Origin of the sequence: Pseudoalteromonas aurantia 208, assembly GCF_014858725.1 — a bacterium.
Taxonomy (GTDB): Bacteria; Pseudomonadota; Gammaproteobacteria; order Enterobacterales; family Alteromonadaceae; genus Pseudoalteromonas; species Pseudoalteromonas aurantia.
The window spans coordinates 1,787,554-1,845,224 of sequence record NZ_AQGV01000012.1 but is presented as its reverse complement, the minus strand read 5'-3'; the positions used below and the strand labels follow the sequence as shown (position 1 = coordinate 1,845,224).

The following is a 57,671-nucleotide window of genomic DNA, read 5'->3' as shown; positions in this document are numbered from 1 at the left end:
ATTGTCGCATAGATGGCACGTATTACACGGCATCAAATGCAGCACAAAAGAGCGGATTTGCACCGATTTTATCTTTGTTAGACACGCATCACTTGAATGCTTGGCAGGCTGTAGACGAAAGTAACCTAGCAAAAACCGGTTCGCCAGCCAATTTATCTGCGATTTATTCACCGAATGCAGGCAGTGTGCAACCCGCTAAATTAGTCAGAGGCTTATTACGTGTTGCGAAAAAGCTAGGTGTAAAGGTGTTTGAAAATACACAGTACCTTGGTTATCAAGCGGGCGAAACAATTCAAATTACCACTTCAGGGGGCGTTGTTAGGGCAAACAAACTTTTGTTTTCTGTTAATGCTTGGCTACCTAGCTTAATGAGCGAATTTAAGCGTGCGGTGGTGCTAGTGTCAAGTGACATGGTGATCAGTAAACCGGACCCTGAGCGTTTGGCCAGCATGTCGTTAGCGCATGGTGCCCCCATTATAGATAACCGTATTTTCGTGAATTATTACCGTAGCACTTCAACAGGGCGTTTGATGCTCGGCAAAGGGGGAAACTACATTAGTTTTGCTAACAAGGTGACGAAACGATTTGATCAGCCAAGTCAGTATCTGGATATTATGCAGCACTACTGGCAACACTTTTTTAAAAATAGTGGCCTAGAAATAGAACGAAGTTGGACAGGTCCCTCCGATAGAAGTGTGACTGGGCTGCCTTTTTTTGGCTATTTACCACGTCAAACTAATGTATTTTATGGTAGTGGCTATTCTGGTAATGGGGTTGTGCAAAGTTATTTAGGCGGAAAAATACTGTCTAGTTTAATGCTGAATAAACACGATAAGTGGCAACGTTGTGCACTTGTAAATCAGACACTGTCACAGTTTCCAATAGAGCCGGTGCGAACATGCGGAGCGTATGTCGTCCGAAATGCGATAAGGCGAAAAGAATATGCAGAAGACCGTGGCCATCTTCCAAAATTGTGGGATGTGCACTTAAGTAAACTCAGTGGCTCAGCAGCCAAAGTAGACCCAAATTTAAAAGCAACATCATGAATAAAGCCCTTTTTTAGCGCATTAATAGTGCATCAGTACGATGAGCCGGTGCATATTATAGATAGCATGCGCTTTGTTTTATGAATAACGCCTTTTTTTGTCATAAAATTGCAGTAAGCTATTAGCAAAGTTTTTGATAAAATTTAACTATGCTTTTATATCAAGTTATTAGAAATCATATTCAGAGTTTGGTGGCTGAAGGCCGTTTACAGGCAGGTTCAAAGCTGTCATCTGAACGGGCGCTCCAAGAGCAATTCAATTCGACGAGAATAACAGTCCGTGAAGCACTCGCGCGGTTAGAATCGGAAGGGGTTATCTTCAGTCAAAAACGTCGCGGTTGGTTTGTAACGCCAGATAAATTAAAGTGGCATCCAGCTCGAAAAGTGAATTTCAACGCGTTAGCACAAAAGCAAGGTTTTGTACCCTCCACTGAAGTGATTGAAATTCAGAGCCCATCGAATACGCATCAGGTTTCGCATGACTATTTTGACAGTAAACCAGTATATAAGTTAACTCGTGCGCGCTATTTAGATGGCAGAGGAATATTGATTGAAGAGATATATTGCCTCGCAGATAGGTTTGAGGGGTTAGAGCAACAGCCACTCAATGGCTCTATAACCCAAGTAATGGAGCACAGCTATCAAGTGAATGTATCTCACGAAAAATGTGAGATCAGTGTGACGGTGTTACCGGATCGTGCCGCAGAGTTACTTGAAAAGAACAGTGGCGCCCCGTGTTTAAAAGTACAACGTGCGCGATATGATGAACACCAAGCACTCGTTGATTATAATATTGAGTTTTGGTTGCACGATGCCATCGAAATGATCATTGAAGGCAAGTAGCTCTACTTATTTTTGTGATAAATAAGTCTTAAACGGAACAATACGGTGCCATTCGCGAGTACTGAAACTAGCCAATGGCACCCATATTCGTGATTGCTTATTTAAAGTCAGTTAGCTGATAGTGAGCTGTGCTTACCAATCTTTGGCTTCACTGATTGCCTGTAATAAGCCTTCAATATCACTTTGGTATACTTCACCGATATTGCCGATTCTAAAGCAATCTGAATCTGATACCTTACCTGGGTAAATCACATAACCGAGCGATTTTAATGTGAGATAAAAGCGTTTAAAGTCGTAGTGTTCAGCCTCAGGGGATAAAAAAGTGGTGATAATGGGCGAGTGTAATTGCTTGGGTAAAAGCGGCGTAAAGCCCAGCTCTTTCATACCACTGACCAATAATGATTGGTTAGCGGTATATCGCTTGTGTCTGGCCGCCACACCGCCCTCGTCATGCAATTCAGTTAAAGCTTGGTCAAATGCTCTGACGACATGGGTTGGAGAAGTAAAGCGCCATTTACCATTGTGCTTTTCCATGGTTTCCCATTGATCAAATAAATCCAGAGAGAGTGAGCGCGCATTGCCCCTGCATTGTGCGATGAGTGATTTTTTACTGATCACAAAGCCAAACCCAGGCACGCCCTGAATACACTTATTCGACGAGCTAATTAATACATCAATATGCAATTTTTGCATATCAATGGGTATGCCGCCAAAGCTACTCATGGCATCTAATATCATCACTTTGTTGAACTCTTTCGCAAGTGCAGCCACTTTTTCTAAGGGGTTGAGCATGCCTGTGGTTGTTTCGCAGTGCACCATCACAATGTGCGTGATATGCGGGTGATTTTCTAGTGTATTTTTAATTTGTGATATGTCTGGGTAGTGCGTTTCTGAATAATCTAATGCGATTAGGTTAATAGTGAGATATTCCGCAATTTGTTTAATACGCGCGCCATAAGCGCCATTATTAATGACTAATACTGTGGCGTTTTTATTAATAAATGTGCCCAGTGCCGCTTCAACAGAAGCCGTACCACTGCCTTGCATTAACGTGGCTGTAAATTGATCAGAGGTACTTGCAAGTTGACACAATTCGGAGCGAATTTTTTGTACGATACCCACATTGTACTCTTCATCCCATGTACACCAATCTTTAAGCATGGCTTGTTTGACTGTCGCTGATGTTGTTAACGGGCCGGGTGTGAGTAATAAGTAATTTTTGTCCATTTTTCTAATTCCAATCTGGTCTATACCAACAATTAAAGCACATGAGACATGACTTTTTGATGATGGAATTATGACAGTCTAAGAGATTTGAATAAGAGGCTGTGGGTAGTGGTAGGGAAGTACCTTAAGCAGTAACTCAATGTCTTGCTTCACAATATCATTTAGCAAATGGCTGACCATTTTATTTTTGGCAAGGAGTTAACGATGCGTGTTCTATTAAATTAGTAAGTTATCTAGCACGGTATACCCGAAAGGACGCGATGTCAGAATCGAGACTGGTGTTGGTGAATAAACAAAGCGTGTGCTTTAAATATCGAAACTATGCCGATAAACACAGTGAAAAGGTCATGATACTGAGTTGTAGTGAGTTCTTACGGCGCTATTTACAGTATGTGCTACCCAAAGGGTTTATGCGAATTCGTCACTATGGCTTTTTAGCCAATGCATGTTGCAAGCGAAAATTGGAGTTGATAAAGGGACAAGGGCCCAATCTATGTAAAGTGAAGAAGAAAAGGCAGAAGCGCGTCACCACCTCCACACTGGCTTTGTGAAGTATGCAAAACAGGGGTATTACGATTTAACGAAAGGGTTAATTCAAGTGAAGCGACCATGAAATTAGCACGAACGAGCTAGCAGCAGAGCTTGCTGAATTAAATCAACGCGTTAATCTGCTTAATTGCTCGGGCTAGAAAAGTGCGTGCGGGGTGCTAATATCATTGATAAAGCAGCCAAAATTAGCTCTAATGACAAGATAAAATGTACTGAGTAATGCAGGGATGGCTTAAGCGCGATAGGTAAGCCGATAAAATAGGCATAAGACAAGTTAAGCCACTAAAAGCAAATAGCAAATTCCCGCAGCATAAATGACACCAACTCTGACACACCGAGCAGGTATCGGCTCAGTCCAACAAGCGATTATGCAGCACAAACAACGTGCCGTATGAATACTAAATAGTTATGTTTCAATCAGGGTATGCAAACTTAAATGGCTCAGTGTAAAAAATGCAAAGCGGATATTGTGCCCCTAGAAGTTAAAGTGGCAATGAACAAGTCATATTTTGTGTGTCCCGTTTGCAAACATAGAATTAGTAGCTTTAGCCTTAAAGGTTTATTCATCTTTATCGGTAGTGCAATATTGTTATGGGCTGTTCTGTTTATTCATCACCACATGACAAATTAACTTTGTGGTTTGTGTATTTGAAACATAACAAGCGCATTATGAGCGGACGTTATATTTCTTAGGAGAGTTATGCTCAAGGATCTAACACCTTTGATACCGGTTCTTTCGTTGGCAGTTGCGGCGTTGGCGGTATTTTTCGGCCCACTGATATCGATGATTGTTGCAAATAGAAAGAGTCGTCACGATCTTCGTGTAGCTAATAAACAAATCATAGCGCCTATCCGCCAATCTTGGATAAATGAACTTAGAATTCTATTAGCTGATATCACTGGTAAATGTGCTCATTATTGGGCTGCGGGTTACGAGGATCGCTCAGACAGTGAGTATCTTCATATTACAGAAGCTATCAGCAGACTAAATTTGTACTTAAACTTAAACGAAGAGGATCACTTGCAGTTACTTGAGCATATTAAAGAAATGGAGGCTGCAATTTCATCAGGCAGTTCCCTTGAAAATGATGCTAGGTTTTGGGCTGCTCACAGGTCTACAATATCGCAATCTCAACTCATTCTAAAAAGAGAGTGGGAGAGAGTTAAAAATGAAATATAACAAGGGCAGGTAACGGACCTCCGTCCGCTGCTGCCGGTGTTAGCTCTCTAAGGAAGGTCATGTTAAAAATCGTCGTAATTATCTTAATATTTATCGTTGTTGCTTTTTTCTTTTTTAAATCAAGCTCACCTGAAGCAAATACTTGGCTTGAAGAAAATCAAAACAAGCATGCCCTAGCAGGAAACAGATTCGCAGGAACAGAGGACGCTATTAGTTTTGTAAATAAACTATACGATTTAGGTGCAGTTAAAGTAGTTATTTCTAGTGACTCAATTTACAAAGATAAAGATAGAATAGAAAAAGAAGGCGGGCCATACGCAGATGCCATTGTCGTAACAATGCCTAGCTCTGAGTCTCAAAAAGCAGCATTGTTCGAAATATTCAAACAAGAAGCTATCTCGCAAGGTATAGAATTCAACTCTGAAACTGATGTTAAAAATAACAAAGTATTTATCTGGTGGGATTAGCGGGTGAAGTAACAAATTTAAACTGACACCCATCCAAAATTGACGATTTTTCATTCATCACGGAATTTAAACTGACACCCATTCAAAATTGATTGTTTTTCATTCATCATCTATCTTTTAGATTCAGCTTAAAAGATAGACAATTCCCTCATGGCCACAGCACGAAAAAGACAAGTGAGTTTAACGGATACCAAATACTACCATTGTATTTCACGGTGTGTTCGTCGTGCTTATTTGTGTGGTGAAGATAAGGTAACAGGTCAATCGTATGAGCACAGAAGAGGCTGGATAGAAGATAAACTACTTGAACTTGCCAAAGTGTTTTGTATTGATGTGTGTGCGTATGCGGTGATGAGCAACCATACGCATACTGTGCTGTATGTAGATGATATAAAAGCTAAAAGACTGAGTGATAAAACGATTGTGATCAGGTGGCATAAGCTGTTTAAAGGCACCATACTGTCTCATAAGTTCCTTCAAGGTGAGCGACTAGATTCAGCCCAACAGTATTTTTTAAATAAAGACATTGAACAATTTAGAGAACGCTTAGCGAGTATCAGTTGGTTTATGCGGGTACTGAATGAAAGCATTGCCCGAAAAGCGAATAAAGAAGATAACTGTACGGGTCGATTTTGGGAAGGCCGTTTTAAATCACAAGCCTTACTTGATGAAGCGGCACTGGCTGCCTGTATGGCGTATGTTGATTTAAACCCAGTTAGAGCCAAAATGGCTGATACACCCGAAACCTCAGACTACACCAGTGTAAAAACTCGCTGTGAACATGCCAAAGAAGGCAAGCAACCTAAACAATTGGCACGTTTTGCAGGTAGCCCCAGAAAGCACATGCCCAAAGGTTTACCTTTTGAATTAAAGTCCTACTTAGAACTGGTAGAATTAACTGGCCGATGTATGCGAACAGACAAGCGCGGCGCTATCAACCCTATCAACTCTCCAATTTTAGATAGGCTCAACATTGCCTCAGAAAACTGGTTAAAACTCACCACACAATTTACCAAAGTATTCCATGGCGCAGTAGGGCGACCTCAAAAGCTAGATAATTATTGTGCGAGCCTAGAAATAAAACGGCGCGCTAATTATAAGCAATGTGAAAAGCTACTGGCTTAATTTTTAGGCTATCAAGGTAATCTGTAGATAACCAACGCACCATGGTTGGCGGGTTAGACGCGCCTTGTTGCTGGGCATGAGTTCAATTATCCCTATCTTTGAGCTTATAGCACATGTAGTTAATTCAATGTTACTAACTAGGCGATATCTCAGGTAGAACATTGCCTGCTGATTGGTTTTAATTTTTTGAGTGGGTGTCACTGTTTTTTGTTTGGTCGCACATTTACATTAGCAGAAACTGAGAAGTGTCTTATTTTTATCTAGTTTTTATACGTGGTGCACTTGGAACTTGAATTCGGGATTCATTGCCTATCTTTTAAATTCAGCTTAAAAGATAGGCGCTTTTCCTAATGGCCACAGCACGCAAAAGACAAGTGAGTTTAACCGACACCAAATACTACCATTGTATTTCACGGTGTGTTCGCCGTGCTTATTTGTGTGGTGAAGATAAGGCAACAGGCCAGTCGTATGAACATAGAAGAGGCTGGATAGAGTCAAAATTACTGGAACTTGCTAAAGTATTTTGTATTGATGTGTGTGCGTATGCAGTGATGAGTAACCATACTCACATTGTATTGTGTAGATGATATAAAAGCTAAAAGGCTGAGTGATAAAGCGCTTATCATCAGGTGGCATAAGCTGTTTAAAGGCACCATACTGTCTCATAAGTACCTTCAGGGTGAGCGGCTAGACTCAGCGCAGCAATACTTTTTAAATAAAGACATTGAACAATTTAGAGAGCGTTTAGCGAGTATCAGTTGGTTTATGCGGGTACTGAATGAAAGCATTGCCCGAAAAGCGAATAAAGAAGATGGTTGTACGGGTCGATTCTGGGAAGGGCGCTTTAAATCACAAGCTTTACTTGATGAAGCTGCATTGGCAGCTTGTATGGCGTATGTTGATTTAAATCCAATCAGAGCCAAAATGGCTGAGACACCCGAAGCGTCAGACTATAGCAGTGTTAAAACACGCTGTGAACATGCCAAAGAAGGCAAACAACCTAAACACTTAGCACGTTTTGCAGGCAGCCCCAGAAAACATATGCCTAAAGGTTTACCCTTTGAATTAAAGTCATACTTAGAACTGGTAGAGTTAACAGGCAGATGTATGCGAACAGACAAACGTGGCGCTATCAACCCAATCAACTCCCCAATTTTAGACAGGCTCAACATAGCCCCAGAAAACTGGAAAAAACTCACCACACAATTTACCAAAGTATTCCATGGCGCAGTAGGGCGACCTCAAAAGCTAGATAATTATTGTGCGAGCCTAGAAATAAAACGGCGCGCTAATTATAAGCAGTGTGAAAAGTTACTGGCCTAATGTTTATACCACAAAGATAATTTCTATATAACCAACACACCATGGTTTGGCGGGTTAGGCGTGCCTTGTTGCTGGGCATGAGTTCAATTATCCCTATCTTTGAGCTTATAGCACATGTAGTTAATTCAATGTTACTAACTAGGCGATATCTCAGGTAGAACATTGCCTGCTGATTGGTTTTAATTTTTTAAGTGGGTGTCACTGTTTCTTCGGGCAGGCACAAATTTCTTTGAAGTATGCAAAGTCGGGGTCTTACGATTTAACGAAAGGGTTAATTCAAGTGAAGAGACCATGAAATTAGCACGAACGAGTTAGCAGCAGAGCTTGCTGAATTAAATCAACGCGTTAAGCTGCTTAAGTGTTCGGGCTAGAAAAATGCGTGCGGGGTGATAATATCATTGATAAATCAGCGAAAATTAGCTCTAATGGCAAGATAAAACGCACTGAGTAATGCAGGAATGGCTTAAGCGCGATAAGCAAGCTAATAAAATAGGCATAAGAAAATAGGCATAAGAAAAGTTACGCCACTAAAAGCAAATAGCAAATTCCCGCAGCATAAATAACACCAACTCTGACACACCGAGCAGGTAGCGACTCAGTCCAACAAGCGATTATGCAGCACAAACAGCGTGCCGCATAAATACTAAATAGTTAGCTGTACTTATGAAAACTGATAAAACGTCTCAATTTCTGTGGTTTATTTCCTTAATATTAGGTTTTTGGTTTTCAATCGAAACCGTGAACAGCACTTTTTACGGTTTCGAATTAGTCTTAGGAACAGCTCTATTTGGTTTAGTCGTAGGGCTTATCTTGCAAAAAAAGCGTAATCCATCTGAAATTTGGGATAGTTTTGTAGATAAAAGGAATTTTTTTAGAAGCCAGCGTAGAACAACGTATATGTTCTTTTTTCTCTCGGTTATAGGGTTCTCGAATTCTTACATGTTAGTTGGTGAGCCTGAGTACTTGAATACTGAAATAACCGAAAAAAGAATTAGCAGAGGAAAATCGACTAGCTATATATTGGCTATTGCTCCAGCAGAATACGGTATGTTAGATCTAAACGTTGGTGAAAAATTTTGGAATTCTCAAGCAGTAGGTAACGAGCTTATGATTGAGGTCCAAGAAAATATTTTTGGTTTATATGTAGTTACGGATTACACATATGAACCTTCCCCGATCAAGTAAACATAACGATTATTTTTAGCTTCCTTTAAGCAGCTAACTTGTAATGGAAATTCTTAAATCTATTCAACTACGCTATGTCGGTTAGCAGTTAAAATCGTTGAGGGTCTCTTATTGCGATCTCATCGCAGCCTAAATCAGTCGATACAGCTTATCGTTTAGGGCCACTATACCAAACCAAGGGGGTCAGCAAACCAATGGGTTCAAAAAACCAATGAGGTCGGAGCCGTTGAAGATATTACCTAAGACGACCCTCATCTAAAATTGCTTGTTTTTCATGGCGAAGGCAAATCGTAATTACTAAGAGGTAACATCTATCTCAGGCAGTAATAGCGGTGCATATGTGTGCCAGTGAAAAACGCCTATTTTTTTGTGTAATGGAGTGTAATACCCTAAAAAAGCCTTGCTGATATACTCAAAATCTGATGAAAAATTAATCAATCGTTAATTTATGCACAGCAAGGAAAGTAAACTATGAGCAAGCCAGATCCTATTGCGCAATTACAAGTTGAAGTCGCGCAACTTCAATCTGCATTTGAAGATCTCAATAAACAATGTTCTACAGCAAGTGAGCACAACGCCATTTTACGTTGCGCCACCTGTATTCCACAACCGCTTAATAACTGCACCGATAAAGCCACAAACCCAGAACAACCTCATTTTGTCCCAGATTTTAATGTTCCGCTGATTGCAGCCGGTGGCGGCGATCAAAAATGTGACATTCTTGAAAAACTCGGACCATTAGCGGGTTTAATCGGTACTTGGGTCAGTACCCGATACGGGGGGTTTAATGTCATGCCTATCCCGCAAGACAACGCTCCTAATGGGTTTATCTTAAAAAATATCTCTTATTATGAAGTCATGACGTTTAGTGCCATTCAGGGAAAAGTCGCTAATCGGGCAGGTAATTATGAACAAGATGCATACACTATTTTTTACTCACAGCGGGTGTTTTTTGCCGATGGCCCTCAAAAAGATGCGCTTGTGCATGCTGAAAATGGGAGTTGGTTACATCAGGTGACGGCGCCTCAAGGGCAAGGAACTCTGAACATAGCGCCATGGGTCCCAGATACCCCCGACCCATTACCTCAGCAAGAGCAGAACCGAACTATCGTAAAACAGGTTTCAGTTCCTCATGGTAATTCTATTCTGGCTATTGGTCATCACGACAGCTTTGGAGGTGCACCGAGTATTCCTGTTGCTAATGCCTTGCCAACGGCTGGCGGTAACAGCTTTAAAGTCCCATATGGTGTTGATATTCCTGAAAACCCCAATGTTAACCCCAATATTGTGCTGCAAGTTGCTTTAGATAGCCTTTATCAACAAGGCATAGGTGTGGTCGAGACCACGGTGCTAGATGTTGATACAGAAACAGATGGCAATATTGCCAATACACCATTTATGAAAGCACATGCAGACGTACCTCGGTTCAAAACTACTTTGTGGTTAGAACGACTGTCTAATGGCCTAGATATGCTGCAGTACACCCAAGATATTACTTTGGACTTCAGTTTGATTAATGGCAAAGACCCCGGCAAACGCACCCGTTATAAGTTTCCACACATTACTGCTAATACCCTATTTAAAGTGCAATAAACACGTTATTGCATTGTGCTGAATATGTCTGTTCAAGACATTTTGTTTGCCACTTGTGACATACATTCGGCAAGCAGCAAACCAAGTTGTTTTTGGTATGCGATACCAAACAAGACAATTAAATAAACTTTAAGGAAAGTAACATGAGCGAACAAGCAATTAAAGAACTCCAATTACAAGTGACAGAGCTCACTTCTAAAGTCAAAGCATTAGAAACACGCTGCAACCCTCCAGGAATTGCAGATTGTGCGGTATGTTATTACTGTACACCTTGTACTCCTTGTATCACACCAACAATTTTATGTGCACCATGTACCACTACATTGTGTGCTATATGCGCACCGGTTGGTACTAGCTATCAACCTTTAGGCCCACCAACACCTTGTGTTGCCTGCGTGCAATGCGATGCAAATTACAAGTGTGTAACATGTGAGCCTGTCGCTAAGTGTGTCACCTGTTACCCTTGTATTGTTAATTTCTGTGCACTATGCCAGCCAGGTCAAAACTTACAATGTCAGCAATGTGCACCAGTCACTAAATGCGACACTTGCTACCCGTGTGTTGTTACCCTCTGTCAGCAATGTGCGCCTATTACTCAGTGCGACACTTGCTACCCATGTGTCGTTAATTTCTGTCAACAATGCCAGCCGATCACTCAGTGTGACACTTGTTATCCATGTGTGGTGACGTTCTGTGTGACATGCCAGCCAGGTCAAAATTTACAATGCCAGCAGTGTGCACCTATCACTAAGTGCGAGACTTGCTATCCATGTATCGTGAATTTCTGCCAACAATGCGAGCCTGTTACTCAATGTGATACCTGCTCTCCTTGTGCTGTGAACTGCTGTGCGCAGTGTTATCAATGCGCCCCGCAGTGTGCGCAGTGTTTCCAATGCGCTACGCAATGTGCGCAGTGTTATCAATGCGCCCCGCAGTGTGCGCAGTGTTTCCAATGCGCTACGCAATGTGCGCAGTGTTATCAATGCGCCCCGCAGTGTGCGCAGTGTTTCCAATGCGCTACGCAATGTGCGCAGTGTTATCAATGCGCCCCGCAGTGTGCGCAGTGTTTCCAATGCGCTACGCAATGTGCGCAGTGTTATCAATGCGCCCCGCAGTGTGCGCAGTGTTTCCAATGCGCTACGCAATGTGCGCAGTGTTATCAATGCGCCCCGCAGTGTGCGCAGTGTTTCCAATGCGCTACGCAATGTGCGCAGTGTTATCAATGCGCCCCGCAGTGTGCGCAGTGTTTCCAATGCGCTACGCAATGTGCGCAGTGTTATCAATGCGCCCCGCAGTGTGCGCAGTGTTTCCAATGCGCTACGCAATGTGCGCAGTGTTATCAATGCGCCCCGCAGTGTGCGCAGTGTTTCCAATGCGCTACGCAATGTGCGCAGTGTTATCAATGCGCCCCGCAGTGTGCGCAGTGTTTCCAATGCGCTACGCAATGTGCGCAGTGTTATCAATGCGCCCCGCAGTGTGCGCAGTGTTTCCAATGCGCTACGCAATGTGCGCAGTGTTATCAATGCGCCCCGCAGTGTGCGCAGTGTTTCCAATGCGCTACGCAATGTGCGCAGTGTTTCCAATGCGCCCCGCAGTGTGTGCAATGTTATCAATGTGCCCCGCAGTGTTTGCAATGTTTTCAGTGTGTAACTTGCACACCGTGTAGTACCGGCGGTTAGCACGCAGTTTAGTGACACTCCTTGGGCTGAACTCAGGGAGTGTCCTTAGAAATTGGATGTTTAATTTATGAAAAAACTAAGATTAACCCCAGCTGCGAGCATTATTCCCAATAGCAGCGGTGTGTTATTAAGTTCAGATTTGGGAGACTTTCAAGTTCACGGTCGAGATACTTCAGACTTTGTTGAAAAAGTCTTGCCGCTATTGGACGGGGCGCTCACTCAAGTTGAAATCTGCACACACTTACCTGAATATGGTGATGCGAGTATTCAGAGCGTGCTGCAAATGCTTAACCAATATGGTTTACTAGAAGAAGTTTCTGAGCAACGAGAGTTTAGGCCGCCAGGTTTAGTACAAACACGCTTTTTACGCCCGTGGCACCAAGCAGGCCAAATACCACATAGCCAAGAGCAAATCTATTCTCTCACTCTTTGTCGAGTATTAGTTGTGGGCCTTGAACCTTGGGCTGTTACATTGTTAGAGGAGCTAGGTACAGCAGGTGTAGGCCATATTCATTTGTTAGATAAAGAAAATATCACCTGTGATGACTTAACGTGTCATCGCTTTCTTACGCCTGAAGATATTGGCAAACCAAGAGCACAGGTGTTTAAAGCCGTACTACAACAGCGTAATCCTTGGATGCAGATCAGCCACTCTGAGCTTAGTTGTGACAATAATAACTTAGGGTGCCCTTCAAATGACTGGGATTTAGCTATTATCACTTTAGGTAAAGACGCTAATTTTTGGTCACATAAAGCCTCTGAATATGTACATCAATACACGATTAAAGCGATTTATGGTCACTTGAATGGCTTAGAAAGCTGGATAGGTCCTGTTGTTAATTTAAGTGACACCACCTCGAGCTCATGCTGGAATTGCTTAAGGCTCAGAAAACTAGGTACTGAGCAGCATGGAGAATTGGCACATGAATTAGAAAAAAGCCATCAAAAAAATCGTGATGGCCGTGCCCGCAGTATGTTGACACCTATGTCTGCCATCACCGGTCAACAGCTTGCAATGGAGGCATTAAAAATCCTTTGGGGTTATACCGAAAGTGCGTTACTGTCCCATGTTATTGTACAAAACCTAGTCACGCACCAATCAGAAAAACATGCTATTATTCCTATTCCTTGGTGTGAAGTGTGTGGCTTTGATCACAGCAATGCCACCACCCACGCATTATCAATGCATCGTGATAAAAAATCAGCTGCCAACCCTCTTAATCAACTACAAGATGTTGATCAATTTACATCTTTATTTGAAGGCTGGATAGATTCGGTAACAGGTATTGTACGCCAGCTCACAGGGCATGCACCACACTTACCCGATTATCCTATTACGGCTTCAGCTGGGGTATCGTCGTTTACTGAAGGCGAGTTTGACCCAAGAGCTTCCGGTCAAGTTGGCTCTGGTAAGGGGCTAGATCATATTTCTGCAAATATCAGTGCGGTAGGAGAGGCACTGGAACGTTACTCTGCGGCACGATACCAACTAAGTGATTTTAAATATGCCTCAATTGGCCAGTTACACGGTGATTATGTCGATCCAGATACCTTAGTTTTATATTCTAATAAGCAATACAGTACCCCTAATTTTCCATTTCACAAATGGCATAGAAAGCAAAAAATACATTGGTGTCGTGGTAGCTGGTTAGCAACCGATAAACCGGTTTGGGTACCTGCATTAGTCAGCTATTTTAATTTTGCTTGCCCCTATAAAGAACAGTTTAGTCAGGTATCTTCAAACGGGTTAGCAGCGGGCCAAGACAATGATGATGCAGCCCTCAGAGCTTGTTATGAATTAATTGAGCGTGATGCCATGATGCTCACTTGGTATGCACAATTACCTTGCGAACGTCTCTGCTACGAGTCGCTCAACCAAGGTAAAATGCGGGTAATGATAGATGACTTAACTCAGCTCGGCGTAGAACTTGAATGCTATTTATTGGATGTGGGGTTACATGTACCAACGGTGGTATGCCTAGCCCTTGGTGATGGTTATCGCACCCCTGCGGCATCTGTTGCGCTCGCCACCCATGGGGATATCAAGGTTGCTATGCGCAAGGCGCTATTGGAACAAGGACATGTGATGCCTTACCTGTGTCAACTTATGCGTTCGGGGCATAAAATTCCGCGTCATGTTAGTGACGTAACAAGTTTAGAAGATCACGCGGCTTATTATTTTAGCAAGGGCCAACTCGCTTCATTTGAGTTTATGCGTCGCCCTATAAGCGAAGCAAAAACACTGGACGATTGGCCTTACGAAGCGATCACGCAAGTCACCCAACTCAAGCAGCGCCTAGATGAAGCAGGAGTAGAGGTTGCTATTGTGGATGTCACGTCTCCAGATATGGCGTTAAGTCCGTTTAGAGTTGCGCGGGCCATCGGTGTCAATATGCAGCCTATTCACTTTGGTGAGCAATTTAAACGGGTAGATAACCCAAGGCTACGAAAGCTATTACAAGGGCGGCCTGTTAATAAAGAACCACATCCCATTGCTTAGAAAAAGGATTATATTATGAAAGTACTCGTGTGTGGCACCCACTATGGTTCCACTTACATTCGCGCATTAAGTCAATTTCCGCAAGATAGTTTCTCATGTGTAGGCGTACTATCAAAAGGAAGTGAATACTCTCAGCAAATTGCTAAGCAAATTGGGGTACCATATTACACTGACGTTACCACTGTGCCGACTGACAATATTGATATTGCTTGCGTTGCTGTATCGGGCGATGCAGGAAAAGCAATTGTATTGTATTTATTAAAAAAAGGCGTCTCAGTATTATGTGAGCACCCAGTTGACCAAGCGTTTGTGCAAAAAGCGCTGGCACTTGCCAAGCAGCAGCAAGTTTATTTTCACGTCAATGGCCACTTTGCTGATTTATATGCCCCACAAGCCTTTTTACAATCCATACTTGCCGCATATCAACAGGGTTTTGGCTGTATGCATTATGCTATGGGGGCTAACTTAAGAACCTTATATTCGGCGCTGGATCTACTAGGGCGTGCACTCGGTGGATTTGAAGGGCTAGAAATCATCAAATACAGCGGCGAACCGATGGCATTTCAGCCCGTCATGCTCAAAAACAACAACCTCACCGTCTCTGTGTTATGCCAAAACTTTTCGTCAGTTGAAGATGATGGCAGCGCCACATTTTTAAATCATCAGTGCTCTGCGCTATTTCCTCATGGTACTTTGACGCTCAGTGAAACCACCGGCCCATTAAGCTGGTTTCCTGCCAGTCAGACCTTACCTGCTGAGTCGTGGAAAACCTATATGCCCATCGAGCTTGCACCTATGAGTCAGCAGCAGCTGATGAGCCACAGAGATCAGTGTAATCTCGCGGCGATTGCAACATTAGCGGCCACAGTTCAAGGTGAAACACAGCCTGTATATCAGCAGCCAGATTACTTATTGGGGTTGAGTGGGCTATGGCAAACTGTATTGATGGCGCTGCAACCACCAGCAAAAGACAATTGTGCAGCGTAATGATGTGTTGTTTTTACACCTAGCGCATTTCATTGCGCTAGGTGTAAAACCTTCAGCTCAAACAGAGCGGAAGCGGTACTCAAGACACCGGCATTAAACTATTTGCTACACGTTTCGCTTTATCACTTAGTATTCAGAAGCAAGTGACATGACCATTTTTATTTTTAATGGATGCCATTATTGGTTCGTTTCTGTTTTTCTCAAAGCAGCATAAGTGTGCACATTTAATGGGGGGCTATTAAAGTGATGTATTGTGTCATAGGCAGAGGGGCTAATAATTTTATTCGTGCCCGTTATATTGTTATTTAGTGAAAATTTGCCACCTGAATTCATTGTTAGAATTTAGGTGGCGCTTTGAAACTAGATTAAATCGAAATGGCAATTTCATATCCATCAGTACCCACATAAAGCACTGTTTCTGATTTATTTATGCACATTTGAACTTCATGATTACCTCTGTCTGGTAAATGATTATGGCCTAGGGTGTTACCATTATGATCTAATTGATAGACATGACCGCTAGACCCACAGAAAAGGAGTTTATCAGTTAGAAGTAAGTTGACTTCATTATCACCTGTATTTGGTAAAGAAGTTTGCCACTTGGTTTCCATTGTAAGTGTTTCAATCGCAATCGCATACCCATCAGTGCCTGCATAGAGTGTTTTCTCGTCATCAGACAATACTAAGTTCACTGCGTGATCACCTCTGTCAGGTAATGTATTTGTATTTTCTATTGTTCCGCCATCGATGGTTAATTTAAATACCCGTCCTTGACCCGCGGCATATACGTATCTATTCGCTACAACGGAGCTAATAACATTATCACCAGTTTTTGGTAAGGAAGTTTGCCACATTGTTCTTAAAGCTGTCATTGTAAAAACCTTTTAAGTTAGCTTAGTTATTGTCTTTTGCTAAATACTTCTATGATGTATTAACAAGTACAATTTGAAGGAACACAGACTAAAGAATTTACGCGTACTTAAATTCAAAAGAATGCAAATGTAACTTCCAGCCAGTCGTTAGAAGTTGTGAATAGGTTATTGGAGGTTGATTGTAAAAAACATTACATCAATATTACATCATCACTCTGCAAACAGAAGCGGTACTAACTAGTCAGGTATTTAAAACAGCGATTGGACAATGCTATTCATCTCACATTACTTATTTTTATTTATCACCTATCTTTTAAACTCAGCTTAACATATTGGGAGTTTATTTATTGTGATAGCACGTAAAAAGTAAGTTACTGGTCACTATTAAGTGGACTTCTCATGCTTTCATTAAAGCATGAGAACCTTTACTATTACGTATAAATTTATGGCTAGAATTATGATCAGTTTCAGTACTTGTATGGTGTGAAAATCACGCAAATACACTTTCATTTAAACTAAAATAGACGGCCACACAGACTTTTCAGCTTTGATTCATTATAAAAATATAATTCCCCCCTTGAACTTGAAAAACTCCCCCCCATATCCTTTTGCATAATATTTAGTATCAATTTGGTTAGACGGAGAGAACGATGACCACAGCTCAAAAAGAAACATTAGGCTTTCAAACAGAAGTAAAACAATTATTAAACCTAATGATCCATTCTTTGTACTCGAATAAAGAAATCTTCTTACGTGAACTTGTATCTAACGCATCAGATGCAGCAGATAAACTGCGCTTTTTAGCTCTGTCTGATGGTAGCCTTTATGATGGTGATGCAGATTTACGCGTACGTGTAAGTGTTGATAAAGACGCGAATACCGTGACTATTTCTGATAACGGTATTGGTATGACACGTGAAGAAGTGATCAGCTCATTAGGGACGATTGCTAAATCTGGTACGGCTGAGTTCTTTAGTAACTTAACGGGTGATCAAGCACAAGATTCACAGCTAATTGGTCAATTTGGTGTTGGTTTTTACTCTGCATTCATCGTTGCAGATGCTGTAACTGTAACTACGCGTAAAGCGGGTGAAAGCACAGCTGTTGAATGGCATTCACAAGGTGAAGGCGATTACACGCTTGCTGAAGTTGAAAAAGAAGGTCGTGGTACTGAAATCGTGCTGCATTTACGTGAAGAAGAAGGTGAGTTCTTAGACGACTTCAGACTACGCGGTATTGTGACTAAATACTCTGACCATATCTCTATTCCTGTTGAAATGTTCAAAGCACCAGTACCTGAGTCAGAAGGTCCAGACGGTGAAAAAATTGAAGCAGTTCCGGGTGAGTGGGAAGCCATTAACCGTGCCACAGCGCTTTGGTCTCGTGATAAATCAGAGATCAGTGAAGAAGAATACAAAGAGTTTTACAAGCACGTTGGTCATGACTGGGAAGAGCCACTAACATGGGCACATAACAAGGTTGAAGGTAAAACAGAATACACAAGCTTATTGTATATTCCTAAAAAAGCGCCGTTCGACATGTTCAACCGTGACCGTCAAACGGGCTTAAAGCTTTATGTACAACGCGTTTTCATTATGGATGACGCTGAGCAGTTCATGCCGAGCTACTTACGTTTTGTAAAAGGTTTACTTGATTCAAACGATTTGCCTCTGAATATTTCTCGTGAAATCTTACAAGACAATAAGATCACACAGGCAATTCGTAAAGGCTGTACATCTCGCGTACTTAAAATGCTTGACCGTATGGGCAAAAACAAGCCTGAAGAGTATCAAACATTCTGGAATGAATTTGGTCAAGTGATCAAAGAAGGTCCAGCAGAAGATTCAGCAAATAAAGAAGCGATAGCTAAACTATTGCGCTTTAGCTCTACGCACACTGACGAAGCAACACAGAACGTGTCGTTAGAACAATACGTTGAGCGTATGAAAGAAGGCCAAGATAAGATTTATTATGTTGTTGCTGATAGCTTTGAAGCAGCTAAGAGCTCTCCACATCTAGAAATCTTCCGTAAGAAAGGCATAGAAGTATTATTGCTGTCTGACCGTGTTGATGAGTGGATGATGAGCCACCTAACTGAGCTTGATGAGAAGCAACTACAATCAATCACTCGTGGTGACTTAGATTTAGGTGAGTTAGACGACGAAGAAGCGAAGAAAGCACAAGAAGAGAGCGAAAAAGAAGTTGAAGGCTTAGTTGAGCGCATTAAAGAAGTGCTGGGTGATAAAGTGAAAGAAGTACGCTTTACGCATCGTTTGACTGATTCTCCTGCGTGTGTTGTTGCTGATGAGCACGACATGAGTTCTCAAATGCAAAAGCTGATGGAATCTGTGGGCCAAGCGGCACCAGAGTCTAAGCCAGTATTTGAACTGAACCCTGAGCACCAGCTTGTTAAACACCTAAATGTTGAGCAAGATGAAGACAAGTTTGTACAGTGGTCAGAAGTATTATTTGACCAAGCGTTACTTGCAGAGCGCGGTAGCTTAAAAGACCCAGCAGGGTTTGTTGCTCGTTTGAACAAACTCATGCTTGATTTAAGCAAATAAGCATTTAAATTGAGTTAGAAAAGGGGGCTTTATGCCCCTTTTTTTTATCTATAACGAATTTACCTTAGCAATTAGTATAAGTTGCTTGAGAAACACCGGCGCTTATGAAAAAATTCAACCAAATTTAAATAAACTCCGATACGAGGAACATATTATGCGCATTATCCTTTTGGGCGCACCGGGTGCAGGTAAAGGCACTCAAGCACAATTCTTAATGGAAAAGCACGGCATTCCACAGATCTCTACTGGTGACATGCTGCGCGCTGCTATCAAAGAAAGCACGCCTTTAGGCCTTGAAGCGAAAAAAGTGATGGATGCAGGTCAGCTAGTATCTGATGAAATCATCATTGGCCTTGTAAAAGAGCGTATTGCTAAAGCCGATTGTGCAAAAGGATTCTTACTGGATGGTTTCCCTCGTACAATTCCACAAGCTGATGCAATGAAAGACAATGGCATTAGCATTGACCACGTTATTGAGTTCGATGTGGCTGATGACATCATTGTTGAGCGTATGGGCGGACGTCGTGTACACCCTGGTTCTGGTCGTGTTTATCATGTTGTTTATAACCCTGCAAAGGTTGAAGGCAAAGATGACGTGACAGGCGAAGACTTAATCATTCGTCCTGATGATGTTGAAGAAACAGTTAAAAAGCGCCTTGGTATTTACCATGAGCAAACTAAGCCATTGGTAAGCTACTACCAAGCGGAAGCTGACTCAGGTAACACGCAATACCATAAATTAGATGGTACTCAGGCTGTTGAAGCTGTCAGCGGCCAACTTGCAGAGCTTTTAGGCTAATTGCTTGATTGATGCTTAAATTAAGAAAAAACCGCCTGTTGGCGGTTTTTTTATAGTGCTTTTAATTGTTCAATGACTTGTGTGTAATCAGGTTCAGAGGCAAGGTTTTTGACTAATTGCTTATAAACAATTTTATGATTTTTATCTAGAATTAAAACCGCTCGGCTGAGTAATCCCATATCTTTTATGTATAAACCGTAGTTCTCGCCAAAATTACGCCACACTGAGTCTGATAGTGTCGTGACTTTATCTATATTTTCTTGCTTACAAAAACGTTTTTGTGCGAAGGGTAAATCAGCACTAATTGTTAACATTTTTATGTTTTTATAGGTATTTGCGACTTGTTCATTAAAGTGTTTCGTTTGTAGGCTACAAATGCCAGTATCTAAACTTGGTACAACACTTATTAATACCGCTTGCCCGTTAAAATCAGATAGGTTCACAGGTACAAATGCATCATCAACTACTTTAAAGTTAGGGGCTTGTTGACCTTCAGTAACGCCTTTACCTAAAAGGGTTACAGGTTTATCTTGTGCATGAACTTTGCCTGAGTCAATCGTATTCTCTGGTAAATCGTAAGCAAAGGCGCTCATGGCGATGAGGCTTGTAGCAATAATGGAGACTTTCAGCATAAAGTATTCCTTTTCGAGTTATCTTAATTGGCGTCAGTGTATTATACTGTAAAACGCTAACAAAGTATTACCGGATAAGCACGTTGTAAATCGTTAGGTATTTTATTAACATTAGCCGTAAAATTGAGCCACTAAAAACAGTATAATAACCACTATTGTCTCAATTGAGTGACTATTGAGATCAACTCGAGCAAAGAGAGCTTTTATGTCAACATTAGTTTTAATATGTGATGACTCTAAATTAGCGCGCCGACAATTGGCCCGTTCGTTGCCTGAGGATTGGGATATTAAGGTTGAATTTGCTGAACACGGATTAGATTGCATTGAGAAAATCAAACAGTGTTCACCAGAGATTTTATTCTTAGATTTAAATATGCCGCACATGGATGGTTATGGTGTATTACAAGAAATTCAAAGCCAAGATTTAAACGTTTTAACGGTTGTTGTATCGGGTGATATTCAGCCAAATGCACATCAGCGCGTTATTGAGTTGGGTGCGATCGATTTTATTCGTAAGCCCTGTGATGCAGCAAAGCTGGCTGAAATAATAGAGCATCACGGGATCAGAGATCGCGCAATACGTGAGAGCTTGGTTCATAAGCTCGGTGAACAACTCGACCCAGAAATTAGAGATATTTACCAAGAATTGACCAATGTTGCAATGGGGCAGGCCGGTGACTTATTAGCTCGATTGCTTAATGTATTTGTTGAGTTACCCATACCCAATGTGAATGTGCTTGAAGTGAGTGAATTACACATGGCTTTGCAAGCAATTGATGCTAGCGCAAGTACCTCGGGTGTGTGCCAAGGGTTTATAGGCGGCGGGGTTTCGGGCGAAGCATTGTTATTATTGAATGATTCTAGCTTCAAAGAAGTAGCCTCACTCATGAATTATCACGGGGAACTTAACGAGAAAGTTGAGCTTGAACTGTTGATGGACATTAGTAACATCTTAATAGGGTCTATTCTAACTGGGTTGTCACGACAACTCGACATGCCATTTAGCCAAGGACACCCAGTTGTGCTGGGGCAGCACTGCGATGTGTCTGAACTGGTAAAAGCCAATAAATCTAGATGGCAGCGCACGCTTGCTATAGAAATTAGCTATGGAATAGAAAACCACAACATCAATTGTGACTTAATGCTGTTATTTACTGAGGACTCATTGAAGACCTTAAAGTATAAAGTCGAATACTTATTAGAAGATTAAAACTATGCCTGCTGCTGATTTTGACATGAATGAAATCCATTGGTTAATGGATATGTTTAATACGGTTGATGTTGGTTTAGTCGTATTAGACAGAGACTACAAAGTGTGTATTTGGAATGGGTTTATGGAAAACCATTCTGGATTGTTGCCAAGCGCTGTAAAAGACAAAGATATCTTTGATTTGTTTCCGAGTATTGATGAGCAGTGGTTTAGAAGTAAAACAGAGTCGGTATTTGTATTAAAAAATCGCTCTTTTACTATTTGGGAACAACAGCCGTATATATTTAAATTTAAAAATTACCGCCCGATCACAGGAAAAGCGGATCATATGTATCAAAGCTCAACAATTATTCCTTTGAGTACGATCACGGGCGAGGTAGGCCATATTTGTATCATTATTTATGATGTTACCGATGAAGCAATGAACAAGTTAGAATTGGAACAAGCAAATCATAAGCTTGAACAAATGAGTCGCACTGATAGCTTGACCACACTGGCAAATCGCGGGTATTGGGAATCAACATTACGGAAAGAGTTTAAGCGGTTGCAACGTAGCCAAGGCATTTGTAGCTTGTTGATGTTTGATATCGATTACTTTAAGCGCGTAAATGATGCCTATGGTCATAGTGGCGGAGATGAAGCCATACGACATATTTCTGATCTATTGAAAAAAACCTTAAGAGAAACTGACACGGCAGGACGTTATGGTGGTGAGGAGTTTGTGGTCACTTTAGTGGATACAGATGTTGAAGGTGCGCAAATATTTGCGGAGCGCTTAAGAAGTTTAATAGAAAAGTCATCTATTTTTTATGATAACAAACAAATACAAATTACCGTAAGTGTCGGGTTTGCAACCTATACCAGTGACTTTAAAAAACATGAAGAGTGGATTGAAGCGGCAGATACCGCTTTATACCATTCAAAAGAAACAGGTAGAAATAAGGTGACTGGATACAGCATTGAGATGAAAAAGTAACCATCGTTTTTTTGACAATATATTGAGACCAATAAAAAAGCCCTATCAAGAGGGCCTTTTTTATTGGTGTTTAACGCATACAAGGACTGAGCAGCTACTTTAATGTTTAAGCCGATGCTTCTTTATTTTCAATCGGGCATTGACCAATAACCGTTTTTGTTCCGTCAGCATCTAGTTGCTCTAGCTTCACTGAAAACCCCCACAGCCGATACAAATGCTTCAGAACCTCTTTTTTTGACTCTGCTAGAGGTATGTCATTTTGTGGTACATATCGCAATGTTAGAGATCTATCGCCTCTAACATCTACATCGTAAACCTGTATGTTGGGTTCGTGATTACTTAAATTATATTGAGCAGATAATGAAGAGCGCACATACTGATAGCCTTCATCATTATGAATGGCGCCAACTTCTAAATGCGGTGACTTTTGCTGGTCAACAATTGTAAATAGTTTAAAATCACGAATGAGCTTGGGAGATAAAAACTGGCTGACAAAACTTTCGTCTTTGAAGTTTTCCATGGCAAAGTGCAGTGTGTCTAACCAATCTTTTCCCGCGAATTCAGGAAACCATTGTTTGTCTTCATCTGTTGGGTTTTCACAAATACGACGAATATCCACCATCATGTTAAACCCTAGCGCGTATGGATTAATGCCTGAATAGAACTTGCTATTATAGGGAGGCTGATAAACAACATTCGTATGACTTTGCAAAAACTCGAGCATAAATGCATCACTGACTTTTCCTTCATCATACAAGTGGTTAAGAATGGTGTAATGCCAAAAAGTAGCCCACCCCTCATTCATGACTTGAGTTTGACGTTGCGGGTAAAAGTACTGAGACACTTTGCGAACAATTCGAATGACTTCTCGTTGCCATGATTCAAGCAGAGGCGCATTTTTCTCAATAAAATACAGTATGTTTTCTTGAGGCTCACTAGGAAAGCGGATCCGCTTCACTTTTTCTTCATGTGCGTTAACCGGAATGGTGCGCCAAAGTTCATTGACTTGCGATTGTAGATAATCTTCCCGTTCTTTTTGTCTTTTTTGCTCTTCGTAGAGAGAGATTTGTTGCGGTCTTTTATATCGATCTACCCCGTAATTCATCAATGCGTGACATGAGTCGAGTAAGTTTTCAACCTCGTCAATGCCATATTTTTGTTCGCATTCTGCAATGTAATTTTTGGCAAATAATAAGTAGTCGATGATAGAAGGCGCATCAGTCCAGGTTTTGAATAGATAGTTTCCTTTGAAAAACGAGTTGTGCCCATAACAAGCATGTGCCATAACCAGTGCTTGCATTGGTAAGGTATTCTCTTCCATAAGATAGGCAATACACGGGTCTGAATTAATCACTATTTCATACGCCAAGCCCATTTGGCCGCGTTTATAATTTTGCTCAGTTTGAATAAATTTTTTGCCATACGACCAATGGCTATAGCCAATGGGCATACCAACGCTTGAATACGCATCCATCATCTGTTCAGCAGTGATCACCTCAATTTGGTTAGGGTATGTGTCCAATCGATAGTGTTCTGCAACTCGCGCTATTTCGGCCTGATACTCCGCTAACATCTCGAATGTCCAATCAGGTCCGTCATTCATAGGGTTATAACTCATATAGTTCCCTCCTATAAAGGCTAAGCAGCGCCTTGTTGTTGACGATTCTTTTTAAATAGTTCTCTGAATATGGGGTAAATATCTTCAACGCTTTTAATATGTTGCATTGCAAAATTATCAAAAGAATTTTCAATTGCTTGATACTCTCGCCATAAACTTTGGTGTGCTCGGGTGGTAATTTCTATATAGGCATAATAGCGCACCGTTTTAAGCAAGTGATTGGTCATAATATCGGTGCAGTGGGGGGAGTCATCAGCCCAATTGTCACCATCGGATGCTTGTGCCGCATATATGTTCCAATCACCTTGCGAATAGCGATCTTTTACGATTTCGTCCATCAACTTGAGTGCACTTGATACAATGGTTCCACCCGTTTCCTGAGAGTAAAAGAACTCTTGCTCGTCGACTTCTTTTGCTTGTGTATGATGGCGAATATAGACAACTTCGATATCTTTATATGTACGGGTTAAAAATTGATACAACAAAATATAAAAACGCTTTGCCATATCTTTAGTACCTTGATCCATAGAACCAGATACATCCATTAAACAAAACATCACGGCTTTACTTGTTGGATGCGGTTTTTTCTCATAATTTCTAAAACGCAAATCATAATTATCGATAAAAGGTACTGCGGCGATTTTACGTTTTAAATCGTCAATTTCTAATTCTAATTTGGATATTTGATGTTGTGGCGGCACTGGCTCATTCAGCAAATCTGCCAATTCAGTTTCAGCCTCTTTGAGCCTGCGGCGTTTACCTGCCGACATAGCCACTCGTCTTGCGAGTGAGCCTTGTAAAGAACGCACAATATCTAAATTGCTTGGCATGCCGTCATTACAAAACCCAGCCCGATGGGTTTTCATTTGTACAAGCTTGTCTAACTGACTTTGCTGTAAATTAGGAAGCTCTAAGTCTTCAAATAATAAATCAAGGTATTCATCTTTCGATATCGAGAATACGAAGTCGTCTTGACCTTCGCCTTGATCACTTGCTTCTCCTTCACCAGCACCTCCACCTTGACCCGACGGGGGACGTTGTATTTTGTCGCCCGTTGTAAATTGGTCATTACCAGGGTGGATCATTTCTCGATCCCCCCCTTTACCTTGGTGAAAAGCGGGTTCACTCATATCTTTTTGCGGAATTGAAATACTTTCACCGCTACTCACATCGGTCACGCTTCTCTTATTAATTGCATCTGAAACAGCTTCTTTTATCTGTTTCTTATAACGCCTAATAAAGCGTTGCCGGTTAAGCGTGCTTTTATTTTTCCCGTTCAGGCGACGGTCTATAAAATGCGCCATAAATCACCCTCTCAGTCGAATTAATCTTATTGTGACTTTCTCACTCTTAGATACCATTCAGAGAGCAGTCTAACTTGCTTTTGGGTATACCCTTTTTCTACCATGCGATTGACGAAATCTTCGTGTTTCTTTTGATCTTCAGCAGAGGTTTTTGCATTAAATGAAATAACGGGTAACAAATCTTCAGTATTGGAAAACATTTTCTTTTCGATTACGGTGCGCAGTTTTTCATAACTGGTCCAAACTGGATTACTGCCATTATGATGTGCTCGTGCTCTTAAGACGAAATTAACAATTTCATTTCGGAAATCTTTCGGATTTGAAATACCTGCTGGCTTTTCTATTTTTTCCAGCTCAGCGTTTAATGCCGAGCGGTCGAACAGCTGGCCTGTATCTGGGTCTCTATACTCTTGATCTTGAATCCAAAAATCGGCATAAGTGACATAGCGGTCGAAAATATTTTGGCCGTACTCAGAATATGACTCTAAATAGGCAGTTTGTAGTTCTTTACCAATAAATTCAACATACTGTGGTATTAGATAACCTTTTAAGTGACTTAAATAACGTTCTTGAATTTCGGCGTTAAATTGTTCACGTTCAATTTGTTGTTCAAGTACATAAAATAGGTGAACTGGATTGGCAGCAACTTCGGCATGATCAAAGTTAAATACACGAGATAATATTTTAAATGCGAAGCGAGTCGATAGCCCATTCATGCCTTCATCGACACCTGCATAGTCTCTATATTCTTGATAAGACTTTGCTTTAGGATCAGTATCTTTGAGGCTTTCACCGTCGTACACCCGCATCTTCGAATAGATACTTGAGTTTTCCGGCTCTTTTACACGTGATAAAGAAACAAATTTTGCTAATGTTTCGAGTGTACCTGGCGCGCATGGCGCAGAGGCAAGTTCACTGTTTTCAATGAGCTTATCGTAGATCTTCACTTCTTCCGATACCCGTAAGCAGTAAGGCACTTTGACAATGTAAACACGATCTAAGAATGCTTCATTGTTTTTATTATTCTTAAATGTTTGCCATTCAGACTCATTGGAATGCGCTAAAATCATGCCATTGAATGGTAAAGCAGAAATACCTTCCGTGCCGTTGTAATTGCCTTCTTGAGTGGCGGTAAGAAGTGGGTGTAGCACCTTAATGGGCGCTTTAAACATTTCTACGAATTCCATCAAACCTTGGTTTGCCAAGCATAGGGAGCCAGAATAGGCATATGCATCAGGGTCATTTTGTGCAAAGTGCTCTAATTTACGAATATCCACTTTACCCACGAGAGCTGAAATGTCTTGGTTGTTTTCATCACCAGGTTCTGTTTTAGCAATAGCGACCTGATCGAGTATGGACGGATAGCGTTTCACCACTTTGAATTGGCTAATATCCCCGTTGAATTCATGCAAACGTTTAGTTGCCCAAGGAGACATAACGGTCTTTAAATACCGAGGTTTAATGCCGTATTCTTTCGCGAGGAGCTCAGCATCCTCAACTGGATTAAAGAGTGATAGCGGGTGGTCGTTAACCGGTGAGCCTTTGATAGCGTAAATTGGCACCTGTTGCATTAAATACTTTAACTTTTCAGCTATCGAAGATTTACCGCCGCCAACAGGGCCAAGCAAGTATAGAACTTGTTTACATTCTTCAAGGCCTTGAGCCGCATGTTTTAGGTACGCAACAATTTGCTCGATGGCATCTTCCATGCCATAAAACTCATTGAATGCTGGATAGCGAGCGATGACTCGATTAGAGAAAAGTCGACTGAGTCTAGCATCGTTTGAGGTGTCAATCATTTCAGGTTCACCAATGGCCATTAATAGGCGTTCTGGGGCACTGGCATAGGCTGATTTGTCGTTCTTACAGATCTCTAGGAATTCAGCGATACTGTATTCTTCTTCTTGAGCTGCTTCATATCTGGATTGGTAGTGTTCAAATATCGTCATAACGACCTCCAATAACCTGCTTAAATAAGGAAAGCTATTTAATCTTCAATGGGAAAGGTTACTTTTAAGTCTAGACGTGAAAATTAGAATTTGCCTAAAAATTCCAAACATTTAATGGAATAACATAATGGTATTCGCAAATGAAAAAAGGCGCTTACGCGCCTCTTTATTGCAAAAAAATAAACAGATTTTATTGCAAAGAATTATGCGAGGTTTGCGTTTGCAAATTCCCAGTTTACGAGTGCCCAAAAACCTTTAAGGTAATCAGGGCGTACGTTACGGAAGTCGATGTAGTAAGCGTGTTCCCAAAGGTCCACGGTTAAAATTGGTGTAACACCTGCTTCAGTTAACGGTGTAGCAGCGTTTGATGTGTTAACAATATCAAGTGAACCATCAGCTAATTGCACTAACCAAGTCCAGCTTGAGCCGAAGTTGTTAACAGCTTTATCATTAAACGCAGCCTGAAAATCTGCAAATGAGCCCCATTTTGCATTGATTAACTCAGCTACATTACCTGAAGGTTCGCCACCTGCATTTGGTGCAAGGCTGTTCCAATAGAACGTGTGGTTCCAGATCTGTGCTGCGTTATTAAATACGCCGCCTTCTGAATTGCATACAACTTCTTCTAATGATTTAGTTGCCAGTTCAGTGCCTTCAACAAGACCATTTAGTTTAACGACATAGGTGTTATGGTGTTTGCCATGGTGAAACTCTAGTGTTTCTTTTGAAATGTGTGGCTCAAGTGCATCAATTGCATAAGGTAGTGACGGTAGTTCAAATGCCATTTTAATCTCCAATTGTTATTAAATGCCAAAATCGATACGAAACATAGCGCAGTTGAGTGCACTTTTCTATACGAGTTGGCTTTATAGTGATACTATAATTCCTGAGTATTTTACTCAAGTTTTGGCAAACAGCAATGGCGTTGCCTTATACTTATTTAGGAATCTAGCCCAGTCGATGCATTTTTATACAATTGCGCATCGGTAGGGTTTAAGCTATCGTCATTTTTGAGGTTAAAGATGGAAACCATTGATAAAATTAAAGAGCAAATTTCAGAAAACCCAATCCTTCTATATATGAAGGGATCACCGAAGTTACCAAATTGTGGTTTTTCATCACAAGCTTCACAAGCACTTATGGGATGCGGTGAGCAATTTGCTTATGTTGATATTCTTCTTAACCCAGACATTCGTGCTGAGTTACCGCACTATGCAAATTGGCCGACTTTCCCGCAGTTATGGGTCGAAGGTGAGCTAATTGGTGGTTGTGACATTATTATTGAAATGTTCCAGCGTGGGGAGTTGCAACCTCTTATCCAAGAAACAGCGGCAAAATATAAAACACCAGAAGCAGACACTGCTGAATAACTAATAGTGTTTGTACAGAAAAAACCGAGCCATGAGCTCGGTTTTTTTATTTTTAACATTGGCACGAATGAAGCGTGTTTATTGAGTGCTGTATGTTATACCAAGTATTCACATATTCTTATCTGCATAATATTCATATTTTCTATTAATTATCTATCACAGTTATGATATTCATGAATATATATTCACAAATTTGTATGTTTACGTTTACGTAAACTGTGTTGTTTTGTATTTTTAATTTACTTTTTTGTCATAATGACACTGGTGTCATGTTGGCTTTTCATTCGATAAAGTCGATTTTAAAGATTTTTTTTACATTTTGGTTAACTTGTCTTACCAATGAGAAATATTCATGTTCGTGAATATGTATTCACAAATGTATTGACTCAGTTTTAAATCCCCGCTAATTTTGAATATCGGCCAGTAATAACCGTCAGCAGTTTAATCCACTGGCAGGGGTAGCAAGGGGAGGAGTCCATGTTATATGACTCAGCATTAGAAAAAGACAATTGCGGCTTTGGTTTGATAGCGCACACAAGCGGTCAAGCAAGCCATAAACTCATTAGAACAGCGATCACAGGGTTGGATCGTATGCAGCATAGAGGTGGGATAGCCTCTGATGGGAAAACCGGTGACGGTTGTGGTTTATTACTACAAAAGCCAGATAGCTTTTTCCGTGCCATAGCAGCAGAAAATGATTGGCGCTTGGGTAAAAACTATGCCGTAGGCATGGTGTTTTTAAACCCAGATAAAACTTTAGCAACGCGCGCTAAAGATGTTATTAATGAAGAGCTAGAAAAAGAAACATTAACCTTAGTTGGTTGGCGAATAGTGCCAACAGATCCTTCTATGTTGGGTCCGATTGCTCAACAACAGTTACCAATATTTGAACAAGTCTTTGTGAGCGCACCTGAAGGGTGGCGTCCAAAAGATCTTGAACGACGTTTATATATTGCGCGGCGTCGCATTGAAAAACGATTAGAAGCAGATAAGCAATTTTATATTTCAAGCTTATCGGGCTTAGTGACGGTTTACAAAGGCTTGATGATGCCGGTTGATTTACCAAATTTCTACTTAGATTTGGCTGATATGCGCATGACCAGCGCGATTTGTGTTTTTCATCAACGTTTTTCAACAAACACACAACCACGTTGGCCGCTTGCCCAACCATTTCGTTACTTGGCGCACAATGGTGAGATCAATACTATTACAGGCAATCGTCAGTGGGCGCGCGCGCGCGCATATAAATTCTCATCCCCGCTATTGCCCGACCTCCAAAATGCGGCACCTTTTGTCAACGAAGTGGGTTCCGATTCATCCAGCTTAGACAATATGCTTGAGCTATTTTTAGCCGGTGGAATGGACTTATTTAGAGCTATGAGAATGTTGGTACCTCCTGCATGGCAGAAAAATAGGGCAATGGATGAAGATTTACGCGCCTTTTATGACTTTAACTCGATGCATATGGAGCCTTGGGATGGACCAGCAGGTATTGTGATGTCGGATGGTCGTTTTGCAGCCTGTAACTTAGATCGAAATGGTTTACGCCCAGCGCGTTATGTTATTACACAAGATGGTTTTATTACGCTCGCTTCAGAAGTCGGTATTTGGGATTATGCTGCAGACGAAGTCGTTGAGAAAGGGCGAGTCGGGCCGGGTGAATTGTTGGTTATTGATACACTACATGGCAAAATCTGGCAGTCGGATGAAATCGATCAAGACCTTAAAGCGCGCCACCCTTATAAAGCGTGGTTAGAGCAAAATGTAAAACGTTTGACCCCGTTTGAACAGCTTGACGAGCAGCAGGATACGGGTCAGCGCAGTTTTGATAAGGTGACGTTACAAACGTATCAGAAATTGTTTGGTTATAGTAATGAAGAGCTAGATCAGGTTTTGCGCGTGATGGGTGATAATGGTCAAGAAGCAACCGGTTCTATGGGAGATGATACCCCATTTGCGGTTCTTTCCGAAGGAACTCGTGCGTTATATGACTATTTCAGACAAAAGTTTGCCCAAGTTACAAACCCACCGATAGACCCATTACGTGAAAATCACGTTATGTCGTTGGCCACCTGTATTGGTCGAGAGCAAAATGTATTTAACGAGACAACAGGTCATGCCAAACGTCTCCAATTTGACTCACCGATATTAACATATTCAGATATGCAGCAGCTTAAAGAAGCTGATGATGCACATTATAGCGCTTGCTGTATTGATTTAAACTATGCGCCTGAAGAAGGCTTGAAAAACGCAGTTAAGCGGATCTGTGATGAGGCACAAAAAAGTGCTAAGTCAGGGTGTGTGATGGTTATTTTGAGTGATAGGAACACAACGAAAGATACCTTGCCGGTACCAGCGGCAATGGCTGTGGGCGCAGTACAGCAAAGGTTGGTCAATACTAATTTGCGATGTGATGCCAACGTAATTGTAGAAACGGGCAGTGCGCGAGATCCACACCATTTTGCGGTGTTACTTGGTTTTGGCGCTACAGCAGTTTACCCTTATTTAGCTTATGAATCTTTAGTTGCAATGTGTGACGATAAAGTCATTAAGAAAAGTTATCGGGAAGTCACGATATCGTATCGTATAGCGATAAATAAAGGGTTATACAAGATAATGTCAAAAATGGGCATTAGTACCATCGCTTCATATCGTTGTTCTATGTTATTTGAAGCGGTTGGATTGTCTAATGAACTCGTTGAACTGTGTTTCAAAGGGGTTGCGAGCCGAATTCAAGGTGCGTGCTTCGATGAATTTGAATCAGACCAAACAAAGCTGCACAAACTGGCATACAGTAAACGTAAGTTATTGAGTCATGGTGGCTTATTAAAGTTTGTTCATGGTGAAGAGTACCATGCTTATAATCCAGATGTCGTGAGTACGTTACAAGTTGCTGTACGCTCGGGAAATTATGCTGACTATCAAGTATATGCGAATTTAGTAAATAATCGACCGGTTACCAATCTACGAGATATGTTAGCGCTTAATATGGCACAACAGTCAGTCTCAATTGAAGATGTAGAACCTGCCACAGAACTTTATAAACGGTTTGATTCTGCGGCAATGAGCATTGGTGCACTTTCTCCTGAAGCTCATGAAGCTTTGGCAATTGCAATGAACCGTTTGGGTGGATGTTCGAACTCAGGTGAGGGTGGAGAAGACAAATTACGCTTTGGCACTGAAAAGAACTCGCGTATCAAGCAAGTTGCGTCTGGACGCTTTGGTGTAACACCTCACTATTTACAAAGCGCTGATGTGATTCAAATAAAGGTTGCGCAAGGGGCAAAACCTGGTGAAGGTGGACAGCTCCCAGGGGAAAAAGTTACCCCCTATATCGCTAAGTTAAGATACTCGGTACCTGGGGTGACGTTGATTTCTCCACCACCGCATCATGATATTTATTCAATTGAAGATTTAGCCCAACTGATTTTTGATTTAAAACAAGTTAACCCTAATGCGATGATTTCAGTGAAATTGGTATCGGAACCAGGTGTTGGCACAATTGCAACAGGTGTGGCAAAGGCTTATGCCGATTTAATCACGATTGCGGGCTATGATGGCGGGACAGGCGCTAGCCCACTCACTTCTGTCAAATATGCAGGCAGTCCTTGGGAGCTTGGGTTAGCAGAGACACAGCAGGCATTGGTCGAAAATGGCTTACGTCATCGTATTCGGTTACAAACAGATGGTGGTCTAAAGACGGGCCTCGATATTATAAAAGCAGCAATTTTGGGTGCAGAAAGCTTTGGCTTTGGCACCGGTCCGATGGTTGCGCTTGGGTGTAAATACTTGAGAATTTGCCATTTGAATAATTGTGCGACAGGTGTAGCAACACAAGACGATACATTACGACAAAAGCACTATCATGGTTTACCTGAAATGGCGATGAACTACTTTAAATTTATCGCGCAAGAAGCGAGGGAGATCATGGCTCAGCTGGGAGTTACCAGACTGGTTGATCTGATAGGCCGAACAGATTTATTGGATATGATCGAAGGCAAAACAGCGAAGCAGAGTAAGTTGGACTTATCTGACTTGTTAGCGAAACCTAATAATCCAACAAATGAAACACTGTATTGTTCAGCCCCGAATATTTCACATTATCAGGGTAAGTTGAATGAACTGTTGTTAGACAAAGCAAAGCAAGCAATTATTAATAAAAGCGGTATTTCGCTAGTGAATCGGATTGCCAATACTGACCGTTCTGTCGGTGCGATGTTGTCTGGCTATATTGCCAGTATTCACGGAAACCAAGGAATGGCAGCTGATCCAGTTGCAGTTGAGCTTCATGGCACTGCGGGTCAGTCATTTGGGGTTTGGAATGTGGGTGGCCTTGAGTTAACTCTTGTTGGCGACGCAAATGATTATGTTGGCAAAGGAATGGCTGGTGGGAAATTAGTTGTGCGCCCACCTATGGGGTCAAGCTTCGCAAGTCATCAAGCCACAATAATAGGTAATACCTGCTTGTACGGTGCAACGGGAGGGAAATTATATGCTGCCGGCAGAGCTGGCGAGCGCTTTGCAGTCAGAAACTCGGGTGTCCATGCCGTTGTAGAAGGATTAGGAGATAACGGGTGTGAATATATGACTGGCGGTGTGGTATGTGTTCTGGGGCAAGTCGGCGTTAATTTTGGCGCGGGTATGACCGGAGGTTTTGCATACATTTTAGATGAAAGTGATGACTTTACTAAGCGTATCAACCCTGAATTGGTGGAAGTTGTTAGTTTACAAAACTTAGTCTCTCATCAAGAGCATTTGCGCGGCATGATTGCTGAACACTTAGACTTAACGTGCTCTTCAAGAGCTGAGCAAATCTTAGCTAACTTTGAATTGTACTTACCAATGTTTAAGTTGATTAAGCCTAAATCTAGTGATGTTAATAGCTTACTTGGTCATAGAGCACGCAGCAGTGCTGAACTTCGTGTTCAGGCTCAATAGGGGGAAGTATGAGCGAAAATGTGTATCAGTTTATTGACGTACAACGAGTAGACCCGAGAAAAAAACCAATTTCTACTCGAAAGCAATCATTTGTTGAAATTTATGAACCATTCTCAACAAATCAAGTTAACTCTCAATCGGACCGTTGCTTAGATTGTGGTAATCCGTATTGCGAGTGGAAGTGCCCAGTACACAATTATATTCCACAATGGCTAAAGTTAATTCGTACCGGCAGGATAATTGAAGCGGCGGAATTGTCTCATAGAACAAATAGTTTACCGGAAGTATGTGGCCGAGTGTGTCCGCAAGATCGCTTGTGTGAGGGCGCATGTACACTCAATGAAGAATTTGGTGCTGTGACTATCGGTAATATTGAGAAATACATTACAGATACGGCATTTGCACAAGGCTGGAAACCAGACATGTCGTATGTTGTGTGGACAGACAAAAAAGTTGCTGTTATTGGCGCTGGTCCTGCTGGGTTAGGCTGTGCAGATATACTCGTGCGTAATGGTGTTAAACCGGTGGTGTTTGATAGAAATCCTGAAATAGGGGGATTGCTAACTTTTGGGATACCATCTTTTAAGCTTGAAAAGTCAGTCATGGAGAAACGCCGAGAAATTTTCACTGAAATGGGCGTTGAGTTTAGATTAAATACCGAGATTGGCACTGATATTACCATGGATGATCTCCTTAGTGAGTACGATGCGGTATTTGTAGGCGTTGGGACATATCAGAGTATGCGCGGAGGTCTAGAGAATGAAGATGCGATGGGTGTTCATGATGCTTTGCCATTTTTAATAGGCAATACCAATCGTGTTATGAGCTATGACGAGTCTAAGCAACCTTATATTGATATGGCTGGCAAAAAAGTAGTGGTTTTAGGAGGGGGAGATACAGCGATGGATTGTGTACGAACCTCGGTACGTCATGGGGCTACAAAAGTCACCTGTGCCTATCGTCGAGATGAAGAGAACATGCCTGGCTCTCGACGTGAAGTAAAAAATGCCAAAGAAGAAGGTATTGAGTTTCAATTTAATGTTCAGCCAAAAGGGATAGTATTAGACAGTAACGGCAATGTGGCTGGTGTGAAAATGATTAAAACGCAGCTAGGTGATGCGGATGAAAATGGTCGTCGTCGGGCTCAGGAAGTGGAAGGCTCTGAACATGTTTTAGATGCTGATGCTGTGTTGGTTGCATTTGGATTTAAACCACATAGCTTAGACTGGTTATCACAGTATGATGTGCAAATTAATAGCTGGGGGGGCATAGAAGCACCGGAACAGGGCGCTTATACCCATCAAACTAGCAACCCAAAAATCTTTGCAGGAGGGGACGCCGTGAGAGGCTCAGACCTCGTTGTGACTGCTATTTTTGAAGGGCGCAACGCAGCGGAAGGTATTTTAGATTATTTAGAAGTTTAGTTTGTACTACCCTGGAGACAATAAGGCCCTTAATTGGGCCTTATTTTTTGTATTCACAAATTGGTTTGGCTGGTACTGTTTGGTGCTATGCGCTTTGTACTAGGAGTAACTCTTCAGCACTGGCTTTTGTTGTATCACTTATTTTATTTCCCCCGATAAGCCGCGCGATTTCTGCAATGCGCTTAGAGTGTTCAAGGGCTTCCATAGAAGTAAACGTTTGCCCATTTTTCACTGTTTTTGCGACAAACTGTTGTTGATGTCCACTACAGGCGACTTGCGGTAAATGTGTTACACAGATCACCTGGGTAGAGTCTCCGAGTTGTCGTAGTAGTTTACCAACTTGTGAAGCTGTGGGCCCAGAGATCCCTACATCCACTTCATCAAAAATAAGTGTCGGTGTTGTCACTCGTTGTGCAATAATAACTTGGATTGCCAAGCTGATCCGAGAAAGCTCGCCACCAGACGCCACTTTGCCAAGTGGCTGTAAAGGTTGCCCTGGGTTTGTTGAGACTAAAAACTCAATGTTATCAAAGCCTGAGCTATTAGGTTTTTGTTGTGGCACTTGTTGTAGTTCAATTGAAAAACGACCATTGTCCATTGATAGCGAATACATGCTTTGAGAAATTAAAGCATTGAGTTTGGCTGCTGCTTTACAGCGACTGTCGCTTAATGAGCGTGCAGCGACTTGATATGCATGTAATGAATCCGCAATCTCTATTTCTAAGTCATCAATGCGTGCAGAATCTGAGCTGATACTTTGTAATTCATCGCACAACTGCTGATGAAACTCATACAGTTCCTGAGGTTTTATATGATGTTTTCGAGATAAGTCCATAGCTTGAGAAAGCCGAGACTCGACATCTTGCAGGCGCATGGGGTCTTGTTCGATATTTTCGCTATAGCTACGTAGCTCTCTACATGCCTCTTCAACTTGCACAGCTGCTTCATCAAGCATTTGTGCTATAGGTTCTAAAGCTTGGTCGTAACCAGTTAAATCAACAAATTGTTGCACACTTTGCTGTAACTGGCTTAATACTGTTTGTTCATCTCGTTCATATAAGTGTTGTAACTCTCGTTGACACGTCTCAATAATTGTTTGGCTATTACTGAGTTTACTATGTTCGACTTCGATAGCTTCATACTCATCCTGTGCGATTGCAAACTCGTTCAACTCGGCCACTTGATATTCAAGCAATTGCTGACGTGCGGCCTGTGCATGTTGTTGCTTTAGCAGCTCGCTATGCTCACGTTGTAATTTATTGAAGTGAATGTACTGAGTTCTAACTGCATTAATGAGTGGCGTGTGGCCAGCATAAGAATCCAATAGATGCAGTTGGTGTTCTGGTTTAAGTAGTAACTGATGGGCATGTTGGCCGTGAATTGAAATGAGGTACTGACCAAGTTCTCTAAGTTGGCTGGCAGTAACAGAAATGCCATTAATATAGCTTTTACTGCGGCCAGTTTTACTAATGACTCGACGTAAAATACAATCTTCATCGTCGTTGTTAAGCATATGCTCAGATAAAAACTGTTGTGCAATAGGAAGCTGGCTAATATCAAAATGAGCGCTTATTTGTGCTTTATCGGCACTTGGACGAACCGCGGCAGGATCAGCACGTTCACCGAGACATAACGATAAGGCATCTATTGCAATTGACTTACCAGCACCGGTTTCACCAGTGATGGCAGTCATACCAGCGTGCCACTCGATATTGAGGGCACTTACGATAGCGAAGTCATTGACTTCCAAATTGGTTAACATACTGTGTATCCAAACAGTTATTTACTGTTAATTTATACAGTGTTTATAATAAATGCAACCTGAAAATAGATTTTATTAAGTCGTTAACCTAAATTATTGAGCTATAGCCGCAGCCTTTTGTGTGGTGTCTTTTTCTGTCTCTTGTTCACTCTCTAATTGCACAGCATCTTGGCCGTCAGTAAGCTCTTCACTTTGCGGTGTACTAGGGCCTTGGTCTGGGGTTTTTATCATGACAATTAATGCAGGTAGAATCTCATGATAGAATTCTTTATTAAAGGCAATCCCCGAGCTAGGGAGTTCAGCAACAAAATACTGTAACTGATCGGCGAGCAAGTCAATATTGCCCGTTTCACGGCATTTGTTTAATTCAAAAACCACAGACATAACAAACTGCTCGGCAACACGCTCAAGTTGATCAAGATTTTCTTCAGTATGAGGCTGAACAACGAAAAAATTACCGACAATAGCGTTAATTTTAGGAGAGTATTTTGGACGCAGTGCTTTTGCGTCAACAAACTCTGCAGTTCTAGATTTAAATTGAGATGTGATATTTTTTAATCGATCATTGAATATTTTTTTCTCAGCGTCTCTGGCCTTTTTACGATTATTTTCAATAACCACATAGACACCTAATAAGGTAATAAGTAATACCAAGGTAGAAAAAACAATGTAGCTCATAATTCTTATAATTTCCTAATTTAGAAAAATGCTAATTTGCTATTGTGCGTCATCTCTATAGCATTAGTAAAGCCTACTACCCCAATTTAATTTTTGTCTAAGAACATTGTAGTAGGAATATGATTTCGGGTGGATTAAGCGCAATTTTTTATCTGCTTTTTTTATCACTACTTCATCACCGGGCAATACAGCCAGTACTACGTGACTGTCACAACTCACTTGTAAACTGTCAGTATTTGATAAACTTAGTTTGAGCCTGACTTGCTTATCTGCATCCACGACTAAAGGTCTGCTTGAGAGTGTATGTGGAAACATAGGCACCAACGCCATTGCATTGAGCTCAGGTGTTAAAATTGGCCCACCGCCTGATAATGAATAAGCTGTAGATCCTGTTGGTGTTGATACTATCAGTCCATCGGAACGTTGAGAAAACACAAATTCATCGTCAATGAACGCTTCAAACTCAATCATATGCGCGACTTTATCGGCATGTAAAACCGCTTCATTAACCGCAGAATTAGCACTTTTTAATTCCGCATGGCGGTAAACTTCAACTTCGAGCAAAAATCGAGACTCGGCAATAAACTCGCCTCGCAATACGGCTTCAAGGCTTGCTTCAAACCCATCAGGGCTCAAATCGGTGAGAAAGCCTAAGTTTCCGCGGTTTACGCCAATAACAGCAACATCAAAGCGTGCTAATACCCTTGCAGCGCCTAGCATATTACCATCGCCACCTACGACAATTGCTAAATCACATAAACGACCTAATTCGACAAGTTCTGTTAATGAGTTGTTGTTTATGGCGTCAATTTGGGCACCGACGCGAGATTCTACTAAAACCTCGTAACCTAATGCTTGCAAAAAGGTATATAAGCGTTGTAATGTCAACGCGGCGCCTTCATGGCTTGGTTTGCCGATTAAACCTATGGTTTTAAAAGGTGATGTCATCTTTATATAGCCCTTGTTCTTTATAGCGCAAGACTAACTGAAATCTTTGCTACTTGAAACTGACAATTAACGTCACCATTAAAATAATATGAAAATTACAGCACGTGACCAACAAATCTTTACAGCCGTTATGAGTCTTTACTGCGATAGCGAAGGTAGTCCCGTTGCATCGAGTAAAATAGCCAAGCAAAAGGGCATGGTCGTATGTTCTGCAACGGTTCGAAATGTGATGGCAAGGCTTGAGCGAGAAGGGCTATTATATTCACCTCACACGTCAGCTGGCCGAGTGCCCACTGAGGCAGGTTTTCGATACTGGTTTGAGGAATTAAAGTAGGGGCTTATTGGCAGCCACAACAAACGCAGCTGGTTGAGTTTGCCCATGGTTTAAGTCAAAAGTATCAAGTGTGTTGTTGTGTAGGCTTGCCGCAGGCGAGTTCTCGATTGGTATTTAGGGTTGAGGTTTTAGGCTTTGATAGTATGACTTGGCTTGTGTTATTGATTGATAAGGCAGGGCAGTCTCATAATATTTGTATTAGAAAGCCAGAAAACGATACCGATGCACTACGTTACCAATTTGCCGCGTGGATGAATACGGTATTTAGTCAACAAACGTTGATCGAAGGCCTTTATCGAATGAAGGCAATGGCAAACTGTGCTCCGCCACAGTGCCATGATCAACTGGCGCAATGGACTCGAGAGCTGAATCAACAGTTGGGTACAGATAATAGTATTGTCGTTGGAGAGCGATATTTATACCAAGGCCTTGAGCTCGAGGGAGAACTCAATATTGGGGTGCCATTTTTACATGAGGTGGAAGACCGGCTGGCATTCAAAAATGGCATATCAGTTCTCTATGCCAACGAACTTAACACTCTAAACATTGAAGACTCCTTAATCTTGAGTTTGCCTTACTTTACTGAGGGTGAGTATCAGAGTCGCTTTTGTATAATTTGTCCAGTATATGCGCCCATAGAAGCAATCATTGGAGAATTTTCTAAAATTGAGAGTTTTGGGACTTGAATCTAAGAATTCAATCCCCATAATTAGCCACAATTGTAAAGAATCGGAGAAGTTTTACATGTCTGAGCAAAATAATGCCACTGAACATGAGCAAGAAATTGTAGAGCCAGTTGAGCACGTCGACTCAGTTGAAGAAGTTGAAGTAAACGAAGTTGAAGCTGAACTAAGCCCTGAAGAAGAAATAGCGGGTCTATACGCTGAGCTTGAAGCAACGAAGCAGCAAGTGATTGATCAAAAAGATAGTGTTGTCCGTGCTGCGGCTGATATTGAGAATATGCGTCGTCGCGCAGCTCAGGATGTTGAGAAGGCACACAAATTTGCTTTAGAAAAGTTTGCAAATGAGCTATTACCTGTCATTGACAATTTAGAGCGTGCGATTGAGTTTTCAGATAAAGAAAATGAAACGCTGAAGCCCGTTCTTGAAGGCATCGATATGACATTAAAAAGCTTTGCAGATGCAGTCGCTAAGTTTGGTGTTGAGACGGTTAACCCTCAAGGTGAAACGTTCAACCCCGAATTTCATCAAGCGATGTCTATTCAGCCAAGTAATGATGTTTCACCTAATACAGTACTTGCTGTTATGCAAAAAGGCTACACCTTAAACGGACGCTTATTACGCCCGGCAATGGTTATGGTGTCTAAAGAAGCTGAATAAATATTGAAAAAGGTATATAACTAGGCCGGTTCTCCGGCCTTTTTTGTATCTGGCAAAAAACGTCGTTGTTGAATTTGACATAGCCCAGCGAGTATTACAGCTGAAAACATCAGTGCAGCGAATGGAATGGTATTTTGTGGCTGTATGAGCGCGAGAAGAGGACCTATTAATGTGCCACTGCCAAACCGTAGTGTGCCGATCACAGCGGTTGCCGTTCCCGTATGTTTTTCAAATGCAATTAAGATTAGTGCATCAGCATTACTTGCTGTGATCCCTAAGCTCATCATAAGCGGCGCAATCGCACTGGCAAGTATCCACACAGATACACCGTAAATACTAAGCACTAATACAGATATCCCTGAAACTAAGCCAATTAATAGGCCAATATAGAGCATTTTTCTGGATCCAATCTTGGGAACGAGTCTGGTATTGAGAAAGTTACCAAACATCAAGGCAATTATATTCAGCGCGAAGAGCATTCCAAATAATTGCTCAGATACTTGATAGTAGTCTAGATAAATAAATGGGACAGATGTTAAAAAACAAAAAAAAGCAAATGATACGAGCATTGACGTTAATATATCGTGGCGAGATGATCTATTAGAAAAAACAGTCAGATAGTTGCGAGTAAAAAAATGAAGTGTCATTTTATCGTTTGTAAACCGAGGGACATCAATACTGACAGTGAGTGTAATGATAAGTATGGTAATAGCATACCCTGTTAATACAAAGAATATGGCACTCCAATGCCAGACAAGCATCAACATAGCACCGAGTGAGGGGGCAACCAGTGGGGCCACCATCATGATCATTGACACATATGACATGCCCTTGGCAGTGTTTTCTTTGTAATAATGTCTAATTACGCCAGGGACAACGACAGAGGCTGCGGCGCCAAAAAAAGCTTGGAGGATTCTTAATATACAAAAAACTTGGATGTCCTGTGTGATTGCAAGTGCTGCAGAGGTCATTGCAAAACCGAGTAACCCAATTTGAGTAAGACGAGTTCGTGAAAACCTATCGGCAAGTGGGCCAAAAACCATCATCCCAAGCGCATACCCACCTAAGTAACTGCTTAAAGAAACCTGAACGTTTTCCAGGTCGGTGTTAAGATCAGATGCAATCACCAACATGGCTGGTAAATATAAATCAATCGCCAGAGGTGTGAGTGCCACAATACTTGCGAGCAAAGGTAATAAGAATCGGCCGAGAGGGTGTTCTAGAGTCATTGGTTATGCTTTATTTTCACACGGTTTTCAATAGTAACAAATTCTCCCTAAATTAGGTTGATATGAGGTGAATGGTTTTAAGGTTTTAACTTTTGGGCAATTAAAGATAAATTGGCGATTCAGGTGTCTGAATGCATAAAAAAGTATGAGCTTACCGCTTGAGTCAAATCATAGATGTTTTAAACTAGAGCAATAAATGACATAACTTGGATAATAATATGAAACAAATACTGTTGATCGTTGGAATTGTTTTAGTGATTGCAGGGTGCAAGACTTCCCCGACAGGCCGGACTCAAATCGCACTTTATTCAGATCAAAAAATGAATGAAATGGGATCTGCGAGTTTTGAACAAATGAAAAAAGAGCAAACAATAGAAGATGATCCTGTAACAAATGCGTATGTAAAGTGTATAGCTAATCATCTTATTGCTGAATTACCCAGTAATTATGCAAACCAGCAATGGGAAGTGGTCGTATTCAAGGAACCAAGTGCAAATGCGTTTGCTTTACCGGGAGGTAAAATTGGGGTGCACACAGGCTTACTTAAGGTGGCAAAAAATCAGCATCAATTAGCTGCAGTCATGGGACATGAAGTTGGTCATGTAATTGCAGAGCATTCAAATGAGCGAGTATCTCAGAATAGCTTGTTGCAATTTGGTCTTCAAGCGAGTAGTACCGCGCTGCAAATGGGGAATGTTGAGTACCGAAATGCAATTATGCAGGGGTTAGGACTGGGTGCACAATACGGTGTGGCTCTACCATTTGGACGAACCCACGAAAGTGAAGCGGACGTAATAGGGCTTGAACTCATGGCAAAGGCGGGCTTTGAACCTGAAGGGTCGGTAGCATTATGGGAAAATATGGAAGCCGCATCATCGGGGAACCGTCCACCAGAGTTTATGTCAACGCACCCAGCTCCACAGAGTCGCATTGATAACTTAAGCTCGAAAATGGGAGGTGCGTCACAATTAAAAAGAGCGGCATGGCAATTGGGTAAAAAACCTCAGTGCATGTAGGTTGAACTACCTTTAGAAATTTTACTCTGTACTTTTGTCAGCGCAACCTGTGCTTGTGTAAACTCAAATCGAGCAATGAGTGTTTTAAGTTCATCGAGTTCTTCGGAACTTAAATACTCATTGCTGGTTAATTGCAAAACAATATCAGAGGCATTGGTATCAAACTCTTGCAATGCTTGAGCAAGCTTTTCTAAAATTTGTATTGAGTCAGGTTCATGAACTGTGCCCGTATTATCATGCAGCTGCTGAGCAATTACTCGAGGGCATAGTACCAGTGCTCTGCGAACAAACTCTATCATCCCGTCAATGTCATCTATGTTAACAGTCATCGTTTTTAACTGACTTTCTAGCGATTTTGCTTTGTCTGTAATGAAGTATATTGACAAGTTTGCCGCTGCGCCTTTAATCGCATGAAGGATGTTTGCGGCGAGATCATAATTTGCAATGGCGATAGCTTGCTTGAGGTTTATAAGTTCCTCCACTTGTTGTGATAAAAAGGTGGTGAGGATATTGAAATATATTTGTTGATTTCCAGCAGCTCGTTCTATGCCTTCTTCAATGTTAATCCCATTTATAAGTTGCTCAGAGGACGCCTCGTCGAGGGTATCAAATGTAGCTTCATCTGATGATGATATTTGTGTTTGAGCTGTATTGTCAGGCTTTAGAGGAGAGGCATATTGTTGAATTTTACTTATCATTGTGGGCACATCGATGGGTTTAGCGATATGGTCGTTCATACCGGCGTCAAGGCAGTGGGAAATATCTTCTTGCATTGCATTGGCTGTCATCGCGATAATCGGAAGGTCACGTTCGTTTTTAAATTTACGAATTTCTTTTGAAGCTTGAATACCGCCCATATTGGGCATTTGCATATCCATTAAAACAATATGGAAGATATCTTCTTCGAGTTGTTTTAAAGCCTCTATACCATCGTTTGCCACTTTAACGTTCGCACCATAGCTTGATAAAATTTCGACTGCTATCTCTTGATTCACAGGCTGATCTTCCGCTAATAGTATAGTAATACCTGCTAAGCAATGAGGATGGCTGGCTATTTTGTTTTGCTGTGTGCTCTCGTGTGTATAAGTCCCTAAGCAACCGGCGAGTGTATCGAATAAATGAGAGGCGCTCACAGGCTTTAATATCACTCCATCAATTATTGACTTTTCGTGTTCTTTTAGCTCGAGCTCTCTACCATAGGCGGTTGTTAATAACACCTTGGTTTGATTGAGCAGTTGTCGTTTGTTTAGTATTTCAATGGCTGTCAGACCGTCTAACTCCGGCATCTGCCAATCTATAATCATAGCATCATAAGGATGCTTAGCTTTAATGATCATATTAATTGCATCGGTGGCATTGGATGCACAAGATACAGACGCATTCATGTTACTGAGCATGCCGAACAGAACTTCTTTAGCGTGTTCGTTATCGTCAACAATTAAGATCTTTCTAGGCCCATTGAGGCGGGGTACATCTTTGTTCGTGATTGTTTCATTGAGAGGAAGCTCTAGCGTGAAAGAGAAAGTTGAGCCCTGACCATTAGAACTCTCAACATAGATCTCGCCTCCCATAAGTTTGACCAATTGCTGTGAGATGGTTAAACCCAAACCTGTGCCGCCATATTTTCTGGTTATTGATGAGTCGGCTTGAGAAAATGACTTAAAGAGTTTTTTCTGTTGTTGGGGATTCATGCCAATGCCTGTATCGATAACAGAAAAAGTGAGCTTTGAAATTTTTTCGGTTGTTTCAAGTTGGCGAATTTGGATGGTGACTGTGCCTTGGTCTGTAAATTTAACGGCATTGCCTGCAAGATTGATTAGAACCTGGCTTAATCGCAAGGGATCGCCCATCAGGTTATTTGGAATGTTTGGAGGTACATCAAAAATTAATTCCAGTCGTTTCTCCTGTGCTTTAATGGCAATGATGGTTGTCACATTCTCTAAAAGTTTGTCTAACTCAAATGGGGTGTTTTCTATTTCAACTTTACCCGCATCAATTTTTGAGAAATCTAGAATGTCATTTATTAGTCTGAGTAGTTGTTTTGCAGCCACATCGATTTTATGCACGTAATTATGTTGTTTAGGATTTAGATCCGTATTTAGTGCTAGATGAGCCATCCCTATAATCGCATTCATAGGGGTGCGGATCTCATGGCTCATATTCGCTAAAAACTCCCCTTTGACTTGTGCAGAACGGTCGGCCACTTCTTTAGACGCTAGCAGCTCTCTTTCTAGCTCATTTCTTTGCGTCACATCAAGGAACATACCCACAATACCAGCGACTTGGCCCTGGCTATCAAAGAAAGGGGCTTCATAGACGATGAGTTCAACGGCATTGTCGTGTCCATCTAGTGTTATAAGTTCATAAACAACATTTATTTGATTTTGGAATATGGTTTGGGCTTGATCATAAAATAAGCTGGCGGTTCCAGAATCAAACACATCGTTAAGTGATGATCCGATAACATCGACTTCGAATTGATTGAGAAACTGTAAAAACGCTCTATTAATACCCATGAAGGTGCCATTTTCATCTCGGTAGTATGTGGGATTCGGAATTGCATTAACGATATGATGGGTAAGCTCTAGCTGTTGTGAGAGTGCAGTTTTAATTTCTTGTTGCTTTAAATTATGACTGCTAATCTCCATCGAGACAGCAAGCTCACGACTAATTTGATCTAGTCCATCAAGTTGCTCATCACTTAACTTGAACACACAGCCAATGTATAAAATGCCTATACAGCGATCACTAACTAGCAGAGGTAATAAATGAATTTCAGCTAACTGTAGCGGCTGCTCTTCGAGCATAATGATAAAGTTCTGGTCAGTTGAGGATAAGTGTTGGCGTTGACTTGTTTTTACGGTTGCTTTTATATAAGGAGATGCTTCGTCAAAACAAGGTTTTGCTCCTGTAAAGTCGAACAATTGAAAGCGGTCTTCTTCAATGGTGAAAATACCACAACTTGGCGCTTGATATTCTAATGCAACAAATTGAAGCGACTCTTTAACCACATCATTAAATAGATTCTTTCCCCGTAATGACGTGCTGTATTTTTCGATGCTACTTGCAGCATGAATTTTACGGTTTAACTGGTTAAGTGTACTATTAAATTCGCGGGCTAACGTGCCTAATTCACCCGGTAAATTAGGGGGGAGTTGTAAGGCATAGCTTTTTTTGTTACCGGACACCGCAATGGCTTTATGTATTTGCCTCAACGGCAGGAAATAGCGAACTCTGAGCATGATGTAAGATATTAAAAACATTAAGAATATGAGTGTAAAGCAGGCAATTAAAAGCATTTTATTGAGGTTAGTTTGTTGAGTTAACGCGTCTCTGTGAAGGCTTTTTCTTATGCCTATTACATTACTGGCATGGGCTATTGCATTCATGATTTTTGCTTTTTCTTTTAAATATGGTTGGCCAAACACAATATTTTGCGCTGCAATTTTCCCGCTGTGAGTGTCAGACGAAATAAGGGCAAATGCTTGCTCTTCGAGTTTCACTAATTGTTCTGATGTTTCAAGTGCAATGGTGAGGTTATATATTTCTTCTTGTTGAATACCTGTGTTGGCCATACGCTCAATAATGGAAGGGTGGCTTTTTTCATCTAAAGAATTACTGAGGTGTCTTACAGAGCTTCTAGCTAAGTTATCCCAGTAATTAATAGGATCTTTTGGGGGGGCAAAGTAACCATTTCGAACGGCCAAAACATGATTGAATAAAATAAGCCATTGAGGTTCACCTGTTACTGAATAACTGCGCGCATAGCTTGTCAGCAAATCAGAACTTAACTTCAGTTCACCGGTTAAATTTTGTAATGTATTGATTGCGCTGAGGGTACGAACTTCTTGTTTTGATATATGAAAAGAGTATAGCATCGTGCTGAGCAGCAGTATCAACAAAAAGCCCATTGAATAAAACAATAAGTTAACTAACAACTTTGCTCTCATTTAATAACTTTACTTTTTAAATGCCCTGACCTAAACCATAGTCCGCAATACATTTTTCACAAGAAAACGATAAAGATAGCATGTACTGAGCAATCAGAATGTATTTGGCTATACTTCTATTCATTAGACTTAGGGAAATAGTATGTTTGATATATTAATAGTGGATGATATTGCAGAAAACCTGCAGGTGTTGCAGCTTATTCTTAAATGTCCACGTTTTAGAATTAGAGCGGCGACAAGCGGACATACGGCGTTGCAATTAATTGATAATCAAACCCCCGATTTAATTATCACAGATATTAAAATGCCGAAAATGAGTGGGGTAGATTTATGCCGAATATTGAAGTCAAATAAGGCCACATCACATATCCCAATTGTATTTGTCAGTGCATATACAGATACCGAAAATATTGTTGAGGCATTAGAAGTTGGCGGTGTCGACTATATAAGTAAGCCTTTTCGACCGGCTGAAATTAATGCCCGGGTAAACACTCAAATAAAACTGCTTGAAGTAAATGCGTTGCAGGTTAAACGCCAGCTGTCGGATGCACTGAACAAAATGGTCATAGGCGTCGCCCATGAAATCAATACGCCTTTAGGGACGGGGATCACTGCGGTTTCCCATTTATTGGCTCTGACACGTGAATTAGTAGATGCATTCGAACAACAAACATTATCACAAAACATGCTTTCTGACTCACTGATTCAGTCTTGTGAGAGCATTAAGTTGTGCGAGAGAAGCTTAGGCCGAGTTGCTGAGTTCGTTAATTTACTAAAAACGATATCAAAAGCTGAGTCGCCAGCACAGCCTGGCCGGTGTGATTTTGTGGAAGTGATGGAGCAATTGGTTTCACAATATTGTATTGATGATACGGGCGTTGAGTTTAAATTGACTTCTCAAAGCAAAAATATGCCTATGTCTTTGGATGCCAATTTGGTGCAGTTAGTGATGAGCAACATTATAGAAGACTCAATCTGTCATGGCCTTGTGGATAAAAAAGGACCTATAGAGATTAAGTTTGCCGTGGCTCATGAATTGTTAGAGATTCAATACTGCGATAATGGTGTTGGGCTTATTGACGTAACTGTTGATGAGTTACTCAAACCTTTTGTTACATCTCGCCGTGGCAATTTAGGTCATGTAGGATTGAGTGCGCCTGTGGCAGCTAATATTATCAGTGGCGCATTAGAAGGTGAATATAGCGTAGCCAGTACGGAGCGTGGTCTGCAATGGGTTATTCGGTTACCCATTGTAAATTTGAGCTAAATCAAACTACTTGTATTACCTGAGCGTAAAGAGGACAAAAGTCCTTATCTGATTTGGCTTATTTATCTATCCTCGCGAGCAATGATAGATTATTTAAATTGATCGCTTGAATGTATTATCAAGAGTGACCGGTTTATTACGCAACAATCTGGGTGGAACCATATGCAACAACTACCAACAGTCGATTATCGTGCTCCTGATGCAGCATCTCAATTTGTCGAATCTCTACGCAATACAGGGTTTGGTGTATTAAAAAACCACCCAATTCCGCAGTCATTAGTTGAGTCGATTTATGAAAACTGGCAGGTGTTTTTCAACTCTGAAGAAAAACACGATTATTTATTTAATAAAGCAACCCAAGATGGCTATTTCCCACCGGATGTATCGGAAGTTGCTAAAGGTTTTACCGTAAAGGATATCAAAGAGTATTTTCATGTTTACCCTAAGGGCCGTGTACCTGCACAACTAGATGCTGAAATCCGCGAGTACTATAGGTTAGCGAATGAGTTTGCTGCTGAGTTATTGAGTTGGGTACAGGCGCAAGCCCCAGAAGATGTTCGAGCAAAGTTTTCAATTGATCTTAAAGACATGATTGCGCAATCTGAGCAAACATTACTTAGAATCTTGCACTATCCACCAATGACAGGTGACGAAGAGCCAGGTGCAATTCGTGCCGCGGCGCATGGTGACATTAATTTACTGACAGTGTTACCAGCGTCTAATGAACCGGGTTTGCAGGTTCAAACCAAAGAGGGTGGCTGGTTAGATGTGCCTTGTGATTTTGGCTCATTAATTATTAATATTGGAGATATGTTGCAAGAGGCATCGGGTGGGTATTTTCCATCGACGATTCATCGTGTGATAAATCCAACAGGTAAAGGGTCATCAAAGTCACGTATTTCTTTACCGTTGTTTTTACACCCTCATCCTCAAGTGAAATTGTCAGAACGTTATACAGCCGACAGCTATTTGCAAGAGCGCTTAAGAGAATTAGGCGTGAAGTAATTTTATCTAAGCTTAGAAACCCAATCAATTTGATTGGGTTTTTTTATAGTTATTTTGGTTTAAAACATTGAGACTACTTGTCGACTCCGAGTTAGTTAAAATGGCATTTCTTTGGCTTATTTCAATAAATTAGGTAAATTTTCCCTGACAATAATGTCATTCTGTGCAATATTAGAATTTTTCAATGTGACGCATTTTTAAAAAAAATATAATGACAACGCTGTCATTTTGTGTGTAACATTAATTCAACATGACTGAACGCTCAGTAAATAAATAAATAAAATTGAGCAAAAACCCATTTTATAGAGGTCGCAACATGATGGCTAAACAGGTGCAACAAGACCAATTATATATAGGTATAGATGGCGGAGGAACAAAATGCCGCGCTACTATCTATTCTTTAGAGCATGGTGTGTTAGGCACTGGGCTAGGAGGTCCCGCAAACCCGTTGCACGGTCTTGAACGTACTCTAGAGTCAATTATGGTCTCTACCCAACTTGCATTACAAGATGCAGGCTTACATGTAGAGCAGGTTCACTCGTTAAATGCAGGTTTAGGTCTGGCTGGTGTAAATTTACCCGCTTTGTATGACAAAATAATGCAATGGGATCATCCATTCCAGCAAATGTTTTTAACAACAGACCTGCATACAGCTTGTATAGGTGCTCATGAGGGAGATGATGGCGCTGTAATAATAACAGGGACAGGGTCTTGTGGTTTTTCACTTGTCAATGGTCAAACAGTGAACTTTGGTGGTCATGGCTTTGCACAAGGTGATATGGGCAGTGGCGCGTGGATGGGATTAGAGGCTGTCAAAGCAGCATTACTAGATTTAGACAAGTTAGGTGAAACAACGTTATTATCCTCAATGTTAACTCAGCATTTTAATACGACAACGGCTATGGGCGTTGCTGAACAAATGGCCGGTCAACCGTCGAGTAGTTATGCTAAGTTAGCGCGGTTTGTATTTACAGCTGCAGAACAAGATGATGTTGTTGCACTCGCAATTGTAAAGCAAGGTGCAGATTACGTTAGTAACCTAGCGCGGCGCTTGCTTGAAAATAATCCCCCCCGATTATCGATGATAGGGGGACTTGCTGAGCCACTGAATAAATGGCTAGCACCAGAGATCGCTAATAGAGTTGAATTACCGAAACAGCCACCAGAGATGGGGGCAATATATTTTGCTATACACTCGGTCGAGCAGCAATTAAGTGAGGTAAAATAAATGGGTAGACAATTGTACCGTGCTAACAAGCTCTTTGACGGTGAAGGTTTTCTTAAAGATGTCGTTTTTGCAGTGGAGCATAATAAAGTAAGCTATCAGGTTGACGAATCGAGTCAGGATGTTATTGAATTAGATGGTTTGGTTGTACCTGGCTTCATCGATGTCCAAGTGAATGGTGGTGGTGGTGCATTTTTTAATGCTGCACAAACGACGGCGTGTTTAGGTAGAATGGTTGCTGCTCATGGTAAGTTCGGTTCCACGGCATTAATGCCCACTTTAATCACGGATAAAGTCGAAGTGATGGACAAGGCTGCTCAAGCAATAGCAGAAGCAATTGAGAGTTGTCAGGCTGGAGTTTTAGGCATTCACTTTGAAGGCCCTCATTTATCTCATCCGAAAAAAGGAACACATAGTGAGCAGTTTATTAGACCTATTTCTGAGTTAGAATTTGAGATTTATGCTCGTCAAGATTTAGGTGTGAAAATGGTTACTCTGGCACCTGAAACTGTACCATTGGCAGATATAGAGCGATTAATTAGCTTAGGTGTGAAGGTGTGCGTTGGGCACTCAAATGCAGATTTTCAGACGACGATGAATGCATTGCAAGTTGGTGTTGATGGGTTTACGCATTTGTTTAATGCGATGTCACCTTTTACGTCTAGAGAACCAGGAGTCGTCGGAGCGGCCTTGTGGGATGATAATTCATGGTGTGGGCTTATTGTTGATGGGCATCATGTTCATAGCACATCAGCAAAACTGGCTCTTCGTACCAAACAAAGAGGCAAGATACTTCTAGTCACAGATGCAATGCCACCTGTTGGTACCGATGATATGGAGTTTGACTTCTTTGATGGCAGAAAAGTAATTCGTACCGGAGATAGGCTAAACTCTACGACTGGAGAACTCGCTGGTAGTGTATTAGATATGGCAAGTGCAGTACGTAATACGGTTGATTCTTTAGACGTATCGCTTCCAGAAGCCCTAAGGATGGCTTCATTGTATCCTGCGCAGTATTTAAACCTAAAAAGTAAAGGACATTTACGTGAAGGTGCAGATGCTGATTTTGTTGTACTAGATGAACAGTTATTTGCGAAAGCAACATTTATTGCAGGAAGCCAGATTTAACACTCCCTGAGAAAAACCCCGCTGAAGTAATAGCGGGGCTTTTTTGTTTGTAAGGTATATAAAAATATGACAATAAAAACCGAAAAAAAACGGTTGGCCTCGTTGGATGCGCTGCGCGGCATGGATATGTTCTGGATTTTAGGCGGACAATCAATATTTGCAGCGTTATTTGTACTAACTGGTTGGCAAGGATGGAAAGTATTTGAAGCGCAGACGCTTCATAGTGCTTGGCATGGGTTTACATTTTATGATCTGATTTTCCCTCTGTTTATATTTCTCTCAGGGGTAGCGATGGGATTGTCTCCTAAACGTATTGACCATTTGCCTTTTTCTGAACGCAGAGGTTACTACAACAAAGCGTTAAAGCGGCTATTTTTATTGTCTGCACTGGGGATATTATATAACCATGGATGGGGTACAGGTATGCCCGTCGCATTAGATGAAATACGGTATGCCAGTGTATTGGGCCGAATTGCAATCGCATGGTTTTTCTGCATGTTACTCGTTTGGCATACAAGCCTTCGCATGTTGGGTTGTATCGGGGGAGGAATATTGATTGGTTATTGGTTACTGTTATGTTTTATCCCTGTTCCCGGCGGTGTTGCGGGTGACTTATCGGCAGTAGGAAGTTGGAATGCATGGTTTGATAAGCACTTGCTACCCGGGATTAGCTATCAAGATCGTGCTGTAGACCCTGAAGGTGTATTGTCGAGTCTGCCAGCTATCGTTAACGCGATTGCAGGGGTATTTGCCGGACGGCTAATTGCGCAAGCTCATACCGTAGGTCAATGGCATAGTGTTATTCGTTTACTCGGGTTTGGTTTAGTCGCCTTATTACTTGGCTGGGGTTGGAACATTTATTTCCCGGTTAATAAAGAGTTGTGGACCAGCTCTTTTGTGCTCGTAACAGTTGGCTGGAGCGCAATATTACTCGCAGGGTTTTATGTCCTAGTCGATGTATTTGATGGGCAACGCTTTGCGTATCCGTTTGTGATTATCGGTGCGAACTCGATTATTATTTATTTGGCATCTTCGCTTGTTGATTGGGCGTTCATCGCACGCAGTGTTTTTGGTGGCGTAGTAACGGGAGCGTCAGAGGAATGGCAACCTTTATTAACGGTTTTAGCATTGCTTGCCGTGCAGTTATTGGTATTACATTGGATGTATCGTCGAAAAATCTTCGTTAGCGTTTAAATCAAGGCTCTGTGAAGGTCTTATAATGTCAGGCCTTCACAAGATTGAATAAGTAATTACAAAACTTTTTTCACTTTTACTTTACAAACGGTTATTTTCTGATAATAATGACAGCGTTGTCATAATGGTAATAGCCTAATAGTATGTATCCCAATTAGGTTTGATCTGACCTTTCTTTGATTGCACGCGAAGTAAGGTTCAGATCCCATTTTTCCTAATTCTCAAATCGAGCTCAAACTATGCAAATTGTTATTCTAAATGATGCGACTGAAGTTGCAGCCTATGGCGCAGATATTTTTACCGCTCAACTAAATAAAAATGCAAATTCCATATTGGGGTTAGCAACAGGCTCCACACCTGTCGCTTTGTACCAGGCACTAATTGAGCGAAATAAAGCAGGTGAAATGAGTTTTAAAGGTGTGACCTCATTCAATTTAGATGAGTACTTAGGCCTTGATGGTAGTCATTTGCAGAGTTATCGTCACTTTATGAATAGCCAGCTTTTTGATCATATCGATATCGATAATGCGAACACCTTTGTGCCTCCTGGAGATGCAAAAAATCCCATTTCGGCATGTCATGAATACGAAGAAAAAATAGCGCAGAAAGGCGGCATCGATATTCAATTATTGGGTATTGGCCGTAACGGACATATTGGTTTTAATGAGCCTTCATCAGGTTTAACCTCAAGAACACGAGTAAAAACGCTTACGAAAGCAACAATTGACGATAATGCGCGTTTTTTTGGCGCAGATGAGTACCAGCCACATCTATCGATTACGATGGGTATAGGGACAATTTTAGATGCCAAAAAAGTGGTGCTATTAGCAACAGGTGATAACAAAGCTGATGCGATTCAAGCCATGATTGAAGGGCCACTTACAGCAGCATGCCCGGCTTCAGCTCTACAAATGCATAGAGATGCAGTGATTGTGATTGATACAGCTGCGGCAAGCAAACTCAAAGACATTGAGTTTTATCGGCACATAGAAGCCGAAAATCAAAAACTGCAAGCATATCTTGCCTCGTTATAGCACAATGAGATACATGAGAACTTAAGCCCGAAAGGGCTTTTTTTTTGCTTGAATCTTCGACTTTGTAGAAGAAAATTTTAATTACCAAGTTATTTATAGAGGGGTGATTAATAGTTAATGGGTTGAAATGGTTTTGCTTTATCTTTGCTTATGTTAGTTTTGAGCAAAATAATATACAGGGAACAGATTGTGCTACATTACACACAAATGCATTTGAATCGCGCTTCCAGTGAGCGTAAAAGTAACGACTGGATAATTGCGCAAATGCGTAGTGATAGCCGCTGGTTGTTAATAGATGAGGATAAAAACCTAGTGGATCCTCATGCATGTGAATTGCTGACATTGTCGTTTGAGCAAATTAGGGCATTAAACCTAGATAATGCTATTTTTCTGGGTGTAAGTGATGAGAAAAGTTATTTCGCATTGGATATAACTCATGAGAAAAACAGACATGCAATTGAATTACCGGATAACGGTGAGTTTGTGGATATGCGTCAAATTGGTCCTAAGCTCACAGCAAAGATGGGTTCAGTAGGAGTACTCGCGAAAGGACTGTGCTACTGGCACAATACCCATAAATTCTGTGGTAGATGCGGAACAGAAAATCGCAGTGTTGAAGCTGGCCATGCGCGTAAATGTCGCAATTTAGATTGTAAGCACATGACTTTTCCAAGAACAGATCCTGCGGTGATCATGCTGGTTACGCATACTTTCAATGATGGTATCGAGCGGTGCCTACTCGGGCGGCAATCACAATGGCCAGATGGCGTATATTCAACGCTCGCGGGTTTTGTTGATCCTGCTGAAACATTAGAACAAGCAGTGATTCGTGAAGTGAAAGAAGAGGCCAACATTGATGTTAATGATGTCAAATACTTAGCATCTCAGCCATGGCCATTTCCAAGCTCATTAATGCTGGGTTTTATTGCTCAAGCAACGACGATAGACATTGCGGTTGAGCAAGACGAATTAGAACATGCCCAATGGTTTTCCCGCACTGAACTTGATGCATTTACAGAGTGGGGAGATGACGGGCCCGGATTTAAGTTAACGCGTAAAGACTCTATATCTCGCTACCTTATCGATTATTGGCGAGTATCTTAAAGGTTTAATATATGAAGAAAAATACCAAACTGATTAGTTCTGGTCGCAAGAGCCAGTATACACAAGGGGTTGTCAATCCGGTTGTACAACGTGCATCTACCGTGGTGTTTGATACTGTGGAGCAGCTACAGGATGCGGTTAAAGGCCGAGGAAATCGAACGCTGTTTTATGGTCGACGGGGTACGAATACACATTATGCGTTGCAAGATGCGGTTATGGAGTTGGAAAATGCGGCAGGGTGTGCGCTTTATCCGTCAGGTGCAGCAGCGATTAGTCAGTCGTTACTGTCATTTTTGAAGTCAGGCGATCACCTATTGATGGTTGATACTGCATATGAGCCGACCCGGGATTTATGTGACAAAATTCTATTAGGGTTAGGTATTACAACGACTTACTATGATCCTATGATTGGTGCGGAAATTGAAACATTAATACAGCCCAATACGCGCGTGTTGTTTTTAGAGTCGCCAGGTTCAATTACAATGGAGGTTCAAGATGTACCAAGTTTAGTCAGTGTCGCTAAGCAACATAATTTAATTACGATGCTAGATAATACCTATGGTAACGGTTGGCATTATAAGCCACTAGACCATGGAGTAGACATTAGCATTCAAGCTGCAACTAAATACATCGTGGGTCATTCTGATGTCATGATGGGCGTGGCCGTTGCCAATGAAGCACACTGGCCGACTTTAAGGGAGCACTCCTATTTACTTGGTCAATGTACATCGGCAGATGATGCGTATTTGGCTTTGAGGGGCTTGCGCACTATGCCAGTTAGGCTGGCGCAACATGAAAAGGCTGCACTGCAAGTGGCTAATTGGCTAGTTGCACATCCTTTGGTAGATCATGTCCGTCACCCTGCATTAGAGAGCTGTCCAGGCCATGAGTTCTTTAAACGTGACTTCTCAGGTAGCAATGGATTGTTCTCATTTGTAATGAAAAAAGGCTCGCAAAAAGCCATTAATGCGTTTTTAGACTGCTTACATCACTTTAAAATGGGTTTCTCGTGGGGTGGATTTGAAAGTTTAGTAACGGCCAATAAATCCATGGCGGCATTACGTTCGACCACAGGCTGGCAAGAGGGTCCCATCATTCGTTTGCATATTGGCTTAGAAGATGTAGAGGACTTAATTGCAGATCTTGAGAAGGCATTAACCGTTTACGACGCGAACTGTTAAACATATTTCTAAACAAAAAAGCCGCTAAATGAGCGGCTTTTTTTGTTTCAATGTTTCGTTGATATTGAGCTAGCTTAAAGAGACTTATAGTCTTCCAAGGCTTTGGCTGCATTAGGGTCGTTAAATATCTCTACTTCGAACTCTTTCTCTGACTTAGCAACCACACAGGTCACCATACAATCACCGGTAACATTCACGGCTGTTCTTGTCATATCGAGTAAGCGGTCAACCCCCATAATGATCGCAATTCCCTCTACAGGCAAGCCAACTTGATTGAGTACCATTGCAAGCATTATCAGACCGACACCAGGGACACCAGCAGTACCGACTGATGCCAATGTTGCGGTCAGTATAACCATTAGATAATCGCTTAGAGTTAAATCGACAGCAAAAACTTGCGCGATAAATACTGTTGCGACCCCTTGCATAATGGCAGTACCGTCCATGTTAATTGTGGCACCTAGTGGAACGGTGAAGGATGCGACAGAATTATGAGCACCGAGCTTTTTGGTTGCTGTTTCAAGCGTGATAGGCATGGTTGCAGATGAGCTTGATGTACTAAATGCAAATAGGCAAGCATCTTTCATTTTGCGCAAAAACGTAATTGGGTTTAGCCCAGTTAAGACTTTTAGAATGATTGAGTAGTTGATAAACCCATGTATGAGTAATGCAGCAACAACCACTAAGAAGTACTTAGCCAAAGCATAAATTAAGTCTATGTCTATGGTTGTGAAAAGTTTAGCCATTAAGCAGAAAATACCGTATGGCGCTAAGTTCATTAATAATGTCACAAGTTTTAGAATCACAGTGTTGAGATCATCAAATACCGCACTAACACGTTTGCCCGCCTCGCCACTTAAAGCCATGGAAATACCAAATAGCAATGCAAACACAATGACTTGTAACATGTTACCTTCAGCCATCGCATTAATTGGGTTGGTCGGAAACATGTTAATGATGACTTCGACCAAAGTAGGCGCTTGCTTTGCGTCAAAGCTAGCATTGGTAGGAATAGCATGACCAACGCCAGGGCTCACCAATAGCGCTAAGCTAATCGTAACCGTGATCGCAACTGCGGTGGTAATTAAATATAGCCCGATTGACTTGCCTCCAAGTCGACCTAGCTTTTTAGGGTCGCTTAAACTGCATGTGCCACAAACCAAAGAAATGAAGACGAGGGGAACCACGAGCATTTTTAAGCTGGCGATGAAGATTTGTCCACCAATATGGAAAAAGCCGTCAACAAACACACTTTTTATGGGGAAATCAAATAGACCGAGGGGAATAAAAAGTTCCTTCTGGTCGCCTAATAAGGCCTGAAGCAGTAAACCAACAGCCACACCTGCGATCATACCAATCATGATCCGTGTGGTTAAGCTCATTTTATTATTTATTTGCATAACTTAGGTTACTAAAGTAATCGAAAATCAGCATAGCCTAACAGGCTGACCGCGCAAGGCCAAAATAAATCGACAATTTATTGATAAAAAACTGTGATTTTTTGAACCTTTCTAAGGTAGTATGATAAAAAATTACAACTTTAAACTTAGCTAGGGAGAGGGTTTAATGCCTTTAATGCGCGTATTTAGCATTATGATGCTTAGTTTGTGGCTTACTGCTTGCGGTGGTGGTGGCTCAATTGAAAAGAATGATAATAGTGGTGATGGCGACACATCTGAATATCTATTTACACTTAGCGGGAAGAGCAGTAAAACCAAGGAGGAGAGTAACTGGGTGTCTGTAGATGCGCCATTAGACGTGACTGCAGTGTTAACCAAAGAAGGTATTATTCAAACCGATGTAAGGGTCACCTTTACCACAGACCAGTTTGCGACCATGACCCCCTCCTCTGGGACTGTACTGACCGATCATAATGGTGCGGCCGTTATTACTTTGGCGCCTACGGCAATCGAAGG

The 57,671-nt window shown here is 41.4% G+C and carries 42 protein-coding genes and 3 pseudogenes (2 of these 45 only partly in view); 31 read left to right on the top strand and 14 right to left on the bottom strand.

The window, feature by feature from the left end:
• Together PAUR_RS11750 and PAUR_RS11745 are read left to right on the top strand one after the other, a co-directional pair.
• Positions 1-1,046, top strand: partial view of an FAD-dependent oxidoreductase gene (locus PAUR_RS11750; protein WP_192507929.1) — the 3' portion only. Its footprint begins 361 nt before the window's first position; the window shows 1,046 of its 1,407 coding nt (coding positions 362-1,407); the start codon falls outside the window, past its left edge; the stop codon is at positions 1,044-1,046.
• A gap of 149 nt (positions 1,047-1,195) precedes the next feature.
• The gene (locus PAUR_RS11745) at positions 1,196-1,888 is read left to right on the top strand and encodes a UTRA domain-containing protein (RefSeq protein WP_192507928.1); all 693 of its coding nucleotides are present in this window, start codon (positions 1,196-1,198) and stop codon (positions 1,886-1,888) included.
• Between the two features lie 132 nt (positions 1,889-2,020).
• On the opposite strand, the gene phnW is transcribed toward PAUR_RS11745, so the two are convergent.
• Complete coding sequence (gene phnW / locus PAUR_RS11740; protein WP_192507927.1) at positions 2,021-3,115, bottom strand: 2-aminoethylphosphonate--pyruvate transaminase; 1,095 nt, start codon at positions 3,113-3,115, stop codon at positions 2,021-2,023.
• A gap of 188 nt (positions 3,116-3,303) precedes the next feature.
• Here phnW and PAUR_RS11735 point away from each other — a divergent pair.
• The 7 genes and pseudogenes from PAUR_RS11735 to PAUR_RS11705 form a co-directional block, all read left to right on the top strand.
• Positions 3,304-3,748, top strand: a pseudogene (locus PAUR_RS11735) (transposase); the annotation flags it as partial.
• A 616-nt stretch (positions 3,749-4,364) separates the two neighbouring features.
• Positions 4,365-4,844, top strand: a complete 480-nt coding sequence (locus tag PAUR_RS11730) for a hypothetical protein (RefSeq protein WP_192507926.1) — start codon at positions 4,365-4,367, stop codon at positions 4,842-4,844.
• Between the two features lie 59 nt (positions 4,845-4,903).
• The gene (locus tag PAUR_RS11725) at positions 4,904-5,311 is read left to right on the top strand and encodes a hypothetical protein (protein ID WP_192507925.1); all 408 of its coding nucleotides are present in this window, start codon (positions 4,904-4,906) and stop codon (positions 5,309-5,311) included.
• Positions 5,312-5,461: 150 nt separating this feature from the next.
• Positions 5,462-6,436 (top strand): transposase, encoded by a 975-nt coding sequence (locus tag PAUR_RS11720; protein ID WP_192507924.1) that lies wholly within the window; start codon positions 5,462-5,464, stop codon positions 6,434-6,436.
• Between the two features lie 350 nt (positions 6,437-6,786).
• Positions 6,787-7,759, top strand: a pseudogene (locus PAUR_RS11715) (transposase).
• A gap of 663 nt (positions 7,760-8,422) precedes the next feature.
• Complete coding sequence (locus PAUR_RS11710; protein WP_192507923.1) at positions 8,423-8,944, top strand: hypothetical protein; 522 nt, start codon at positions 8,423-8,425, stop codon at positions 8,942-8,944.
• Between the two features lie 471 nt (positions 8,945-9,415).
• The gene (locus tag PAUR_RS11705) at positions 9,416-10,537 is read left to right on the top strand and encodes a heme-binding protein (RefSeq protein ID WP_192507922.1); all 1,122 of its coding nucleotides are present in this window, start codon (positions 9,416-9,418) and stop codon (positions 10,535-10,537) included.
• Positions 10,538-11,043: 506 nt separating this feature from the next.
• Here the strand turns inward: PAUR_RS11705 and PAUR_RS11700 are convergent.
• Positions 11,044-11,253, bottom strand: a complete 210-nt coding sequence (locus PAUR_RS11700; protein WP_192507921.1) for a hypothetical protein — start codon at positions 11,251-11,253, stop codon at positions 11,044-11,046.
• A gap of 130 nt (positions 11,254-11,383) precedes the next feature.
• Here PAUR_RS11700 and PAUR_RS11695 point away from each other — a divergent pair, with 130 nt between their 5' ends.
• The 3 genes from PAUR_RS11695 (at position 11,384) to PAUR_RS11685 (ending at position 15,703) form a co-directional block, all read left to right on the top strand.
• Entirely contained in the window at positions 11,384-12,187 is an 804-nt protein-coding gene (locus tag PAUR_RS11695; protein ID WP_192507920.1) for a hypothetical protein, read from the top strand.
• A gap of 96 nt (positions 12,188-12,283) precedes the next feature.
• A complete protein-coding gene (locus PAUR_RS11690; protein ID WP_192507919.1) occupies positions 12,284-14,716 on the top strand; it encodes a TOMM precursor leader peptide-binding protein in 2,433 nt (810 codons plus the stop codon).
• Between the two features lie 15 nt (positions 14,717-14,731).
• A complete protein-coding gene (locus tag PAUR_RS11685) occupies positions 14,732-15,703 on the top strand; it encodes a Gfo/Idh/MocA family oxidoreductase (protein ID WP_192507918.1) in 972 nt (323 codons plus the stop codon).
• A 365-nt stretch (positions 15,704-16,068) separates the two neighbouring features.
• On the opposite strand, the gene PAUR_RS11680 is transcribed toward PAUR_RS11685, so the two are convergent.
• Positions 16,069-16,575, bottom strand: a complete 507-nt coding sequence (locus PAUR_RS11680; RefSeq protein ID WP_192507917.1) for a PQQ-binding-like beta-propeller repeat protein — start codon at positions 16,573-16,575, stop codon at positions 16,069-16,071.
• A gap of 650 nt (positions 16,576-17,225) precedes the next feature.
• On the opposite strand from PAUR_RS11680, the gene htpG reads away from it, so the two are divergent.
• Together htpG and adk are read left to right on the top strand one after the other, a co-directional pair.
• The gene (gene htpG, locus PAUR_RS11675; protein ID WP_192507916.1) at positions 17,226-19,139 is read left to right on the top strand and encodes a molecular chaperone HtpG; all 1,914 of its coding nucleotides are present in this window, start codon (positions 17,226-17,228) and stop codon (positions 19,137-19,139) included.
• Between the two features lie 154 nt (positions 19,140-19,293).
• Positions 19,294-19,938, top strand: coding sequence for an adenylate kinase (gene adk, locus PAUR_RS11670; RefSeq protein WP_192507915.1), 645 nt, complete (start codon positions 19,294-19,296; stop codon positions 19,936-19,938).
• Between the two features lie 50 nt (positions 19,939-19,988).
• On the opposite strand, the gene tpx is transcribed toward adk, so the two are convergent.
• A complete protein-coding gene (gene tpx / locus PAUR_RS11665; protein WP_192507914.1) occupies positions 19,989-20,570 on the bottom strand; it encodes a thiol peroxidase in 582 nt (193 codons plus the stop codon).
• Between the two features lie 205 nt (positions 20,571-20,775).
• Between tpx and PAUR_RS11660 the strand changes: the two genes are divergently transcribed.
• The gene (locus tag PAUR_RS11660; RefSeq protein WP_192507913.1) at positions 20,776-21,780 is read left to right on the top strand and encodes a response regulator; all 1,005 of its coding nucleotides are present in this window, start codon (positions 20,776-20,778) and stop codon (positions 21,778-21,780) included.
• 4 nt (positions 21,781-21,784) lie between these two features.
• Complete coding sequence (locus tag PAUR_RS11655) at positions 21,785-22,756, top strand: sensor domain-containing diguanylate cyclase (RefSeq protein ID WP_192507912.1); 972 nt, start codon at positions 21,785-21,787, stop codon at positions 22,754-22,756.
• Between the two features lie 106 nt (positions 22,757-22,862).
• Here PAUR_RS11655 and PAUR_RS11650 read toward each other — a convergent pair whose 3' ends face one another.
• The 4 genes from PAUR_RS11650 to PAUR_RS11635 all read right to left on the bottom strand — a co-directional run bounded on the left by PAUR_RS11650 (position 22,863) and on the right by PAUR_RS11635 (position 28,412).
• A complete protein-coding gene (locus PAUR_RS11650) occupies positions 22,863-24,374 on the bottom strand; it encodes a SpoVR family protein (RefSeq protein WP_192507911.1) in 1,512 nt (503 codons plus the stop codon).
• Positions 24,375-24,394: 20 nt separating this feature from the next.
• The gene (locus PAUR_RS11645; RefSeq protein ID WP_192507910.1) at positions 24,395-25,678 is read right to left on the bottom strand and encodes a YeaH/YhbH family protein; all 1,284 of its coding nucleotides are present in this window, start codon (positions 25,676-25,678) and stop codon (positions 24,395-24,397) included.
• 26 nt (positions 25,679-25,704) lie between these two features.
• On the bottom strand, positions 25,705-27,627 hold the full coding sequence (locus PAUR_RS11640; RefSeq protein WP_192507909.1) for a PrkA family serine protein kinase: 1,923 nt from the start codon (positions 27,625-27,627) through the stop codon (positions 25,705-25,707).
• A gap of 203 nt (positions 27,628-27,830) precedes the next feature.
• Complete coding sequence (locus tag PAUR_RS11635; RefSeq protein WP_192507908.1) at positions 27,831-28,412, bottom strand: Fe-Mn family superoxide dismutase; 582 nt, start codon at positions 28,410-28,412, stop codon at positions 27,831-27,833.
• A gap of 237 nt (positions 28,413-28,649) precedes the next feature.
• Here PAUR_RS11635 and PAUR_RS11630 point away from each other — a divergent pair, with 237 nt between their 5' ends.
• The 3 genes from PAUR_RS11630 to PAUR_RS11620 all read left to right on the top strand — a co-directional run bounded on the left by PAUR_RS11630 (position 28,650) and on the right by PAUR_RS11620 (position 35,359).
• Positions 28,650-28,997 (top strand): Grx4 family monothiol glutaredoxin, encoded by a 348-nt coding sequence (locus PAUR_RS11630; protein ID WP_192507907.1) that lies wholly within the window; start codon positions 28,650-28,652, stop codon positions 28,995-28,997.
• Between the two features lie 477 nt (positions 28,998-29,474).
• Positions 29,475-33,935, top strand: a complete 4,461-nt coding sequence (gltB, locus tag PAUR_RS11625; RefSeq protein WP_192507906.1) for a glutamate synthase large subunit — start codon at positions 29,475-29,477, stop codon at positions 33,933-33,935.
• Between the two features lie 8 nt (positions 33,936-33,943).
• Entirely contained in the window at positions 33,944-35,359 is a 1,416-nt protein-coding gene (locus PAUR_RS11620) for an FAD-dependent oxidoreductase (RefSeq protein WP_192507905.1), read from the top strand.
• An 85-nt stretch (positions 35,360-35,444) separates the two neighbouring features.
• On the opposite strand, the gene recN is transcribed toward PAUR_RS11620, so the two are convergent.
• The 3 genes from recN to nadK form a co-directional block, all read right to left on the bottom strand.
• Positions 35,445-37,121, bottom strand: a complete 1,677-nt coding sequence (recN, locus tag PAUR_RS11615) for a DNA repair protein RecN (RefSeq protein ID WP_192507904.1) — start codon at positions 37,119-37,121, stop codon at positions 35,445-35,447.
• Positions 37,122-37,214: 93 nt separating this feature from the next.
• Positions 37,215-37,799 (bottom strand): hypothetical protein, encoded by a 585-nt coding sequence (locus PAUR_RS11610; RefSeq protein WP_192507903.1) that lies wholly within the window; start codon positions 37,797-37,799, stop codon positions 37,215-37,217.
• Between the two features lie 63 nt (positions 37,800-37,862).
• Positions 37,863-38,747 carry an NAD(+) kinase gene (gene nadK, locus PAUR_RS11605; RefSeq protein ID WP_192507902.1) on the bottom strand — a complete coding sequence of 295 codons (885 nt, stop codon included), beginning with the start codon at positions 38,745-38,747 and terminating at the stop codon, positions 37,863-37,865.
• A gap of 88 nt (positions 38,748-38,835) precedes the next feature.
• Here nadK and PAUR_RS11600 point away from each other — a divergent pair.
• Positions 38,836-39,767: pseudogene (locus PAUR_RS11600) on the top strand (HrcA family transcriptional regulator).
• 58 nt (positions 39,768-39,825) lie between these two features.
• Positions 39,826-40,422 (top strand): nucleotide exchange factor GrpE, encoded by a 597-nt coding sequence (gene grpE, locus PAUR_RS11595; RefSeq protein ID WP_192507901.1) that lies wholly within the window; start codon positions 39,826-39,828, stop codon positions 40,420-40,422.
• 20 nt (positions 40,423-40,442) lie between these two features.
• Here the strand turns inward: grpE and PAUR_RS11590 are convergent, their stop codons facing one another.
• The gene (locus PAUR_RS11590; protein WP_192507900.1) at positions 40,443-41,651 is read right to left on the bottom strand and encodes a Bcr/CflA family efflux MFS transporter; all 1,209 of its coding nucleotides are present in this window, start codon (positions 41,649-41,651) and stop codon (positions 40,443-40,445) included.
• 218 nt (positions 41,652-41,869) lie between these two features.
• Here PAUR_RS11590 and PAUR_RS11585 point away from each other — a divergent pair, with 218 nt between their 5' ends.
• Positions 41,870-42,667, top strand: a complete 798-nt coding sequence (locus tag PAUR_RS11585; protein ID WP_192507899.1) for a M48 family metallopeptidase — start codon at positions 41,870-41,872, stop codon at positions 42,665-42,667.
• On the opposite strand, the gene PAUR_RS11580 is transcribed toward PAUR_RS11585, so the two are convergent.
• The gene (locus PAUR_RS11580; protein ID WP_192507898.1) at positions 42,655-46,617 is read right to left on the bottom strand and encodes a response regulator; all 3,963 of its coding nucleotides are present in this window, start codon (positions 46,615-46,617) and stop codon (positions 42,655-42,657) included. The two genes, PAUR_RS11585 and PAUR_RS11580, sit on opposite strands and share 13 nt — an antisense overlap.
• Positions 46,618-46,759: 142 nt before the next feature.
• On the opposite strand from PAUR_RS11580, the gene PAUR_RS11575 reads away from it, so the two are divergent.
• From PAUR_RS11575 to PAUR_RS11540, 8 genes are all read left to right on the top strand, one after another.
• Positions 46,760-47,884: a hybrid sensor histidine kinase/response regulator gene (locus PAUR_RS11575; RefSeq protein WP_192507897.1), complete on the top strand. Its 1,125-nt coding sequence runs from the start codon at positions 46,760-46,762 to the stop codon at positions 47,882-47,884.
• A 162-nt stretch (positions 47,885-48,046) separates the two neighbouring features.
• Positions 48,047-48,889: an isopenicillin N synthase family dioxygenase gene (locus PAUR_RS11570; RefSeq protein WP_192507896.1), complete on the top strand. Its 843-nt coding sequence runs from the start codon at positions 48,047-48,049 to the stop codon at positions 48,887-48,889.
• Positions 48,890-49,205: 316 nt separating this feature from the next.
• Positions 49,206-50,117: an N-acetylglucosamine kinase gene (nagK, locus tag PAUR_RS11565; protein WP_192507895.1), complete on the top strand. Its 912-nt coding sequence runs from the start codon at positions 49,206-49,208 to the stop codon at positions 50,115-50,117.
• Entirely contained in the window at positions 50,118-51,242 is a 1,125-nt protein-coding gene (nagA, locus tag PAUR_RS11560; RefSeq protein ID WP_192507894.1) for an N-acetylglucosamine-6-phosphate deacetylase, read from the top strand. It begins immediately after the preceding gene.
• 66 nt (positions 51,243-51,308) lie between these two features.
• Entirely contained in the window at positions 51,309-52,436 is a 1,128-nt protein-coding gene (gene nagX, locus PAUR_RS11555) for a transmembrane glucosamine N-acetyltransferase NagX (protein ID WP_192507893.1), read from the top strand.
• A gap of 239 nt (positions 52,437-52,675) precedes the next feature.
• Positions 52,676-53,470 (top strand): glucosamine-6-phosphate deaminase, encoded by a 795-nt coding sequence (gene nagB / locus PAUR_RS11550; protein WP_192507892.1) that lies wholly within the window; start codon positions 52,676-52,678, stop codon positions 53,468-53,470.
• Positions 53,471-53,659: 189 nt separating this feature from the next.
• Positions 53,660-54,574 carry an NAD(+) diphosphatase gene (gene nudC / locus PAUR_RS11545; RefSeq protein WP_192507891.1) on the top strand — a complete coding sequence of 305 codons (915 nt, stop codon included), beginning with the start codon at positions 53,660-53,662 and terminating at the stop codon, positions 54,572-54,574.
• A gap of 11 nt (positions 54,575-54,585) precedes the next feature.
• Positions 54,586-55,755 carry a cystathionine beta-lyase gene (locus tag PAUR_RS11540; protein ID WP_192507890.1) on the top strand — a complete coding sequence of 390 codons (1,170 nt, stop codon included), beginning with the start codon at positions 54,586-54,588 and terminating at the stop codon, positions 55,753-55,755.
• Between the two features lie 74 nt (positions 55,756-55,829).
• Here the strand turns inward: PAUR_RS11540 and PAUR_RS11535 are convergent, their stop codons facing one another.
• A complete protein-coding gene (locus PAUR_RS11535; RefSeq protein ID WP_192507889.1) occupies positions 55,830-57,155 on the bottom strand; it encodes a dicarboxylate/amino acid:cation symporter in 1,326 nt (441 codons plus the stop codon).
• 166 nt (positions 57,156-57,321) lie between these two features.
• On the opposite strand from PAUR_RS11535, the gene PAUR_RS11530 reads away from it, so the two are divergent.
• Positions 57,322-57,671 carry the 5' end (the start) of an Ig-like domain-containing protein gene (locus PAUR_RS11530; protein WP_192507888.1) on the top strand. It continues 2,950 nt past the right edge of the window, so the window shows 350 of its 3,300 coding nt (coding positions 1-350); the start codon lies at positions 57,322-57,324; its stop codon lies off the right edge, out of view.

Coding starts and splice junctions, on each gene's coding strand:
- nagK (WP_192507895.1), top strand. CDS start 49,206: ATGATGGCTAAACAGGTGCAACAAGACCAATTATATATAGGTATAGAT.
- PAUR_RS11640 (WP_192507909.1), bottom strand. CDS start 27,627: ATGACGATATTTGAACACTACCAATCCAGATATGAAGCAGCTCAAGAA.
- PAUR_RS11645 (WP_192507910.1), bottom strand. CDS start 25,678: ATGGCGCATTTTATAGACCGTCGCCTGAACGGGAAAAATAAAAGCACG.
- PAUR_RS11690 (WP_192507919.1), top strand. CDS start 12,284: ATGAAAAAACTAAGATTAACCCCAGCTGCGAGCATTATTCCCAATAGC.
- PAUR_RS11650 (WP_192507911.1), bottom strand. CDS start 24,374: ATGAGTTATAACCCTATGAATGACGGACCTGATTGGACATTCGAGATG.
- PAUR_RS11580 (WP_192507898.1), bottom strand. CDS start 46,617: ATGAGAGCAAAGTTGTTAGTTAACTTATTGTTTTATTCAATGGGCTTT.
- nadK (WP_192507902.1), bottom strand. CDS start 38,747: ATGACATCACCTTTTAAAACCATAGGTTTAATCGGCAAACCAAGCCAT.
- PAUR_RS11540 (WP_192507890.1), top strand. CDS start 54,586: ATGAAGAAAAATACCAAACTGATTAGTTCTGGTCGCAAGAGCCAGTAT.
- adk (WP_192507915.1), top strand. CDS start 19,294: ATGCGCATTATCCTTTTGGGCGCACCGGGTGCAGGTAAAGGCACTCAA.
- PAUR_RS11585 (WP_192507899.1), top strand. CDS start 41,870: ATGAAACAAATACTGTTGATCGTTGGAATTGTTTTAGTGATTGCAGGG.
- PAUR_RS11630 (WP_192507907.1), top strand. CDS start 28,650: ATGGAAACCATTGATAAAATTAAAGAGCAAATTTCAGAAAACCCAATC.
- PAUR_RS11680 (WP_192507917.1), bottom strand. CDS start 16,575: ATGACAGCTTTAAGAACAATGTGGCAAACTTCCTTACCAAAAACTGGT.
- PAUR_RS11635 (WP_192507908.1), bottom strand. CDS start 28,412: ATGGCATTTGAACTACCGTCACTACCTTATGCAATTGATGCACTTGAG.
- PAUR_RS11620 (WP_192507905.1), top strand. CDS start 33,944: ATGAGCGAAAATGTGTATCAGTTTATTGACGTACAACGAGTAGACCCG.
- PAUR_RS11535 (WP_192507889.1), bottom strand. CDS start 57,155: ATGCAAATAAATAATAAAATGAGCTTAACCACACGGATCATGATTGGT.
- nagA (WP_192507894.1), top strand. CDS start 50,118: ATGGGTAGACAATTGTACCGTGCTAACAAGCTCTTTGACGGTGAAGGT.
- PAUR_RS11660 (WP_192507913.1), top strand. CDS start 20,776: ATGTCAACATTAGTTTTAATATGTGATGACTCTAAATTAGCGCGCCGA.
- PAUR_RS11710 (WP_192507923.1), top strand. CDS start 8,423: ATGAAAACTGATAAAACGTCTCAATTTCTGTGGTTTATTTCCTTAATA.
- PAUR_RS11610 (WP_192507903.1), bottom strand. CDS start 37,799: ATGAGCTACATTGTTTTTTCTACCTTGGTATTACTTATTACCTTATTA.
- PAUR_RS11575 (WP_192507897.1), top strand. CDS start 46,760: ATGTTTGATATATTAATAGTGGATGATATTGCAGAAAACCTGCAGGTG.
- PAUR_RS11705 (WP_192507922.1), top strand. CDS start 9,416: ATGAGCAAGCCAGATCCTATTGCGCAATTACAAGTTGAAGTCGCGCAA.
- PAUR_RS11730 (WP_192507926.1), top strand. CDS start 4,365: ATGCTCAAGGATCTAACACCTTTGATACCGGTTCTTTCGTTGGCAGTT.
- nagX (WP_192507893.1), top strand. CDS start 51,309: ATGACAATAAAAACCGAAAAAAAACGGTTGGCCTCGTTGGATGCGCTG.
- PAUR_RS11725 (WP_192507925.1), top strand. CDS start 4,904: ATGTTAAAAATCGTCGTAATTATCTTAATATTTATCGTTGTTGCTTTT.
- gltB (WP_192507906.1), top strand. CDS start 29,475: ATGTTATATGACTCAGCATTAGAAAAAGACAATTGCGGCTTTGGTTTG.
- recN (WP_192507904.1), bottom strand. CDS start 37,121: ATGTTAACCAATTTGGAAGTCAATGACTTCGCTATCGTAAGTGCCCTC.
- tpx (WP_192507914.1), bottom strand. CDS start 20,570: ATGCTGAAAGTCTCCATTATTGCTACAAGCCTCATCGCCATGAGCGCC.
- phnW (WP_192507927.1), bottom strand. CDS start 3,115: ATGGACAAAAATTACTTATTACTCACACCCGGCCCGTTAACAACATCA.
- PAUR_RS11720 (WP_192507924.1), top strand. CDS start 5,462: ATGGCCACAGCACGAAAAAGACAAGTGAGTTTAACGGATACCAAATAC.
- PAUR_RS11590 (WP_192507900.1), bottom strand. CDS start 41,651: ATGACTCTAGAACACCCTCTCGGCCGATTCTTATTACCTTTGCTCGCA.
- PAUR_RS11570 (WP_192507896.1), top strand. CDS start 48,047: ATGCAACAACTACCAACAGTCGATTATCGTGCTCCTGATGCAGCATCT.
- grpE (WP_192507901.1), top strand. CDS start 39,826: ATGTCTGAGCAAAATAATGCCACTGAACATGAGCAAGAAATTGTAGAG.
- PAUR_RS11685 (WP_192507918.1), top strand. CDS start 14,732: ATGAAAGTACTCGTGTGTGGCACCCACTATGGTTCCACTTACATTCGC.
- PAUR_RS11745 (WP_192507928.1), top strand. CDS start 1,196: ATGCTTTTATATCAAGTTATTAGAAATCATATTCAGAGTTTGGTGGCT.
- PAUR_RS11655 (WP_192507912.1), top strand. CDS start 21,785: ATGCCTGCTGCTGATTTTGACATGAATGAAATCCATTGGTTAATGGAT.
- nagB (WP_192507892.1), top strand. CDS start 52,676: ATGCAAATTGTTATTCTAAATGATGCGACTGAAGTTGCAGCCTATGGC.
- htpG (WP_192507916.1), top strand. CDS start 17,226: ATGACCACAGCTCAAAAAGAAACATTAGGCTTTCAAACAGAAGTAAAA.